This is a genomic window from Bacillus cereus group sp. MYBK220-1 (genome assembly GCF_051916445.1).
GTDB classification, from domain to species: Bacteria; Bacillota; Bacilli; order Bacillales; family Bacillaceae_G; genus Bacillus_A; species Bacillus_A cereus.
On sequence record NZ_JBQAGQ010000004.1, the window covers coordinates 403,699 to 461,369 of the forward strand.

A 57,671-nucleotide genomic window follows, 5' to 3' on the forward strand; every position below is an offset into this window, starting at 1 on the left:
TCGTGCTCGTGCAGCAGCTGAAAACATGATCCCAACATCTACTGGTGCAGCTAAAGCTGTAGCATTAGTATTACCAGAACTTAAAGGTAAATTAAACGGTGGCGCTGTACGTGTTCCAACTGCTAACGTTTCTCTAGTTGACCTAGTTGTTGAACTTGACAAAGAAGTAACAGTTGAAGAGGTAAATGCAGCATTCAAAGCAGCAGCTGAAGGTGAATTAAAAGGTATCCTTGGATACAGCGAAGAGCCATTAGTATCTATCGACTATAACGGATGTACAGCTTCTTCTACAATCGATGCATTATCTACAATGGTAATGGAAGGTAACATGGTTAAAGTACTTTCTTGGTACGATAACGAAACTGGTTACTCTAACCGCGTAGTAGACCTAGCAGCTTACATGACTTCAAAAGGTCTTTAATTCTTAATTATATAAGTTATCAATGACAAAACGAGGGAGAGGGTTTGTTCCCTCTCTCTCTTCTTTCGTTTTAAAAGCAAATGTGTTAAGCTTTTGAGTGGGTTTTGTCAATCCTAACTAGTAGTCGGAGGGAAATCCAATGAACAAAAAATCAATTCGTGACGTAGATTTAAAAGGTAAGCGTGTATTTTGCCGCGTTGATTTCAACGTACCTATGAAAGAAGGCAAAATTACAGATGAAACTCGTATCCGTGCAGCTCTTCCTACAATTCAATATTTAGTAGAGCAAGGTGCGAAAGTTATTTTAGCAAGTCACTTAGGCCGTCCAAAAGGTCAAGTAGTAGAAGAAATGCGTTTAACTCCAGTAGCAGCACGTTTAGGCGAGCTTCTTGGTAAAGACGTTAAAAAAGCGGACGAAGCATTCGGACCAGTTGCACAAGAAATGGTTGCAGCAATGAACGAAGGCGACGTATTAGTTCTTGAAAACGTACGTTTCTATGCGGGCGAAGAAAAGAACGATGCAGAACTTGCGAAAGAATTTGCAGCACTTGCTGACATCTTCGTAAACGATGCATTCGGTGCAGCTCACCGTGCTCACGCTTCTACAGCAGGTATCGCAGACTACCTACCAGCAGTATCTGGTCTATTAATGGAAAAAGAGTTAGATGTACTTGGTAAAGCACTTTCTAACCCAGAACGTCCATTTACAGCTATTATCGGTGGTGCGAAAGTAAAAGATAAAATCGGTGTAATTCGTCATCTATTAGACAAAGTAGATAACTTAATCATCGGTGGTGGACTTGCTTACACATTCGTTAAAGCTTTAGGTCATGAAATTGGTCTATCTCTATGTGAAGACGACAAGATCGAACTAGCTAAAGAATTTATGCAACTTGCAAAAGAAAAAGGCGTAAACTTCTACATGCCAGTTGATGTTGTAATCACTGAGGAATTCTCTGAAACTGCAACAACTAAAATCGTTGGTATCGACTCTATCCCTTCTAACTGGGAAGGCGTGGACATCGGTCCTAAAACACGTGAAATTTATGCAGATGTAATTAAAAATTCTAAGCTTGTTGTATGGAATGGACCAATGGGTGTATTCGAAATGACTCCATTCGCAGAAGGTACAAAAGCAGTAGGACAAGCATTAGCAGATGCAGAAGATACATACTCTGTTATCGGCGGTGGTGACTCTGCAGCAGCTGTTGAAAAATTCGGTATGGCTGATAAAATGAGCCACATTTCTACTGGCGGCGGTGCGTCATTAGAATTCATGGAAGGTAAAGAGCTTCCAGGTGTAGTTTGTCTTAACGACAAATAAGTAGCAGCCAAAGAAAAAGGACGGTGCAAAGCATGCGTAAACCAATTATCGCAGGTAACTGGAAAATGAATAAAACTCTATCAGAAGCAGTTAGCTTCGTAGAGGAAGTTAAAGGTCAAATCCCAGCAGCTTCAGCTGTTGATGCAGTAGTTTGCTCTCCAGCTCTATTCTTAGAGCGCCTTGTAGCAGCAACTGAAGGAACTGACTTACAAGTAGGTGCACAAAACATGCACTTCGAAAAAAATGGTGCATTCACTGGCGAAATTAGCCCAGTAGCACTTAGCGACTTAAAAGTTGGCTATGTAGTACTTGGCCACTCTGAGCGTCGTGAAATGTTTGCCGAAACAGATGAGTCAGTAAACAAAAAGACTATCGCAGCATTTGAACATGGTTTAACACCAATCGTATGTTGTGGTGAGACTTTAGAAGAGCGCGAAAGCGGAAAAACATTTGATCTAGTAGCAGGTCAAGTGACAAAAGCACTTGCAGGTTTAACAGAAGAGCAAGTTAAAGCAACTGTTATCGCTTATGAGCCAATCTGGGCTATCGGTACAGGTAAATCTTCTTCTTCTGCAGATGCAAACGAAGTATGTGCGCACATCCGTAAAGTTGTTGCAGAAGCTGTTTCTCCAGAAGCTGCAGAAGCTGTTCGTATCCAATACGGCGGTAGCGTAAAACCAGAAAACATTAAAGAGTATATGGCACAATCTGACATCGACGGCGCTTTAGTTGGCGGTGCTAGCTTAGAGCCTGCTTCGTTCTTAGGTCTTCTGGGGGCGGTAAAATGAGAAAGCCAACAGCTTTAATCATTCTTGACGGTTTCGGACTTCGTGAAGAAACTTACGGGAATGCTGTAGCACAAGCTAAGAAACCTAATTTTGATGGTTACTGGAACAAATTCCCTCACACAACGCTTACAGCTTGTGGCGAGGCGGTAGGTCTTCCAGAAGGTCAAATGGGTAACTCTGAGGTTGGTCACTTAAATATCGGTGCTGGCCGCGTAGTATATCAAAGCTTAACACGCGTTAACGTTGCAATTCGTGAAGGTGAGTTCGATAAGAACGAAACTTTCCAAAATGCAATTAAAAGTGTAAAAGAAAAAGGTACTGCACTTCATTTATTCGGTTTACTTTCTGACGGTGGTGTGCACAGTCACATGAACCATATGTTTGCTCTTCTTCGCCTAGCAGCAAAAGAAGGCGTGGAGAAAGTTTATATCCATGCATTCTTAGACGGCCGCGATGTTGGACCACAAACAGCAAAAGGTTATATCGATGCAACGAATGAAGTAATTAAAGAAACAGGAGTAGGACAATTCGCGACTATCTCTGGTCGTTATTACTCTATGGACCGTGACAAGCGTTGGGATCGCGTAGAAAAATGTTACAGTGCTATGGTGAATGGTGAAGGCCCTACTTATAAATCAGCAGAAGAGTGTGTAGAAGACTCTTATGCGAACGGTATCTATGATGAATTCGTATTGCCGTCTGTAATTGTTAACGAAGATAACACGCCAGTTGCAACAATCAATGATGATGATGCAGTTATCTTCTATAACTTCCGTCCAGACCGTGCAATTCAAATTGCTCGTGTATTTACAAACGAAGACTTCCGTGAGTTCGATCGTGGTGAAAAAGTACCTCACATTCCAGAATTCGTATGTATGACACACTTCAGTGAAACTGTAGATGGTTACGTGGCATTCAAGCCAATGAACCTTGATAACACTTTAGGTGAAGTTGTTGCACAAGCGGGATTAAAGCAACTTCGCATCGCGGAAACTGAAAAGTATCCGCACGTTACATTCTTCTTTAGCGGTGGTCGTGAGGCTGAATTCCCAGGAGAAGAGCGTATCTTAATTAACTCACCGAAGGTTGCAACGTATGACTTGAAACCTGAAATGAGCATTTACGAAGTAACGGACGCTTTAGTAAATGAAATCGAAAATGATAAACATGATGTTATCATTCTTAACTTTGCGAACTGTGATATGGTTGGCCATTCTGGGATGATGGAACCAACAATTAAAGCAGTAGAAGCAACTGACGAATGTTTAGGAAAAGTTGTAGAAGCGATTCTTGCAAAAGATGGTGTAGCACTTATTACTGCTGACCATGGTAATGCTGATCAGGAGTTAACTGCTGATGGCGGTCCTATGACAGCTCATACAACTAACCCGGTTCCTTTCATCGTTACAAAAAATGATGTAGAGCTTCGTGAAGGTGGTATTTTAGGAGATATCGCTCCAACAATGCTTACACTTTTAAATGTGGAACAACCGAAAGAAATGACAGGTAAAACAATTATTAAATAATTTGCTTATATAAAAAGGAGAGAATTTATTATGTCAACAATTATTGATGTTTATGCTCGCGAAGTCCTTGACTCTCGTGGTAACCCAACTGTAGAAGTAGAAGTTTACACAGAAAGCGGCGCTTTCGGACGCGCTATCGTACCAAGTGGTGCATCTACTGGTGAGCACGAAGCAGTAGAATTACGTGACGGTGACAAATCTCGTTACCTTGGTAAAGGTGTTGTTAACGCAGTAAACAACGTTAACGAAATTATCGCTCCAGAAATCGCTGGTTTCGATGTAACTGACCAAGCTGGTATCGACCGTGCTATGATCGAATTAGATGGCACTCCAAACAAAGGTAAACTAGGCGCTAACGCTATCCTTGGTGTATCTATGGCAGTAGCTCACGCAGCAGCTGACTTCGTAGGTCTTCCATTATACCGTTACCTTGGTGGATTCAATGCAAAACAATTACCAACTCCAATGATGAACATCATCAACGGTGGTTCTCACGCTGATAACAACGTTGACTTCCAAGAGTTCATGATCTTACCAGTTGGTGCTCCAACATTCAAAGAATCAATCCGTATGGGTGCTGAAGTATTCCATGCACTTAAAGCTGTATTACATGACAAAGGTCTTAACACTGCAGTAGGTGACGAAGGTGGATTCGCTCCAAACCTTGGTTCTAACCGTGAAGCTTTAGAAGTAATCATCGAAGCTATCGAAAAAGCTGGTTACAAAGCTGGCGAGAACGTATTCTTAGGAATGGACGTTGCTTCTTCTGAGTTCTACAACAAAGAAACTGGTAAATATGACCTTGCAGGCGAAGGCCGTACTGGCTTAACTTCTGCAGAAATGGTTGATTTCTATGAAGAGCTTTGCAAAGACTTCCCAATCATCTCTATCGAAGATGGTTTAGACGAAAACGACTGGGATGGTCACAAATTATTAACTGAGCGTATCGGTGATAAAGTACAATTAGTTGGTGACGATTTATTCGTAACTAACACTCAAAAACTTGCTGAAGGTATCGAAAAAGGTATCTCTAACTCAATCTTAATTAAAGTTAACCAAATCGGTACTTTAACTGAGACTTTCGAAGCTATCGAAATGGCTAAACGTGCTGGTTACACAGCAGTTGTATCTCACCGTTCTGGTGAAACTGAAGATGCTACAATCGCTGACATCGCAGTTGCAACTAACGCTGGCCAAATCAAAACTGGTTCTATGAGCCGTACTGACCGTATTGCTAAGTACAACCAATTATTACGCATCGAAGACGAACTAGGCGAAATCGCTGTTTACGATGGTATCAAATCTTTCTATAACATCAAACGATAATTGTAGAAAATAAACGACAGACCGTGAGAAATCACGGTCTGTTTTTTTATGCTAAAATTGTTCACCCGTCATAAGTGACATGAAATGTTTGAAGAAGCGGTTATAGTCAAAATCAATTGCGATTTGATGAACCGGCCAATCAATAAATGGCTTCTGGTTCACTAAAGAGCGAAATTCCCCTATGCTTGCTCCTTGTGCAGAGGATTCTGTCATGACAACGATAGGTGATTTGTGATAGGTAAACATAGAGTTATCAAGTAAAGCGAGTATTGGTATTGTGTCATGGAAGGGGCTCCCCTTTAAATGTGGTAGGGCGTCTTTATAATATCCGTAGTAATAATGATCAAATAACGGTTTGACAAGTGGAACTTTTCCTTTTGCCTCAATGTATTCTGCCATTTCTGGTGTAATGATGGAGTATTGAGTGACGTTTAATGGGTATATGTACATGTTAGCTGTGGATTGAAGGACTATATTAGCGGCAGTAGGATCGCCATAAAAGTTTGCTTCGGAAATAGGGGTAACATTACCAGGATGTAAAAAGGCACCGCCCATTACGTAGTAAGATTTAATTTGTTTCATTAACTGTTTGCACATGATAAACAAAATTGCTAGGGAGGTAAGTCTTCCTAAACTCACAATAATTAATTCATCCTTATACTGTTCAATAAGAGGAATAACTTCAAAAAAATTCTCCATTTCTCCGTTAGTCACATTCACCTTTGGAATAATTGGACCGAGCCCCTGTTTTCCATGTACATCCGTAAAAAACGCAGGTGGGGCACCAGTAAGGGGACGTTCTGAACCACCGAATATCTTGATATTTCTATTCTTTGTTTCGTTATTAAAAAAATGAGCATTTTCTACGGCCATTTTTTTTGGAACATTGCCGTAATCAGCAACGATACCGACGATTTCTATTTCATCGATAAAGAATGCTAAGAGGAGAGCCATCGTATCATCAATCCCAGGATCACAAAAAATGAGAACTTTTTTGGGCATATGTTCACCACCTATCTTGTTTATCCCGTACAAACCAGCTTGGTGAGGGCTAATAATCAATAAGGATGAGGGGAATCTCATGGATTAAAGTTTCACTTTATATATATGTAAGTTTAAGAATAAAAAGATTATTTTATTGAAATAATAGTCTTTTAAATTCAGAAAATAAAAACTTTTTATATTAGGTCAAGGTTTTTGACTTAATTTTCGTTTAGAAATGCAGTCGTATCAAGGTTGTAAGCGTATAACATAGGCTGTTTTTGCTGTCAAGTTGATAAATTGCAGCTTTTTACAATTTATACTATGATAAAGATATTAACAGAAGATCGTATAAACATGAGGGATGATGAACATGAAATTTACAAAGATTCTTGTCCAAATTGCAGCTCTTTACGTGTTTTATATGGTTGGAACTTGGGTACAAGAAATGTTAAATATTCCGATCCCAGGAAGTTTGATTGGAATGTTCCTCTTACTTGTTTTACTTAGCCTAAAAGTTCTTCCAGTGAAATGGTTCGATTTAGGAGCAGAAACACTCGTTGCTATTATGCCGTTTTTATTAATTCCGCCAACGCTTGGCCTAATGAATTACGGTGCTTTTTTTATGAGTAAAGGAATTTCTCTTTTCATTACAGTTGTAGCGAGTACATTTTTAATTATTATTGTCGCAGGACATACAGGACAATATCTTGCGAATAGGAAGGAAAGAGAGTCGCGATGAGCCAAATATTAATCGGAGTCGGTTGGGTTCTTTTTACGGTGCTATTATATCAATTATCTAAAAAAATCTATAAATTATTTCCAACACCATTCACCATTCCAATGCTTGTAGCAACTGGATTAATGGCTTTCCTATTTATCGTGCTTGATATACCGTATCAACATTATATGGAAAGTGGTGGTGGCTGGATTGCAAAGCTACTTGGACCCGGTGTTGTAGCATTTGCAATTCCTCTTTATAAACAACGTCATGTTCTGCAAAAATATGTTGTACCGATTGCTGGTGGCGTATTAGTAGGTACAACAGTTGCAATCGCTAGTGATTTTGCGATTGCTTCACTTATGGGCACGGATAAAAGCTTAATCTTATCGTCTTTACCAAAATCGGTGACAATGCCAGTTGCGATGAGTGTTTCAGAGCAAGTCGGTGGTGTACCTTCCTTAACAGCAGCTTTCGTTGTTATCGCAGGTATTACTGGAACGATTACAGGCCCCCTTTTATTAAAATGGAGCCGTGTTACAAACTCAGTTGGTAAAGGTATCGGATTTGGATGTGCTTCTCATATTATGGGGGTTATGAGAGCGATGAAAAATAACGAACATGAAGGTGTTATTGGATCGGTAACAATGACATTAACAGCAATTTTGACATGTTTACTTGGACCGTTATTTGCGATGATGTTTATGTAATAGAAGAAAAGCGAGAGCGCCTCTATAGCTCTCGCTTTTCTATAGAATTTATGCTACAGTTACAATAACTGAATCTTTGTAGGAGGTACGCCAAGTGCATACGTTATTATCAGTTTTACTTATTATTGTATCGATTTTAATGATTGTTATGGTACTTATGCAATCTAGTAATAGCTCAGGCCTTTCAGGTGCAATTTCAGGCGGTGCGGAGCAATTATTTGGTAAGCAAAAGGCACGTGGAATTGAAGCGGTATTAAACCGTATTACAATTGTTTTAGCTGTATTGTTCTTTGTATTAACAATTGGTGTTACGTACTTCAATTTATAGAATTGAAAGAAGAAGCGTTAGTGAATGGTACTAATGGTTCTTCTTTTTTTGTTTTGCTATTTGAAAAAAGTTTCTAATTAGATTATAGAAATATAAATATGGTACACTAGATATAGAAAGAATACGACTAGATTACAGAAGAGAAAGAGGAGAAGTACATGATGAAATTAGCATCTCCGAAACCATTTACATTTGAGGGTGGAGACCGCGCTGTTTTATTACTACATGGATTCACAGGGAACTCAGCTGATGTACGTATGTTAGGGCGTTTCTTGGAAAAGAAAGGCTACACTTGTCATGCACCAATTTATAAAGGGCACGGTGTACCACCAGAAGAGCTTGTTCATACAGGTCCTGAAGATTGGTGGCAAGATGTAACAGAAGCATATCAACTTTTAAAAGATAAAGGTTTTGAGAAAATTGCTGTTGTTGGATTGTCACTTGGCGGAGTATTTTCACTAAAATTAGGTTATACAGTACCGGTTTTAGGTGTAGTACCAATGTGTGCACCAATGTATATTAAGAGTGAAGAAACGATGTACCAAGGTATATTGGCATATGCCCGCGAATATAAAAAGCGTGAGCAAAAATCACCAGAGCAAATTGAACAAGAAATGTTGGAATTCCAAAAGACACCGATGAATACATTAAAAGCATTACAACAATTAATTGCTGACGTACGTAACAATGTGGACATGATTTATGCACCAACATTTGTTGTACAAGCGCGTCATGATGAAATGATTAATACAGATAGTGCGAACATTATTTATAACGGTGTAGAATCAACGTTAAAAGACATTAAATGGTATGAAGACTCTACGCATGTCATTACACTTGATAAGCAGCGTGACGAGCTACATGAGGATGTATATAACTTCTTGGAGCAACTAGATTGGTAAGATCTAGTTGCCTCTTTTTTTCATAAGGAATTTTTTGTGAAAACTGTAAAAATCATAAGGGGAGTATTGAAGTTTCGCTTTATACATCCCCTATCTTTCGGATACACTAAATAATATAAGGTTTTAAAGGAGGTATTTTTGCTTGGAAGAAATCATACAAGAACATATTGATAAGTTGTTATTATTTATGAGAGAAGAAGCGTATAAACCGCTAACGATACAAGAGTTAGAAGAGGCATTTGGAATTGAAGGTTCTGAGGGCTTTAAAGATTTCGTAAAGGCACTTGTAACGATGGAAGAGAAGGGACTTGTTATTCGTACTCGTAGCAACCGTTACGGTCTTCCTGAAAAGATGAATTTAATACGCGGTAAGTTAATTGGACATGCACGTGGTTTTGCATTCGTTGTACCAGACGAGAAGAAAACTGGAGATGATGATCTTTTCATCCCGCCTACAGAGTTAAACGGTGCACTTCATGGCGATACAGTATTAGCACGCCTTAGTTCCCAATCGAGTGGTTCACGTCAAGAAGGGTCTATTGTACGCATTTTAGAACGTGGAACGAAAGAACTAGTTGGTACATATACAGAATCGAAAAACTTTGGATTTGTTATACCTGACAATAAACGCTGGACAAGTGACATTTTCGTATTGAAAAGCGCATCAATGGGTGCTGTAGAAGGCCATAAAGTAGTTGTAAAAATTACGAGCTATCCAGAGAATCGTTTAAGTGCGGAAGGTGAAGTTATTCAAATTCTAGGTCATAAAAATGATCCAGGAGTAGATATTTTATCTGTCATCCATAAACATCACTTGCCTTTAGCGTTCCCTGAAGAAGTGATGGAACATGCCAACAGTGTACCAGAAACGATTTCAGAAGAAGATTTAAAAGATCGCCGTGATCTACGTGACCAAATGATCGTAACGATTGACGGTGCAGACGCAAAAGATTTAGATGATGCTGTTACAGTAACGAAACTTGAGAACGGTAACTACAAGCTAGGCGTTCACATTGCGGATGTAAGTCATTACGTTCAAGAAGGTTCTCCAATTGATGTAGAAGCAGCGGAAAGAGCGACGAGTGTGTATCTTGTTGACCGTGTAATTCCGATGATTCCACACCGTCTATCTAACGGTATTTGTTCATTAAATCCGAAAGTAGACCGTCTGACATTATCTTGTGAAATGGAAATCAACAACTTAGGTGATGTTGTTAAACACGAGATTTTCCAAAGTGTGATTAAAACGACAGAGCGTATGACTTATGCTGACGTAAGAAGCATTTTAGAAGATGAGGACGAAGAGTTAATTAAGCGTTATGAGCCGCTCGTACCGATGTTTAAAGAGATGGGGCAATTGGCACAAATTTTACGTGAAAAACGTATGCGCCGTGGTGCAATTGACTTTGACTTTAAAGAAGCGAAAGTATTAGTGGATGAAGAAGGAAAACCGACAGACGTTGTCATGCGCGATCGTTCTGTATCAGAGAAGTTAATTGAAGAATTTATGCTTGTTGCGAATGAAACAGTAGCAGAGCACTTCCACTGGATGAACGTACCATTCATGTACCGTGTCCATGAAGATCCGAAAGAAGATAAGTTAGAGCGTTTCTTCGAGTTTGTAACGAACTTCGGATATGCGGTAAAAGGACGTGCGAATGAAGTACATCCTCGTGCGCTGCAACAAATTCTTGAAATGGTTCAAGGGCAGCCAGAAGAAGTAGTTATTTCAACAGTAATGCTTCGTTCTATGAAGCAAGCGCGTTACGATGCGGATAGCTTAGGACATTTCGGTTTATCAACTGAGTTCTACACGCATTTCACATCACCAATTCGTCGTTACCCGGATACAATCGTTCATAGATTAATTCGTGAATACATTATTAACGGTAAAGTCGACAACGAAACGCAAGCAAAATGGCGTGAAAAATTACCTGAGATTGCAGAGCATTCTTCTAATATGGAACGTCGTGCTGTTGAAGCAGAGCGTGAAACAGATGAGATGAAAAAAGCAGAGTATATGGTTGATAAGATCGGTGAAGAGTATGACGGTATGATTAGCTCTGTAACAAACTTCGGTTTATTCGTAGAGCTTCCAAATACAATTGAAGGTCTTGTACACGTTAGTTATTTAACGGATGATTACTACCGTTATGACGAGCAACATTTCGCTATGATCGGAGAACGTACAGGAAACGTATTCCGCATCGGTGACGAAATTACAATTCGCGTTATTAACGTAAACAAAGACGAGCGTGCAATCGACTTTGAAATCGTTGGCATGAAAGGCACACCTCGCCGTAAGTTCAAAGATCGTCCAGTCGTTATCGAGCAGCCAAGAACAGGCAGAAAGAAACGCGGTGGACGTAGCGAGCGCAGTAATGAGCGCGGCGGTGAACGTGGCACAGGTAGAAAATTTGACCGTGGTGGTAAAGGAAAAGGAAGAGGATCTGCATCTGCATCCGCTTCTGCTAGCCAGCCAGGGAAAAAAGAGGGTAACGGCAAGAAGAAAAAAGCATTCTTCGAAAACGTACCAGGATTCAAGAAGAAAAAGAAAAAGCGTAAGTAAGAAAAGGATGGCTTCGCTTTGATGAAAAGCGAGGCTTTTTCTTTTGATGGAATCTAGCTACAGTGGCTAGAATGTTCGGCGGCTTCGCTTCTTCCCGAGAGGCAAAGAGCGCCTCAAGGTCAGAAGCTCCATCCACCTCACATTCTGAGCGAGCCACTTTCGCTTTTTGTATAATCCAGCTACAGTGGCTAGAATCTGTTGGCCATTTCACTCCCTCGGACGAAGCAAAAAGCGCTTCTCTGTCGGGAGTTCCAATGTCCAAAGATTCTAAGCGAGCCACTTTCGCTTTTTGTTTACATTTGTTACAATAGTAAAAATAGAGGAGGGACGTTATATGCCAAAGGGTACAGGTAAGGTTATTGCACAAAATAAAAAAGCATTTCATGATTATTTCATCGAAGAAACATACGAAGCAGGGCTTGTCCTTCAAGGAACGGAAATTAAGTCGATTCGCGCTGGACGCGTAAACTTGAAAGATGCGTTTGCACGTGTACATAATGGTGAAGTATGGGTTCATAATATGCACATTAATACGTACGAACAAGGGAATCGTTTCAACCATGATCCACTGCGTACGAGAAAATTACTTCTGCATAAAAAAGAAATTGATAAACTAGCGGGCGCTGCGAAAGAAACAGGTTACGCATTAGTTCCACTTAGAATTTATTTAAAAAATGGATTTGCAAAGATGGCACTTGGTTTAGCAAAAGGTAAGAAGCAATACGATAAACGTCACGATTTAAAAGAGAAAGAAGCAAAACGTGAAATTGCACGCGTGTTCCGTGATCGCCAAAAGATGTAATACAGATATTTACATTTGTAAAACGGCGCGCGTATGATATAATAACTTATGTAAGGTTGTTGCACATTGAAAAACAGCTCTTAGTAGCTATCACGATATTTTCTTCGTATGCTCCATTTTTATCATGGGGACGTTACGGATTCGACAGGGATAGTTCGAGCTTAGGTTGCGAGTCGAGGGGATCGGCCTCGTTAAAACGTCAAAGCCTATAATTGGCAAACAAAACAATCTTTCTTTAGCTGCTTAATTGCACTAAAGGTTCCTCCCTCCATCGTCCATGTGGTAGGGTAAGGGACTCAAACTAAGTGGACTACGCCGGAGTTCGCCGTCTGAGGACAAAGGAAGAGAACAACCAGACTAGCAACTTGGAAGCCTGTCGATAGGCCGAAGAGTTCGCGAAATGCTAATATATCGACTACACTCGTAGAAGCTTAAGTGCCGATATTTTTGGACGTGGGTTCGACTCCCACCGTCTCCACCAATACATATTTGGTGGTTTTTTATTTTGTATGTGATATGAACCATAAGTTTGCCGAAACGGCAAGCTTATGGTTCTTTTTGTTTGCGGCAAACTTATGGTTCCAAAAATAAAAGGAGTATTTCTTGCTGAACAAGAAATACTCCTTTTATGTGTTTTTAATAATTATTTATTATTTTACACCTAATTTTTCTTTTGTTTTTGCGGGTAAATCTGATTTTTGTACTTCTTCATAAGATTTAACTTCCGTGTCTGGTATATCTGTTTTCTTTTCGTCCTCTTGTTTAATGTAAAGGCGTAAAAATGCATTTTCTTTCATTTTTTCATTATTTGGTTTTTGACTAGTGAAAGTAACTTTCTTTTCGTCGCCATCTTCATTATAAGTAGGTAAAGTATAGACACGTCTATTATCTTTAATCTCACCTTCACCTTGGATTTGAACGTAGTATTCTTCTGTACCAATTTTACTTGGAGAAGATACATCACATCCCACCGCAAAGCTAGCGAATAAGGCGAAAGTAGCGCATGAAGCAAGTAATTTTTTCATATGAAAACTCCTCTATAAGTTATTTGTGTGTTTAAATTGGACTAACTAGTTATTAGTTTACAAGGAATAAATGTTTGCAAACATCGATGTATCTAACTGGAAACTTACATTTTTGTAAGGAACCCTTATTTTGAAATTTATCTATATAAAAAGTGATTTTTAGTCATTTTGAATGATTTTAAATTTAAAGTAGTAATGAAGAAATATTACATGAAAAGTTGTTGAGCGATTTTAATAACAGCAGCAACACCAGTTAGTAAAATGGAACCGCCTAAGCAAGAAATAGTAACGATTTGGTTAAATAATAAGTTTTGGTTTTCTTTCATGAGAATTCGCTCCTTTAAGTGATTTGATAATTTATAATTGCAATGAAAGTAAAAGTGTATATTATATGAAAAGTTGTTGAGCGATTTTAATAACAGCAGCAACACCAGTTAGTAAAATGGAACCGCCTAAGCAAGAAACAGTAACGATTTGGTTGAATAATAAATCCTTGTTTTCTTTCATGAGAATTCGCTCCTTTAAAAATGTTTTTATTGTTGATTGATTATCTACTTTTAGTTTATATAAAATGTAAGATTGGAAACATCGAAGTAACTAACGATTGGCTTACAGTATTGTAAGGAATCTTACAGAAGTATGAAAAAAGGCTATTCTATTGAAAGAATAGCCGGGGTCTTAAGTAGATGATTTTAGGAAGTTCTCTCATCTAACTTCATTTTTTTAATGAATTGTTTCGTTTCTGGATTTGTAAGGAGAAGTAAGCGGAATGATGTTCCACCGTAATAAACGCATTTCTTTATTTTAGTAACTATTGTCTGTTTTTGCGTAGGAGAAAGACAATCGATATCATTTTCTTCTAACAAATAAATAACCTCTAACATATTCTTTTCTGCTTTTTGGGCGATACGATTAGATTTGAATTTTATATACATGAAATTAATGGTTGCTCCAATTGTATAAGGTAATAAAGCTAATTGAGCTTTTTTTTCTAAATTTGTTTTAAAATCATTCATATTAAAATTCGTTTCCCCGCCAATTAGTACAGAAACATCTTGAATAAAAATAACGAGCAGTAATAGTGTAGTTGCAATCATTGAATTGGATATGAAAAAAGCATTTTCTGTACGACTGAGTTGATAAGGAGGTCGTATCCATACAATTCCCATTTGGACAACAATTCCGATGAAAATTGTTAAGATGATAGAGAAGTTATCTAAAAGGTCAAAATGAGTTAAACTACTTATTGTTGATAATAAGCTAGTACTTATTATCGCTCCAGTGATTACTGAAGAGAGAATTAATAATATAGTCATTAATATATTTGTCCATTGTAGTGCAAGATAAAGGCTAGTTACTGTTACTGCACTTAGAAGTAAAATCATTTGCATTACATTAGAGAATAGGTCTGAAAAAGACGATGAGATGGATGTATTAATTTGTAATACGCTATTGAAGCTCGATGCAGCGATAAGCAAGCTGTACAATATTTTTGTATAGCATTTGTAAATGTATCTACGATAAGGTAATTCTTTATGGGAGTCAAAGAGAGAAAAGAAGGTTAATTCTTTTACCTTTTGATGTTCTTGTTTCATTTCAAAGTAAATGTTTTTAGCGAAATATAGATAAAGTAACATGACCATAAGCCAGCTAATATTAACGAGCCATAGCCCATAAGATCCCTTGAGGTTAAAGAGAACAGAAATAATTTTTGTTCCTATATACATATAAATAGCAATAAGAATAAATGCATTTGTTTTTTTTCTTAAGTTATAGGCAGAAAATTTTCTGATTTGTTTGCTGAAGAAAAAATATAGAGAATTTCTTAGTAGTTGTTTCACATGCTGCAATAAAATAGCTCCTTTCGTTTATTCAATCAGTTGTTGAAATTTAAAATAGAATCAAGTGCATATATTAGTATAGTGGATAAATGATTAATATGGGATATAAAAAAGCTGATGACAGCATGTCACCAGCTTTTTATTATCTTTCTTTCGGAAGTACAATCCCTTTATACAATTGAACTGTAATTAAATAATAAACAGTATAGATCACTGCGAAAATTGCCAGTGGAATCCAAATACGGAAGTATGGGTCAACCACGATGACGGAGAACAGATTCATACCGACAATTACATGAGAGATGCCAATGGTAGCTGGGAATAAGAATACTAACAATAACTCCTTATAGATTGACCACGCTAATAGCTCGCGACGTACTCCTATTTTACGCAACATTTGATAGCGCTTTGTATCTTTTGTTGCACCAGATAGAATTTTGAACATTAAGCAACTTGCCATCATAGCTAAGAAAGCAATTCCTAAGAAGAAGCCCATAAAGACTGTACCACTTGTGAAAGTGTACATAAATTCGTAAAAGCTAAATTTACTATTCAACTGATCCTTAGTTATATCCTTATATTTTGCTAATTGTAATTGATCAAGTTCTTTCCATTCTTTCTTATACGTTGCGTAATCATTAGTTTTTCCAATTACAACATATTGTTCTGCTGTTTTTATTTGATTGTACATCTTTTGGTCTACAATTTTTATATGTTGTTGTTTGTATAAGTATTCAGGCTGTATTTCTTTGAATACATTCTTCCATTCTTCAGAAAGAGTAAGACCGTCAATTGTATCATTTTGACCTTTCTTTACAATTGCCCCGACTGGAAGTTCACTTGCAGTTCTTTCTACTTTACCGATTTTCTTTTGCTCAAATCCAATTTGAACGAGAGGTCGATCCTTTTCTAAGTCTTCTTTCAAGTAGTAAACAAATTGCTGGTCAACTTTGTAGCGATAATCCGCTTGTTCTTCAAATTTGATCTTTTTTAATACTTTTTTCTCATCTGCTGTTGGGTTGTGAATTGCTACATCATATAGGTAAGAAATATCAGTAGCTAGGCTAATATTGTTTTTAAAAGCCATTCCGCCAGCAATTGCTCCAACTGCAAGTGCAATTAACATTGCTACAGTTGCTAATACTTTCGTTAAATCATTTACTCGGAAGGTTAATTGAGCAAAAGTAAAAGAGTTTAATCCTTTTTCATTTAATGGCTTAATTTTTTTGAGTAATTTCATAGTTAGCGGTAATAAAGAAATGAAAATAAGATATGTTCCTAATGTCGTTGCTACTGTAGCGATAGGAAATCCAGCAAATGATAAAGTTTCTATGTTTATTAACGCTGCATATCCAATTGCTAATGAACCAGCACCAATTAATGATACAAAGAAAGTTTTGATTCCTTTTACTGAAGGTTTGTCTGTTTTCATCTCAGAATGAACCAGTTGTAATATTGTAATGCGAGATAGTTTCGCTGTATTCATAATGGCAGCTAAGAAAAACAGAATGAAGAAAAATATTACTGTTACACGAATAGATGGAATATAAAGAGCATGGTATCCATCGGAAGCAAACTCTAACTCTTTCATGAGAAGTTGTCCAATTCCTTTAGAAAGTCCAATACCGATTCCAATCCCAATAATAAGTGAAGTGATACCGATAGCTAAAGTTTCTATAAACATGAGCATTGTAATTTTATATTTTTTCGCACCTAACATCATATACATACCGAACTCTTTTTGCCTTAATGACAGTAAAAATGAATTCGCATATAAGATGTAGAAGAAGGTGATAGTCGCTAATAAAAATGAACCTATTTGAAAGATGATTCCAATGGTGCTAACCATTGCATTTGCTTTAATAAATGAATCATTCATCGCTAGTGTTTGGAACATATAAAAGATAGAAATGGACATAACAAGTCCAATTAATAAGACAATGTAATCTCTTATTTTACTTTTTAGTCCTGACATCGAAAGTTTGAGTAACATGTTGTAAAATTCCTTTCTTATGCTTTTTGTGTACCTAAATCAGCAAGTACATTTAAAATTTCTTTATAAAACATTTCGCGGTTTGTTGTACGATGTAGTTCTCTATACAGCTCTCCATCTTGAATGAACAAAATGCGCTGGCAGTAACTTGCGCTAAATGGATCATGAGTAACCATCATAATTGAAACATTTTGTTCTTCATTGAGACTTTTCATTGCATCTAAAAGGCTAGTTGCATTTTTAGAATCAAGTGCTCCAGTTGGTTCATCTCCTAAAATAATCGCGGGCTCATGAACGAGTGCACGTGCAGCGGCAGAACGTTGTTTTTGGCCACCGGATACTTCTGAAGGATACTTTTGAAGAATTGCTGAAATTCCTAACATCTCTGCTACTTTTGTTACTTTTGGTCCAATTTTTCGAGAAGGAACACCTTGCAGGGAAAGTGGTAATGCAATATTTTCATAGATTGATAAATTTTCTAAAAGGTTAAAGTCTTGAAAAATAAATCCTAATTTTTTGGAACGGAAATCAGAGAGTGCGCCTTGCTTCATTTTTGTAATATCCGTACCTGCAATTTCAACTTTGCCGTCTGTTGCATGATCTAATGTAGAAATTACATTTAATAATGTTGTTTTTCCTGAACCAGATGGCCCCATAATTCCTACAAATTCACCTTCTCGAATTGAAAATGATACACCTTTTAAGGCATATGACTGATTTTCACCTTTTTTACCATATACTTTCTGAACATTTTTTACGTCTACAACAGGTCTTTGCATTTTTATATCCTCCTATATGTTATTTCTTATTATTATTTTTTTCGGATAGGCATTAAGTTCCAATAAGTTAAGCAACGCCAGATCCATTCTACAGGTCCAAAATTAAAATATTTTAACCAAACATTACTAATCGTGATTTGAAAAATCCATGTTAGGAAACACATACTCACCATAGCGATTGCTGGTGAAAATACGCTTAGAGTTATTGGTAAAATGAACATTCCAATAAAGGTCTGTCCTAAATAATTACTCATTCCCATTCTCCCGTAAGCTTGTAATGGTTTTAATACAGTGCTTCCTACCGTACTTTTCAACAGAGCTACAAGGATTAAAATATAAGTTATTGTGAGAAATGGTTGTAAAATGTTTAGTAATATAAAAGATAGCTTTGCACTTGGTGTTAGAATCTGTACAGTAACCCCAGTAATAGAAACAATACTAAACATAATAATGAGCAATTTATGAAGTTTTGGGCGTTGTTTTAATTTAGTAAGAACATCCAACTTCATTAGTGAATACCCTTCTATAAAATAGATTAAAAATGAAGTTATCATAGTTAATATTTGAAGAGCATCAAGAAATGGAGGTATGTTCGACTTTAACTGAAATATATAATTGTAAGATATTATACTTACGATTATGCCCATTACATGTAAGCTTAAAGAAATTACTAACAATAATCGGCCAGGAACTTTATGAAGACTTAATAATAGTAACCCGACAATGGCGTAAGAAATTAAGACATCTCCTCCCCAAACACTAGCATGTAATAAACCAATTACTGCTAGTATGATCATACGGCGTATATAGATAAAATATGGTTGACCTTTTGCTTTTGCTCGAGCTAAGAATAGGGCTGATCCAGCTCCAAATAGTAGTGAGAAAATGGCATAAAACTTTCCGGTTACAAAAATGTTAATCCATTTATCATCTGGTAAAGTAGTATTGGATACATCAGCTTCGTTAAAAAACATTGATATATTCACTAAGAAAATGCCAATTAAGGCAAAACCTCGTATGACATCTAAATCAACAATTCGATTCTTTTGAGGTAAACTTTGTTTTATTGCATTCATAATTCATACATCCTTTCTATTATGATTTTTAGTGCATGTATTAAATCTGCGACGATAACAGATTAACCCTCCAGTATTGCTTGATTAACTATTGTTAGTTTACAAGTGATTAAAAGTTGCAAACATCGATGTATCTAACTGGAATCTTACATTTTTGTAAGGAACCTGCATGGAGATATTTTTTATGTACATAAAAAGACTCTAAAGAATTACTGGTAAGTAGTAATTCTTTAGAGTCTTTTTGATGAGTAATAAGTTCACTTGAAAATTAAATTAATTGAATGAAAAAACAAATAAAACTGAAAATGGCATAAAAAGAAAAATTTGTTATAATAGCGAATGTTGTATATTTTGGAGGTGAAGAACTTGGGTGCTTATTTATTCCCGATTAAGACGGCGATAATTACATTTCCAATCGCTGGTTTTATTTTATTAATTCCTTTTTTAATTTGGCAGTATCGCAAGCATGGGTATATTAATTATTTACGTATGTTTGTTTTGTACTCTTTATTATTATTTTCAATGGCGGCCTATTATTTAATTATTTTACCGTTTCCGGCAACGTTTGATACGTGTAGTATGCAACGTCCAGGAATACAGCATTATCAAATAACACCTTTTACTTCAATCATGGACATCTTGAGAGAAACAAAGGTGAATTTTGCGAATCCAATGTCATACATTGGAATTTTGAAAGAGCGTGCATTTTTACAGGTGGCATTTAACTTTCTTTTATTGTTACCATTAGGCGTTTATTTACGATATTATTTCCGTCGTAATCTGTTACAAACTGTTATTATTACATTTTTTGTTTCCTTATTCTTCGAAGTTACACAATTAACTGGGTTCTATGGACTATATAATTGTCCATATCGTTTATTTGATGTTGATGATTTATTCTTAAATACGCTTGGTGGATTTGCTGGATATATGATTGCACCAATATTTACTTATTTCCTACCAGATGTACATGCGATGGATGAAAAAGTTGATTTTGAAAATAAACCAGTTCGTATGACACGACGTTTCCTCGCTCTTTGGATGGATTGGCTTGTTATTGGGATTGTGACTTCTTTAATATTCAATGTTAAAGTTTCCATGGTATTTATATTTAACCCTGCTGAAAAAATGGACGAGCTTTTACTTGTCTTCGTTTGGATATTCGTTTATTTTATTGTTGTTCCTTATTTCACAAATGGGAAAACAATTGGGAAATGGATTCTTCATTTTAGAGTAAAAGGGCAAGGAGAGAGAATTACTTTCATTGAATTATGTAAACGCTATGGCCTGTTATATTACGGGATTGGTGGTATCAATTATATTTTAATTGCTTCTAGAGTATTAAATGAGCAATTAGAGATAATTTTCCTTTTACTATTCTTTATTTTTAATGGTTTAATCTTATTGCATTTTGCATTGCATATTTTCAAACGAGATAAGCGTTTATTCTATGAGAAAATGAGTAAAACGTATAATGTGATAACTTTTAAAAAGAATAAATAAAAAAAGCATCTGTTGAGATGCTTTTTTTATTTATTCACAATATTATTGTAGGATTTTACTGTCATTATATAGTAAGCAAAATAAATCAATGTATATGCAACTATGGTAGTTAAAACTGGAATGAAAATATCTATGCCAAGTGTATTAGAAAGTGCATTTAAAGCGACAATACTATGCAAGCTACCGATAGTAAGTGGCAGAATAAATATGAAGGCTATTTGTTTTGCAATCGATTTAAAGATGGTTTGCTTACTTACACCCAGTTTACGTAAAATAATATATTTATCTTGATCTATAGTTGCTTCTGTTAATTGTTTAAAGTAAATGATGCTTCCAGTTGCAGCTAAAAAGACAAGCCCTAAAAATACACCAGCGAAGATGACTAATCCTGTTGCTTCCACAACACCTGTATAAGCGCTGTATTTGGATATTAAATTGATGTCTTTAGGAAGGAGTATTTGCAGTGCTTTTGTTAACTCCTTAGTATTTTTGTCATCGGATACTTTATATGCTTGTAGCATATAGGGTTCTTGTTTTTTTGTAATATCAGAAAAAACTTTGTCGGTCACTACGATAGTGAATTCATGTAATGAGTCATTTAATATATTATCTTGAATTTTCCCTACAAATTGCAATGAATAATCATTACCTGAAAGATGCAATTTTACTTTACCATTTTTATATTCAGTTTGAAACGTATTACTCTTATTTGCATCAAGAGCAACCACTTCTACATTTTGAAGGGATACTTTTATCTCCTTATTCGTTTTATCGGCTAGTGTATTGAATGTACTCTCCGATAATAAATTTAATTCTTTAGGATTTCTTTCAAAATCGATTGGCAAGATGCCATTCACCTGTAAGTTTGCTTTTATTTTTATTAAAGGGATAGCAATTTTCTCTTTTATTATATGATTAGAGTTTCTTATTGTATTTTCAATTTGCTGATCTATATGTGAATCTGTTTTTACATACATAAAACTAAACGGTTCGGTTTTATCAATCATTACTTTATTTTTATAATACATACTATAAGAAGCACCGATTCCACACAGTGTGACTGTGCTTAATAGCGCAATGGCAGTTAGTGTTTTGGCGTTTGATTGAATGCGTGCTAATAGTTGAGATACACTAACCACATTAATCCCACGGTAATAGCGTGTTTTATTCTTCTGTAAGCCAAGTAATAAAAAAACGGTAAAAGAACGAAATATGAAATATGTACCGATTATAGAACCACCTAAAATAATACACATATTCCGTATCTTATGGTCCAGCCATATAGAAGAGAAGATGGGTTGAAGTGCGAACCAGTAAGAAGAGATAACTAAAATAATCCCTAATAAAGCGGTCCATATGGATCCCTTTGGAATGAGTTCGCCTTGTCTTTCAGCCTGAAGTAATTCCGTCAATTTGAACTTATAAATTATGCTATAACCATGAAAAGATGTTATTAAAATAATAACGGTAAATACGAGTATGGTATGCATGATTGCTTCTAGAGAAATAGAAAAGGAAATAGCAGTTGATAATTGCATTACTTTTAAAAGTAACATGGAAAACACCTTTGAGAGTAAAGCTCCTATGCTCATTCCTATAATGAGTGCAATAATTCCTATGATAAGATTTTCATAAAATAACATGGTACCAATTTGACGTTTTGGAACACCTAGTAAGGAATATAATGCAATTTCTTTTTTTCTTTTCTTTGTGAAAAATGAGTTTGAATACCAAATGAATATTGCTACAAAAATGATTAGAATAACAGAAGAGGCTTTAAAAACATCTGAAATCCCTTTAGCTGTACTCGTTTGTTCTACGATATAGTCGTTATATTGTAAGGATACAAAAATAAAATAAATGACAATACTAAGTATCATAGATGCAAAGTAGAGTACATAATTTTTAAGATTTCTTTGTAAGTTTTTTTGGATGATACTAAATGGAGTCATGCCCACTACCTCCAAGAGCAGAAAGAATACGTAACAGTTTTTGGGAAAATTCTTCTTGTGGCATCTCGCCCTTTACAAGTTCTGTGAAAAGTTTTCCATCTTTAATAAAGAGGATGCGTTTGCAATAACTTGCTACAAAGGGATCATGCGTAACCATCAAAATGGTGGCAAGTTGTTTTTTATTTAACACTTGTAGGATTTGTAGTAAATCAACTGCTGATTTAGAATCTAGTGCACCTGTAGGTTCATCAGCTAAAATTAATTTTGGTTTTCCTATAATAGCTCTCGTTGCTACAGTACGCTGCTGTTGTCCACCAGAAATTTGATACGGATATTTATTTAGCAATTCTTGAATGCCAAACATTGTTGCAACTTCATCTACACGTGCATCAATTTCTTGTGCATTCATATTTCTTAAAGCAAGTGGTAGAAGTATATTATCCTTTATCGTTAACGTATCAAGTAAATTGTAGTCCTGAAAAATAAAGCCTAATGTGTCACTACGGAATGCATTAAGTTGTTCATCTTTCATTTTTATAATATTTTTTCCATCAACAATAATTTCTCCTGTGGTTGGTATATCAATTGTCGATAATATATTTAATAAAGTAGATTTCCCAGATCCAGATGGACCCATTATACCAACGAATTCACCTTCAAAAATTGTGAGATCAATATCATGGAGGGCAGTAAATATGCTACCTCTATTACTAAAGACCTTCCTTACGTGTTTTGCCTGTAATACGGGGTTCAATATGGATCCTCCTCTATTGTATGATAAGCTTATTGTATGGTAATTTTATAACCTAAACCATAGGACAACCTTACAAATTATAATTCAAACCTTACAAACTTGTAAGGTTAAAATAGTACTAGGAGGCAAACTTTTTATGAAAGTTTTATTAGTTGAAGATGAACCAACCATTCGTGAAACAGTGGCCGATGAGTTAGGGAAATGGGGATTTGAAGTATGGACGAGTACAAACTTTGAACATATTTTAAACGATTTTTTGGCTCAATCTCCGCAACTTGTTTTACTTGATATTAACCTTCCTTATTTTGATGGATTTTATTGGTGTAGAAAAATTCGTGAAGTATCGAAAGTACCAATTATTTTCTTGTCATCTCGTGATAATCCTATGGATATGGTAATGGCCATGAATATGGGTGGAGATGATTTTGTACAGAAACCATTTTATACGGATGTTTTAGTGGCTAAAATTCAGGCTCTTATGAGACGTACATATTCTTATACACAAACTGAAACAAATGTTGTTGAATATGAAGGTGTCGTATTAAATTTACAGAGCGGGGAAGTAACCTATCATAATCAAATATTGGAATTAACAAAAAATGAGTTTAAAATTTTACAGATATTAATGCAGAATATAGGATCGATTGTAAGTCGAGATAATATTATGCGTAAACTCTGGGAAAATGAAAGTTTTGTTGATGATAATACATTAACAGTAAACGTCGCTCGTGTAAGGAAGAAGCTTGCCGAACTTGGAAAAGAGGAGTTTATCCATACGAAGAAAGGGCAAGGTTACATTATTACATGAGTATTTTTCGTTACATAAAAGAACGCCGTTATTTTATGCTTCTGTACTTTTTGATTATGTTATTTATTTCTACCATGATTTATTTAAGTGAGGGATTAAGTAATACAAAAGCAAATCTTATATATATCAATGTTGTAAGTGCAATTTTTATTCTTATCTATCTTATAATCGGGTATTTTTATCATAAAAGATTTTATAAAGAACTTCATATTGCTCTTCATTTAGAGCAGGATACAGTGATTGCTATCCCAAATCCACATACATATGAACAGGAACTATATACGGATATATTAAAAAAACTATACTTAGAGCAACAAGAGCAAATGTACGTATTGCACGAGGAAAAGAAAGAATATCATGATTTTATTATGTCGTGGATTCATGAAGTTAAAATACCGATTGCTGCTAGTCAACTATTGATGCGCAGTGGCAAACCAGCGGATATTTTAATTGATAAATTAGAGGATGAGTTAGGAAAAATAGATCACTTTGTTGAACAAGCTTTATACTATTCACGGCTTGATTCTTTTTCAAAAGATTATTTCATTCAAGAAGTTTCTCTAGAGGCGATTACGGGTGCTAGTATGAAAAAATATGCTAAGTCATTTATTTCAAAGCGCATTCAATTTGAACGTATAAACTTACAACTTCTAGTAGAGAGTGATACAAAATGGCTATCTTTTATTGTCGATCAGATTGTGGCAAATGCATTAAAGTATACTGATTCGCATGGAGACATTAAGTTTATTGGGGAAGAAGACAAAGCGGAAAAGCGTCTCATTATTCAAGATAATGGAATTGGTATTAAGCTTGAAGACGTTGGACGAGTATTTGAACGTGGATTTACAGGGGTGAATGGACGAATTCATACGAAATCAACTGGATTAGGATTATATTTAGCGAAACGATTGTCTCATAAATTAGGGCATGATATTTCTGTTGAATCAAAAGAGAATGAGTATACAAAAGTGACAATACACTTTCCTAAAGGGAATCAATATCATACGATTGCGAAAGCATAAGAAAAGCACTTATTCTATGGATAAGTGCTTTTCTTATGCTTTCTTTTATCTTATTATTCGCAGGGGTGCTTTTAAAATCCTGGTCGGTGAAGTGCTATTAAAAACAATTTATTCGAATCTTCATATGTTTTGTGTTTTTATCCATACCTATTGTAAGATTATATAGAGTTCTCCTAATAAACTGTTTTAATGGATTATTTAGGGGTTTTAAATTTATAAATCTTAAATTATTTTTTCGGGATAATTTTTTTATCTAAATAATTTATATTGAAGTAGAGGTGAACCATCGGTGAAGCAGGTGTTGGTGATTAAAAATGAACGGTCTTCAGCAAAGAAAATTGTAAGCGGTCTAACGCAAGAAGGCTATTTCATTTTAAAACTTCACAATGAAAACGAAGGTTTAAATATAATATATGAACAAGATTGGGATATTATCATATTGGATTGGGATTCATTAAGTATATCCGGACCAGAAATTTGTAGACAAATACGATTAGTTAAAACGACACCGATCATTATTGTGACCGACAATGTTTCTAGCAAGGATTGCGTAGCAGGGTTACAAGCAGGAGCAGATGATTATATAAGAAAACCATTTGCGAAAGAAGAATTAGTAGCAAGGGTTCAAGCAATTTTAAGGAGAAGTGATTGTAACCAGCAAAAGGAGATAAACTTTTTTCAGTTTAAAGATCTCTTTGTTGATGCATCTAGCAATATTGTGAAAAAAGGTGGCGAAAACCTGTCGCTTACTAAGCGAGAGTACGATTTACTTGTATTTTTAATCAAGAATAAAAACACAATATTGAGCCGTGAAATGCTTTTGAATCAAGTATGGGGATATAACGTAGTAGTAAATCCAAATGTAGTAGACTTATATATTGGGTATGTAAGAAAAAAGTTAAAGTGCGAGAAGAAAGACAGATATATTCAAACGATACATGGCAGAGGCTATTCAATGATTGAATGATAAAAATAAGATAATCAAATAGTTTCTTAGAAGTATTAAAAGACGTGAAAAAATGGATTATGAAAATATTAGCTATTAATGAGCGTATTTTGTAGAGGAAATCATAGCTAATCAACACGCCTGACGTCACATATTACTTTTTATGCCTGATTTTATGAATTCACACCATTCACAAGATTTTCACAGAATTAATGACTATACTAATTAACAGGATGTTCAAATGAAAATGATTATCAATAGCGATTCGATTGAATAAAAGTTACCTTCTAATTCAATCTATGGATGTCATCATTTTCGAAATAAATCACACTATAAGGGGTATACATATGAAAAAATCTATGCTTTTAAAATTAGTGAGTATTCTAGCAGTTTTCACTTTAATGTTAGTAGCTTGCTCAGATTCAAGTAAAGAAACTTCGAAGGCTAATAATAAAGATAATGGTAGTGATAAGCCAAAAACGGTTGAAATCACTGATGCTCATGGAACTGTTAAAGTCCCTGTAAACCCAAAGAATGTAGTTGCTTTGGATAACAGAACTTTTGAAACTTTATCTGATTGGGGAATTAAATTAGCGGCTGCTCCAAAGGATATCATGCCTGCTGATTCAGCATATAAAAAGGATGAAAAAGTTCAAAATATTGGGAATCACCGTGAACCAAATCTAGAAATTATTGCAGCGGCAAACCCTGACCTTGTAATCGTTGGTCAAAGATTTGCTGACCATTACGAAGAAATCAAAAAATTAGTACCAAATGCAGCAGTTATTGATCTTAATTTTGATGTTTCTGAGAAAGCTACTAAGCCTGGCGAAAACTTAGTAAAAGGACTTAAAGATTCTACAATTACTTTAGGAAAAATCTTTAATAAAGATAAAGAAGCTAAACAATTAGTAGCTGATTTTGATAAATCTATTGAAAAAGCAAAATCTGCTTATAACGGAAAAGATAAAGTTATGAGTGTTATCGTTACTGGTGGTAATATTGGTTTTGCTGCGCCGCACTCTGGTCGCGTTTGGGGACCAATGTATGAAATTTTCGGTTGGACTCCAGCGTTAGAAGTTTCAAATTCTACTGCAGGTCATAAAGGTGATGACGTTTCTGTTGAAGCTATTGCACAAACAAATCCTGATTGGATTTTCGTATTAGATCGTGATGCTGCAACATCTGATGCAGCTAAGTCAACACCTGCTAAGGATGTTATTTCTAAATCACCTGCTCTTCAAAACACAACTGCTGTTTCTAAAAAACAAGTTATTTATGCACCAGAAGATACTTACACAAATGAATCAATTCAAACTTATATAGAGTTATTTGGAAATATGGCAAAAACTTTAGCTAAGTAGTGTAAAGGGGTACGAAACAGTGTCAAAAAATATGATTTCTAGGGTTGAGAATATTTCTCAACCCCAGTTTTATAATCAAAATAAAATATGGACAAAACCTTTTATAATAGCAGTTATAGTTGTTATAATTTTAGGGATTATATCACTGTTTACTGGAGTTTATGATATACGTGGACAAGAGGACGGGACAGAGATGTTTTTCATAACTCGTGTTCCGAGAACAGCTGCATTAATGCTTACTGGAGCTGCGATGGCGATGGCAGGGCTCGTAATGCAACTCATTACACAGAATCGCTTTGTTGAACCTACTACAACGGGGACTATTGAATGGTCAGGCTTAGGCCTGCTTTTTGTGTATTTATTATTTCCTGCCCCGACTTTAGTTCAAAGAATGACTGGTGCAATCATTTTTTCTTTTATAGGAACTATGATTTTCTTTCTATTTTTAAGAAGAGTTAAGCTTCGTTCGTCTTTAATTGTTCCGATTATTGGATTGATGCTTGGAGCAGTAATTTCTGCAGTGTCTACTTTTTTAGGACTCCTTTTTCAAAAGACGCAAAGTATTGAAACTTGGTTTGTAGGTTCATTTGCTAACATGCAGGTGGGAAGATATGAATATTTATGGCTGATTGTTATCATTACTTTTCTTATTTTTATGTATGCTAATAGATTGACTTTAGCTGGACTAGGAGAAGATGTCGCAACAAGTCTTGGAGTTAATTACAATAGAATTGTTCTTTTTGGGACTGCTCTTATCTCTGTTGCAGTTGGAATTGTTGCAGCTGTTATTGGACACTTACCTTTCTTAGGATTAATTGTGCCAAATATCGTTTCAATGTTTAGAGGTGATGATCTTAGGAGTAATTTACCTTGGGTTTGTGTGATCGGAATGGGATCAATAACTGCCTGTGATATCATTTCTCGAACAATTATAAAGCCTTTTGAATTACCTGTTTCATTAATCCTTGCAACAGTGGGAGCAGTCGTGTTTATTACTATTTTATTGAGACAAAGAAAACCAAGGAGGCTACGATGATCACATTAGAATATAGAAATAAAGAAAATGTCGAAATCGATTCTAGCCTTCATAATGAAAGTAGATCAGCTAGCGCTTTTCGTTCTAAGAAGGAAGCAAGGCGTTATTGGATTTTACTGATAACATTGATTGGTTTAGGTCTCCTTTCTTCATATGGCCTTTTAGTGTATAACAATCCAGTTCCGATAGATTCACCTTCTTTTATCCCAGTCGTTAAGAGAAGGATAGTAGCTATTGTTGCAATGATTATTGCTGCGGTTTGCCATAGCTTGTCGACAGTTGCTTTCCAATCTATTACGAATAATAAAATTATTACTCCTTCACTTTTAGGTTTCGAATCACTTTATTCAGCAATTCAAACGAGTACAGTATTCTTCTTTGGTGCTAGTGCGTTAATAAATTTTAATGGAATTGGCTCATTTTTATTCCAAGTTGTTGTTATGGTCTTCATGAGTTTAATACTTTATGGATGGTTACTTTCCGGTAAATACGGGAATTTACAACTTATGCTTTTAGTTGGAATTATTATTGGTACCGGGCTAAATTCTGTGTCAACTTTCATGAGAAAACTACTTGCGCCTTCAGAATTTGATATTTTACAAGCAAGATTATTTGGTTCTGTTAATCATGCAGATCCTGCATATTTTCCTATTGTAATTCCTATGATCATAATTGTAGCGGTATTAATTTTTGCTCATTCTAAGAATTTGAATGTTTTGTCACTAGGAAAAGATGTTGCTACTTCTTTTGGAGTTAAATACCAACCTAGTGTAATTTATACGCTTGTATTAGTAGCTATTTTAATGTCCATTTCAACAGCTCTAATTGGGCCACTTACTTTCTACGGCTTTTTAGTGGCAACTTTGAGTTATCAGGCAGCGTCAACTTATGATCATAGATATATTTTTCCGATGGCTTTTGCTATAGGATTTTTAATAATGACGAGCGCATACTTTTTAATGTATCATGTATTCCATGCTCAAGGTGTAGTTTCAGTTATTATTGAATTATTTGGTGGAATCATATTCTTAACTATAGTTTTAAGGAAGAGGGCTTTATGATAAAAATTGATAATGTTAAAAAGTTCTATACTGATAAGGTAAAAATAGGACCTTTGGATATTGAAATACCAAAAGCAGGCTTTACTTCTTTAATTGGACCAAATGGTGCTGGAAAGTCAACGACACTTTTGATGATTGGCAGACTTTTAGATATGGATGAAGGCCAAATTCAGGTAGCAAATATGGATGTTTCTGAATCCAAATCAAAAGACTTAGCAAAAGTTTTGACTATATTGCGACAAGAAAATCATTTTGTAACTAGGCTTACAGTTAGACAATTAGTTGGATTTGGGCGCTTTCCTTATTCAAAGGGAAGGTTGACTAAAGAAGATGAGGTTATCATTTCTAAATATATCGATTTCTTAGATTTAACTAGTTTAGAGAATAGATATTTAGATGAGCTTTCTGGTGGTCAAAGACAAAGGGCATATGTAGCGATGGTACTGTGCCAAGAGACGGAATATGTACTTTTGGACGAACCTTTGAACAACCTTGATGTTGCTCGTTCTGTTCAAATGATGGAGCATTTAAGACGTGCAGCTAATGAATTTGGAAGAACAATTTTGACGGTTATGCATGACATAAATTTTGCAGCTAAATACTCGGATAAAATTTGTGCTATGAAAGATGGACAAATTGCTGCTTTTGGAACAGTAGAAGAGGTTATGGACTCAACACTTTTGACAGATATTTTTGAAACAAAAATAGAAATTATTAATGGTCCTTATGGGCCAATAGCAGTTTATTAGTTGTAAAATGTCTTGCGTAGATTATGCAAGACACTCTAGTTGAAGTTGCTGTCTGTATTTTATAGGCAGCAGCTTTTTTTATGTGATTACTCATAAAATACAAAAGAATGCTTCACCTTTTCAAGTATGTACCAAGTGGAAAAAATATCTCTGTATAATTTTTCAAAAGAATTCAGCTTGTTTTTTTATATGTAATATTGCATATCAGAGTGTATTGATAAAAGTGTAAGGGGTCACTATAATGAGGGCATAAAGATAAATCATATTTTCGTAGCAATAAAAAGGAGGAAATAATATGGAAATCGCAATGGCAGTTTTAAAATTTGTAGGTGGCGTAATCCCGTTAATTCAAGAACTTTTAAAAGCATTTATGTAAATTTATTAGTTAGCAATCATTTATCAATCATTGTCATATTTTACTAAAAAAAGAACGGGGTGATTTTTCTGAATATTAAGAAAAACACTAAAAGAAGAAAGTTCCTTGCATGTTTATTAGTTAGTCTATGCACTATTAATTATTCATCTATTTCCTTCGCAGAAACACAAGCAAGTAATGCAACTGATGTAACCAAAAATGCTAGTGGCATTGATACTGGTATAGCAAATCTTAAATATAATAATCAAGAGGTTTTAGCTGTAAATGGTGATAAAGTAGAAAGTTTTGTTCCGAAAGAAAGTATCAATTCAAATGGTAAATTTGTAGTAGTGGAACGCGAGAAAAAATCACTTACAACGTCACCAGTCGATATTTCAATTATTGATTCTGTAGTGAATCGTACGTATCCAGGAGCTGTACAACTTGCTAATAAAGCTTTTGCAGACAATCAACCAAGTTTATTAGTGGCTAAGAGAAAGCCTTTGAATATTAGTATAGACTTACCGGGCATGAGAAAAGAAAATACAATCACTGTCCAAAATCCGACATATGGTAATGTAGCTGGAGCAGTAGACGATTTAGTATCTACTTGGAATGAAAAGTATTCTACAACACATACGTTACCTGCAAGAATGCAGTATACGGAATCTATGGTTTATAGTAAATCACAAATCGCAAGCGCTCTTAATGTTAACGCTAAATATCTTGATAACAGTCTAAACATTGATTTTAATGCGGTTGCAAATGGAGAGAAAAAAGTGATGGTAGCGGCGTATAAGCAAATATTTTATACGGTAAGTGCTGAACTACCTAACAATCCATCCGACCTTTTTGATAATAGCGTTACTTTTGACGAGTTAACTCGAAAAGGCGTAAGTAATTCGGCTCCACCTGTTATGGTTTCAAATGTAGCTTATGGTAGAACGATTTATGTAAAATTAGAAACAACATCTAAGAGCAAAGATGTACAAGCTGCTTTTAAAGCCTTACTTAAGAATAACAGCGTTGAAACAAGTGGACAGTATAAAGATATTTTTGAAGAAAGTACCTTTACTGCTGTAGTATTAGGCGGAGATGCGAAAGAGCATAACAAGGTTGTTACTAAAGATTTCAATGAAATCCGAAATATCATTAAAGATAATGCTGAATTAAGTCTTAAAAATCCAGCATACCCAATTTCATATACAAGTACTTTCTTAAAAGATAATGCAACTGCTGCTGTTCATAACAATACAGATTATATTGAGACGACAACTACAGAATATTCAAGTGCTAAAATGACACTTGATCATTACGGTGCTTACGTTGCTCAATTTGATGTATCTTGGGATGAATTCACATTTGACCAAAAGGGTAACGAAGTACTAACACATAAAACGTGGGATGGTAGCGGAAAAGACAAAACGGCTCATTACTCTACAGTTATCCCTCTTCCACCGAACTCAAAAAATATAAAAATTGTAGCAAGAGAATGTACAGGTCTTGCATGGGAATGGTGGAGAACAATTATTAATGAACAAAATGTTCCATTAACAAATGAAATAAAAGTTTCAATTGGAGGAACAACATTATATCCAACAGCTAGTATTAGTCATTAAGTATAAAAAAAGCGCCCTATAAGTAGGGCGCTTTTTTACTTAGTCACAAATTTTATTCCTCTATTTGCCGGGCAGCCCGATTGATGAGGGCTGATTAATAATGTAATTCCTAATATAGTTAATCGGCGTTGATTTACTTCTTCACGTAAAATGGATTGAAATGAAATTCCTATTACTTGGACAAGTGTTGCTAAAAGTGTGGCAATTGGAGGAATAAAACTTTATGTTCCTTTGTTTTGGGCCAACTTAAGAAACTTTTGTAAAATGATAGGATTACAAAAATGTAATGTGGGTGTAAGGAAACTGGATTGTACCATCTTTATGGTTAAAGCATACTTAAGGTAAGGAAGATTTATATTTTAACGGGTATAAATCTTACAAGTAGAATAGAAAGGTTAGGTATTACCATATGAAATGGATCATGAGAATTTTTGTGTTATTAGCTATAGTAGGAGGTGCTTTCTACTATATGAAGTCAGGGAATGGATACTATTTGACTAAACAATATTATGTAAAAGTAACGACTGATTCTAAAGTAGAAAACGAAAAATTGAGTAATGGAGAAGTTCTTACGTATCATGTTTACGATGAGAAGGTGTACGATAAAAAAGGGGAAGAAAGAGAACTGAAAATTTCCTTGCAAAATGAATTGGAAAAAAATCAATATTATTTGATTGATTGGGAAGATCGCCGTGGGATTGTTTCTAAAATAACTAAAGTGAATCAAGCAAAAATAGATAAAGGTATTTTAGATAAGTTGAACGCAAATTCATAATATTTCAGGATAAGTTAATCAAAAGCTGTGTTAGCGTAAGATTTATAAGAAAAAGGTATTGTAGCAAAAATGAAAGAGATTATTATAAAACAAAAAAGACCGAACCGTCTGGTTCTGTCTTTTTTTAGGAATGAAGAATGAATTTTACAAATGATGTGGCACAAAGCTGGATTGCTACAATTGGGATGACATGTATGAATAGTGGACTGTAACACTTATGTAGATGGTTTGCAGAGATATAAAATCAATATAGAAGAGGAGTATTATTCTAGATGACTTATGTAACTACAATTTTATCAATAGCGGGTATCGTTATCATGTCTTTAGCGAGGATTAATTTTAAAATAAGGGCGTTTGCTAATAAACCAGCTTGGGGTGGCTTCACTCTTCCCTTAATTCTAATTGGATTTATTTTATTTTGTATCGGCATGTTTTTAGGTTTTGTAAATCATCAACTATAAGGTGGAAATATTGTGAAGACGAAAAGCTACATGTTTTTCGTCTTTTCGTTCTCTTGCTTAATAAGAAAGATCCTGCAACTCAGTACAGGATCTTTAATCAAACGTATTTAAAAACTAAATTGTGGCTTCATATCACCTTTATAAGGTTCATGTTCAACGAATATAGTTATATCCTTACCAGCTTGGTCTTTACCAGTTCTTTTATACGTAAATTTATTCTTATTTAGTTCAGTAAGTTCAAGAGCAGCACCGTATTTGTTATTTCCAATTGAAACATGGGCTCTTATTTTATTTTCGTGTACAACATCGAAGTAGCCATAATCACCGCGGCTTTGACCTGTTTCGCTATTGAAAAACTCATATTTATTAGATTTGTCATCAAATTTTGCTAAACTTATAAAATTCGAATTAAACTGTGTTACATCGTTACCAGCTTCATCTAATACCTTTGTTCCATGCCAAAGGGTACTGCCTAAAATTTTATCTCCATCAACGTTTTTAACAATATCTCCTGTAGTCGTGTTCAGCTGCTTGTCCGGATCAGTGAAAGAAAGTTCTTTTTCTTTATATGGGACATGTTCAACGAAAACTTCTACATCTTTACCGTTAGCGTCTTTCCCCATTCGTTTATAAGTAAATACATTTTTATTTAGTTTTGTCATGTCAACGACAGCTTGATACTTCATTGATTCTGAAATTAATATTCTCTTCTTCCCATCATTTGTGACAAAGAAAGTGCCTTTATCACCACGACTTGCACCTGTTTTAGCATCAAAAAATTCATATCTGCCTGACTTCGCATCATATTTTGCAAGACCAATGAAGTTTGCATTCTCTTTTGTTAAGTCATTCTTATCTTTGTCATACACTCGTGTACCTTGCCAATTTGTCTCGCTAAGAATATTAGCCATTTTTTGCCCTTTAGTTAATTTATTTTCCTTTTTTGTTTCTTTAGCAACTTGTTCTTGTTTTTGTTTCCCATGATTTTCTTCAGCTTTAGTACCAGCACACCCTGTTAATGCTAATGTGAATCCGAGCAGTACGGATGATAGTGCTTTTGCTTTTTTGTTCATGTTTTATCGTCTCCTTATTTTATGATTTCAAGTAGTACGGTTAGCGATTATAGTAGCAGTGCGTCATATATGAACTTAGTTGCTACGTTTCTTATGTTAATCCCCGACTATAAACTGCCTCTAAATAAAACATTAAAAAAAGATAAACTAATTCCTAAAAAATGTTCATATTTATAAAAAATCGCTAGCTTGCTGTAGTGCCTACGAGTAATCCAAAAAATACATTGTAAAGAAGAAGGAAAGCCGCTAATAATAATGTAATTGCTAATAGAGCTAATCGATTGTAGTGCAAAACTTTTGAGAAAAACTGTAGGAGTGGTGTTTTTGTAAGACTCTTTCGTTAGCAATCGGTTGTACATCATCATAAATTTGAACACCTACTGTATCGGGTAAAAAGAAAGTAGCTCCTTCATTGTTCGCAATATGTTGTACGTGAATAACTGTTTTATGTTTTTCACGAAATGCTTTCAAAACTTCTTTCGCTTTTTGTGCGGCTTTTTCAGGTTGATGTAATTCCATATTGCCACCTTCAAAGTAATCATTTTGTATGTCTACTAATAGCAACGCTTCGTTCATCGTTATGCCCCCATACTTAGTCATTCAGCACGTTATTTGTACTGTACCGTTATTATATAAATTGTAGCTATGCGGAAGTAATAACGTTGTGAAACGATTTTGGGGTATATAGTTTCAGTGTGAAAAAAGTGAAAGTTGCTATAAGTACAAATGGATTTTGTGGACTTCACGGCAAAGTTATAGATAGAGTGGCATTGCAGGGTTAAAAACCATAACTTTGCTGGAGGAGCGGGTTATGGTTTTTTTTATGAGGAAATACGATTTTAAGTTTTTGCTGAAGGTGTTTTTCTAGGATATGCTGTGAGTGATTGGAGTGAGGTAGTGTCAGATATTGTCGACCAATCGATATATTGGAAAAATCGTTGATATATTGTGAGTTATGATAGATATATTGAAAAAATCGTTGATATATTTGTAAAGGGGTGTTTGAGGTGATTGTGAAAGAAAGAAAAATGCCGATTTATATAAGACAGTTAGAAGCACTGCTTAGAAGGTTACCTGTACATCATCCAAAACGAAATTTAATTGGAGAAAACTTGGCAAAACACATGGCGGGGTATAAAGGGGAGCAAGCAATTGATTATCCACTTAGTTTTATTTCTGAGAAAGAGTATAGTGTTTTACATGATGTTCGCTTATCTAATCATGATCAATACTTTCAAATTGATACTATTATCATTTCCACAAAGTTTCTTCTTTTTCTTGAGATAAAAATATAGCAGGTACATTAATGTTTGATGCAAAGTTTAATCAACTTATCCGAATAACAGAAGGAAATTCAGAGGGATTTCCAGATCCGGTTTTACAAATAAAAAGGCAAGAAATACAATTAAAGAAATGGTTAAGCTTACATGGATTTTCCTCTAGTCTTCCAATCGAGTCCCTCGTTGTTATTAGCTCGCCTCGTACCATTATAAAATCTTCAGATGACAATCTTCTTCATACAATTATTCATAGTGCAAATTTACCTCATAAAATAAAGTGGTTTGAAAGTAAATATAAGAGAAAAGTTATAGATAATGTAGATAGGCTCATTCATCAAATAATAACGGAGCATTCTCCACTTCAACAAAATATACTTGAGCAATATAAAATAGAAAAAGAGGAGTTGTTAAATGGAGTACAATGTGAGAAATGCTTAGTTATTCCAATGGTTAAAGTGAAGAAGGGCTGGCGTTGTACAAGTTGTAAAGATTTTTCAAAAGTGGCACATGAGGATGCTATACGAGATTATGCATTGCTCATTAGTACGACATGTACGAACGGTAATTTGAAAGAGTTTCTCCATGTTTCGTCGGGTATGGTTGTAAACAGAATTCTCCACACACTAAATCTCCCCTACACTGGCAACAACAAAGGACAAATATATGATTTAACTTCTTTCCAATCGTAATTTTGCTATAATAAATAAGTACTTATACGAAGGGGAGTCTAAAGAGAAAATGAAGTCATTTAATATCGATCATGTTATAGCTAGTGTTTTGCAATGGATATTAAATATAGCTTTAATTATATTATCCATTGTGTTATCGATTTTCTTAGTGAATGAGACAATTACGTTTGTGCAGTATATTTTTTCGGCAAAAGAGTATACGTCTTATAAATTGGTTGAAAGTATCATCGTTTATTTCTTATACTTCGAGTTCATTGCATTAATTATTAAGTATTTTAAATCGAACTATCATTTCCCGTTACGTTATTTTATTTATATCGGAATTACGGCCTTAATTCGATTGATTATTGTGTCTCATGAGGAACCGATGGAGACGTTATTATACGCAGGAGCAATTCTTGTTTTAGTTATTGCTTTATACATATCGAATATGAGAGATTTGAGAAAAGAGTAGTAGTGCAGACATAAGTTTGCACTACTTTTTTACATCTTGACCTTCAAGTTGCTTGAAAGTTTACAATGAAATTAGGGCGTTTGAAATCGAAAAAAATTGAGAAATTAAGTGAAGAGGTTTCTTTTACTTGGAGGTTATAGGAATGAATCAGGAATTGAAGTTACGTCCATTGGAACGAGAAGATTTAAAGTTCGTACACGAACTGAATAATAATGCGCATATTATGTCGTATTGGTTTGAAGAGCCATATGAGGCATTTGTGGAGCTGCAAGACTTATACGATAAACATATACATGATCAAAGCGAACGCCGATTTATCGTTGAGAAAGACAATGAAATGGTTGGATTAGTTGAGTTAGTAGAAATCGATTATATTCATCGTAGAACAGAATTCCAAATTATTATTGATCCGAATTATCAAGGATATGGTTATGCAGTAGAGGCGACGCGTTTAGCAATGGATTATGCTTTCGCTGTATTAAATATGCATAAGATATATTTAGTTGTGGATAAGGAAAATGAAAAAGCAGTACATGTTTATAAAAAGGTTGGGTTTATGGTAGAAGGTGAGCTTATCGATGAGTTTTTCGTTGATGGTAACTATCATAATGCGATAAGAATGTGTATGTTTCAGAAGCAATATTTTGAAAACAAGTAGTTGAAAGATTCGGAAGTAATGTTGACGCTTCGTAAAACCGTATGCTAAAATCCCTTTTAAGTATTAAGGAAGGTGCAGAATATGCTTTATATAAAATTTGTAAAACTCATTAGAAAACTTTGCTCCGCACAAATGTATACGGTGAAGCGTTGTACGGAGCTTAATCAAGGGGTATAAATCCCCTATATTCATCGGCTGAATAACTTTTCTAAAAAAGTATAGTTTATCTATGCTTATTTCGTTATGGTTTTTCAGCTGGTGTATAAAATAGATTAAGGGGCCATAGACAATGCTTTGTCTATGGCCCTTTGTGTATATTATTCCGATGAGTCTTTACTGTAAATTGGAGTAGTATAGAAAAAACCACGAAGCAGAGGGCTAGTGTCGAATGACGCTATCTCTCTGCTTTTTTTAATTTCAGGAAAAGAGGAATAAAAATGAGTTTACTTAAAGTTGAAAGTTTATCACATAGTTTTATAGATAAAGTATTATACGAAAATGCTTCTTTTGATTTGCATAAAGGGGAGCATATGGGAATTGTTGGACAGAATGGTGCAGGGAAAAGCACATTAATGAAAATATTGGTGGGGGAAATTATTTCTGATAAGGGAGACATAAAGTGGCAACCAAATATTCAAATTGGACATCTTGATCAATACGCAGAAATTGATGAGGGTTATACCATTTCTCAATATTTAAAGAGAGCCTTTTATGATTTGTATGAAATGGAAAAGAGAATGAACAAGTTATATGAAGAAAGTGCGATGACCGGAGATGAAAATCAACTATTGAAAGCGGCAGAAATTCAAGGACTGCTCGAGGCTCATGATTTTTATTCAGTAGATAGTATTACGAATAAGGTGGCATCCGGCTTAGGTATTGATGTGATTGGGATGGATCGTGTTATTGGTGAATTAAGCGGAGGGCAGCGTGCAAAGGTAATTTTAGCGAAGCTCTTATTAGAAGAGCCTAATATTTTATTACTAGATGAACCGACGAATTTTCTTGATAAGGAGCATGTGGAGTGGCTTGCTAATTATTTAATGAATTTTGAAGGAGCGTTTATTGTCATATCACATGATTTTGATTTTCTGGAAAAGGTAACTTCTTGCATATGTGATGTAGAGTTCGGGACAGTTAAGAAGTATTACGGCAAATACTCAGATTTTGTAAGACAGAAGGAGCATTTGCGAAAAGATTATATTCGCCAATATTATGCACAGCAAAAGAAAATTGAAAAAACGGAAGAGTATATTCGTAGAAATATTGCTGGGGTGAATTCAAAAATAGCGCAAGGTCGTAGAAAACAATTGGAGCGTATGGAAAGAATTGCGCCACCAAGTTTTACTCATAAACCGTCTATTCATTTTCAGGAACTTCCCATTTCAGTTCAGACAGTTCTTGAAGTAAATAACCTTGAAGTTGGTTACGACTTCGCTCTCTTACAAAAGTTGAATTTTTCAGTAATGGGTAGGCAAAAACTTGTTATTACAGGTTTCAATGGAGTAGGAAAATCTACTTTATTAAAAACAATCGTTGGAAATATTGATAGTATTTCTGGAGAGTTTCACTTTTCAGAGCAAATAAAGATTGGATATTATGAGCAAGATTTAAATTGGAGCAATGATTCTTTAACGCCGCTTCAAATTATTTCAGAACAGTTTCCTAAACTGAATATGAAGGAAATACGCCATCATTTAGCTGCGTGTGGAGTGAAGGATACGCACGTTTCGCAAGAAATTCGTACGTTAAGTGGTGGTGAACAATCGAAGGTGAAACTGTGCGGATTATTATTATCACCTTGTAACTTATTAATTTTAGATGAGCCGACAAATCATTTAGATGCAGAAGCGAAGGAAGCTTTGCAAAAGGCGTTAATTAAGTTTAAGGGCAGCATTATACTCGTATCTCACGAAGCGAGTTTTTATCTTGATTGGGCAGATAGTATCTTTCATATAGAGACGGGATTAGTTAAGGGGGTGTGAAACATATGAGTGAAAACAATTGGAAAACGAAAATTATATTATTTTTGACCGCTCAAACTATTTCGTTGTTCGGTTCCTCTCTCGTGCAATACGCGATTATATGGTATATCACCCTTACAACATCATCAGGAGTGATGTTGACTATTTCAACTGTTTGCGGTTTTCTACCACAAATTGCGATATCTTTGTTTGCAGGTGTTTGGATTGATCGTTATGACCGTAAAAAGATGATTATGTTATCGGATGGAATTATAGCGATTGCGACGTTAGTTTTAGCAATTTTATTTTTAACAGGATATAAAAGTATTTGGTTACTTTTTATTGTGTTACTCATTCGTTCAGCTGGAACAGGAGTACAAACGCCAGCTGTGAATGCATTAATTCCGCAAATCGTTCCGAAAGAGTATCTTATGAAAGTAAATGGAATAAATAGCAGTATTACATCTTTAATTATGTTTCTTTCTCCAGCAGCAAGTGCGGCGATTCTTTCTATTGCCAGCATTGAAACAACATTTTTTATTGATGTTATTACGGCTATGATTGGAATTAGTATTATGCTTATCATTCAAGTAGAGGGACATGTGAATGCAGAGAATAAGCAAAAATCTAATCTACAAGGAATTAAAGAAGGATTCTCTTATTTAAAAGAAAATGTATTTATTAAAAGGCTAATCGTTTTATTGATTATCATCATGATTTTAATAAGTCCAGCTGCTTTTTTAACACCTTTAATGGTAACTCGTTCTTTCGGGGCCGAAATGTGGAGACTTACTGCTAGTGAGATGACCTTTAGTGCTGGTGCGGCAGCTGGTGGCGTATTGATTGCCGCGTGGGGTGGTTTTCGTAATCGTATGCATACAACAGCGCTAGCTTGTGCATTATATGGACTGCTTATGATTGGACTCGGAATAGCACCGATATTTATTATGTATTTAGTATTTAATTTTTTAATTGGTATAACGATGCCGTGCTTCAATACACCAGTTACTGTGTTATTGCAGGAGAAAGTAGAACCATCAATGCACGGACGGATGTTCAGTCTTGTACAAATTGCGAATTCATGCGCGCTTCCTCTAGGAATGATAATATTTGGGCCATTGTCGGATATGTTTAGTGTAGAGATTTTGTTAATTTATGCTGGGATATTCGTGCTATTTTGCGCAATGTATATTGTATTAAGCAAGAGGTTTGAAGTGTAAATATTTATAATACAGAGGGTTTGCGAAGTGATTTAATATGCTTCGTAAACCTTTTTGTTATTAGTTTAGTCAATAATTATTTATCGTTAAACAATAAGTAATTATTGACTGTTAATGTTTTTTTAGATAATATGATGTTAACGATTTAAGGAGAATTACATAAGTAGAGGAGAATGTGAAATGAAAAATAAATACGTAGTAGCTATTTCTTTCATGATTTTAGCGATTATTTCTTTAACTATACATGCTTCAAACAGTAAAGTAGGAGCGGATGGATTCCTTGAAGAACCTTTCTTTTTCCTAGTACCGATAAGTTATGTATTGTTCCTTAGTGGTATTGGTATATTGCTATTTGGATTTATTACTTCAAAGCTGAAAAAGGGCAATAAATAGGGGTTACCAATAGGGACAAAATACTCACTATGAAATAGAAACATACCATATGGAAGAAAAAGAATAAGTGAGATGAATCATGATGAACCATCATTTTTATAATGGAAGACAAGTAGGAGCAGCTATTACGCTGGCTGGGGCACAGGGAACAATTCACGCTATGAATCAAGCTATTCAAATGCAACAACAAGCATATTTTGCACAAATGATGCAAAGTCAGTATATGCCGTATTCACAGCTTCCGATGCAAATTGTACATTACGATGTACATCCAGCTGGTTTATTTTCTATTCCATATGGCGGGACATATTTCTTATGAAAGAAAGCGACTCAATAGAGTCGCTTTTTTTCATATTCCGCCTAGCTTCATTCCAAGGAATGCGAAGAGGATACCAATTATGTACGTAGCGCTTAAGTATAAAAGGAAAGTGCTAATATTTTTTCGATTGAGAAGTTGAACGGCTTCTAGTTTAAACGTAGAAAATGTAGTGAATGCACCCATAAATCCAGTACCTAATAATAGTTGCCAGCCTGTAGTAACTCCGTTGCCGATTATATATCCAAGTAAAAACGCCCCTGTTATATTAATAAGGAATGTAGCAAGTGGAAATTGTGTTTTATTTCTTTTCTTAAACCAATTGCTAATTGCAAATCGTGTAATCGCACCGAAAAATCCTCCTGTTGCGACTAATAAGGCTTCTATCATGAGTAATCACCTTCCGTAAGAGATTTCTTAATTAAGAAATCACCAAGTGTATAGCCAAGGCCAGACATAATGAGGCCACCAAGTATGCTACATGATACATATAAGAAGGCTATGCTCCACTCAGAATGATTGATCAATTGCACAGTTTCTACACTAAATGTTGAAAAAGTCGTAAAGGAACCGATGAATCCAGTTCCGATGCCTGTGATGACCTCTGAAGGTAAGATGTTTAGCCGGGCGATATAAGTAGTTAGCCACGCTAAGAAGAAGCAACCGATTAAGTTAATGAGTAATGTTGCTAATGGAAATGAATGATGCCAAAATGTGGTGATATTAAGACCTAAATAATAACGAGAAAGAGCTCCTAATATACCGGCAATGCCGACGATAATATAAATCAATTTTCTCACCTCTTTAAATAGATTGCTCAAAAAAATAGACTCCTACCAGTATGTATACTGGTAGGAGTCATTAGCTAAGCAGCGTTTATGGCGAACTCCATCGCCTAGGATTATTACATATAGTGTACTAAATATACCGTTTAAATTCCAGTGAGGAGGTGGGTGTAACGTTTCTTTTTTTGATGTCTGAAGGTTTTTCAAGTAATTAAAATGGGATCGATTACTTATCAACTAAATATAGTGATATACGGTTTTAATTATGATAAAATGTTTCTTATGTGTGTCGTTTTGTTTTATTTGACTGAAAATAAAGAAAAATAAATTCGCGTGAAAAGGAGTCATTTATTTGAAGAAATTTTTAAAAATCGTATTTACATGTGTTTTAGTAGTAGCGGGCATTGTAGGAGGATTTCTAGCGTATATGACACTTACTAAAGAACAGCCTGCTGATGTTATAAGCTTGAAGGTGGAGAATAATAAGGAGCGCGTATTAGCGACTGGAAATGAGTTTAAAGTTACAACATTTAATATTGGATATGCTGGGTTAGATAAGGATCAAGATTTCTTTATGGATGGTGGAAAGGGATCTGGTTCAAGTAGTAAAGAGCAAACGGAAACTAATTTAAAGAATATGCTTTCGTTTTTACAAAATGAGAATAGTGATTTTGCACTATTACAAGAAGTTGATATAAAGTCACTTCGTTCATTTGATGTAAATGAACATGAATTTTTGAAAAAAGGATTACCTGATTATGTTTCGTCATTTGGCAAGAACTACGATACGAAATGGGTTCCAGTGCCAATAACAAATCCAATGGGATATGCGGAGGCTGGATTAAGTACGTTTTCTAAATACACTGTTCAAGAAGCGAAGAGGTTCCAGCTTCCTGGAATGGAGCCTTGGCCAAAGCGTTTGTTTGATTTAGATCGAGCAATTGTGGAATATAAAATTCCTGTTAATAATGGGAAACATGTTAGACTCGTAAATTTACATTTGTCTGCTTATGATGAAGGCGGGAAAATTAGAAAACAGCAAGTAGAGTACTTAAAAGAATATATGAACAAGCATTATGAAAATGGTGATTACGTAATAATGGGCGGAGATTGGAATCAATTAGTTTCAAACGCTCAATTAAGTGATCCGAAGTTCGTGAAAGAGCGCCCTGAGTGGTTAGTAGAGTTACCGAAGGACTTTACAGACGGTGGCTTTAAGTGGGCTGTAGATCCGTCTGTTATGACTGTGAGAGATGATGTAAAGAAATATGTAGAAGGTGAAAATTTCGTCACTATTATTGATGGCTTTATCGTTTCACCGAATGTAGAGATTGTAAATGTACAAGGGAAAGATTTAAAGTTTGAAAATAGCGATCATAACCCAGTAAGTGCGGTATTTAAACTGAAGTAATTGATATGTATAAGTAGAAGGTGGGGCTTCATATGGAGTGGTTAAAGAGGACTTGTTTTTCTAACCTTGAGAAAGAATCACAGAAAAATCATTTATTACTGTTTATAACGATTTGTAGTTTCTTTCTTGGGATAATCGCAATTGGGTATTATGGATATATTTTTACAGAGAGAGCAATAGCGTTTTGGATTTGTGGTATTTCTGTCGTTGCATTTGGAACGCTGTTTACTTTTATAAAAAGTATGGAATCAGCGTATAAATATATCATGACATTTATGTTGCTTACAATGTCTTACATTATGGTACAAGCTTTTAATGAAAGCCCGGCTGTATTTCAAATGGTCTATTTTACATTAGCTGTTTCACTTATTTACTTAAGTGAGCGTCTCATTTTAATTCTTGGCGGGGTAGCTGTTGTGATCACATTTATCCTTTGTAGCTATTGGCCGGAGCAATTTTTTGCTTATACAGCCTCGTCTGAAGCTGCTAATTTCGCAAGTTTGTTAGCGATTGTAACAATTGCTATGTGGGGCGTCACGAAAATCGGTTCTAATCTGCTCCTTCGTTTAAGTGATGAGAAGCAAGAAGTAATGAGAAAAGCTCAGGAGTTAGAAGAGACGCAAAGACTTATTGAAGAAACAGTTGTGAAACTAGATAGTAATTTCAATCATTTAAGACAAAATATGAACACGTCGATGGAATCGATGAGTGAAATTAATTTTGCCTTTGAAGAGGTGGCAGTTGGTACGCAATCACAATCAGAGATGATGTATCGTTCGGTAGAAGTATTGAATGATATGGAGGGAAATATTGAACAAATCATCTCTCAAGTAAGAACTGCATCGACTCGTGTGGATGAAAGCTTAGAAATTTCAAAAGGTAGTGTACATACTCTAAGAAATTTTGAAACTAACATGAGAAGTTTAAATGATGTTGTTTCACAGTCTGGAATTATATTTAGAGATTTAATGATGCAATCGAAACAAATTAATGAAATTGTAGATGTAATAACGAATATTTCAAGTCAGACGAGTTTGCTAGCTTTAAATGCAAATATTGAAGCTGCGAGGGCAGGCGAGCATGGAAAAGGTTTTGCTATTGTAGCGAGTGAAGTGTTAAAGCTTGCTGAAGAATCAAATCGTTCTGCGGGAAGAATTCAAGGGATTTTGAAGGAGTTTAGTAATCAAGCAAGTAAGGTAGAAGCGCAAGTAGAGAAGTCAGAAAGAGTACAAGAAGAATGTAACGAGATGTTAGCAAGCGTTTTAACAAATGTAACTGATTTAGGGAAGTTTATTGATACGATTAATGAAGTAATGCGAGAGGTTGTTGTTCATCAAGAAAGTTTCCAAGTTAAAACGACGAATATCGTAAAGGATGTTACGCATGCTTCTAACGTAATTCAGCAAACTTCTACAGCTACAGAAGAAGTGCTAGCGAGTGTGGAAGAAGAAAAACATCGAAATGATACGTCAGTGAAGACGTTACAAACTGTTAGCGAGCAAGTGAAGTTGTTAGAAGATATTTTAGAAAAGTAATATTGCTTGGAAAGAGCACGAATGATGTGCTCTTTTTTCATTGAAACGAATACTTGATAGGAATTTAATTGCTTTTCTGCGCGTTTTCTGCCAAGCTTAAGGAGATAAAATTCAGCTAATAGCGGAATTAAAATACTTCAAAGAAAGAATTAAATAGGTGACGCATATGATCGAAGTTAAGACTTCTGAACTTAGTGATGGAGAATTTAATAGAGGTGTATTTGCAACTCGTGATATTAAAAAGGGTGAGTTGATACACGCAGCACCAGTTATCTCTTATCCGAATGAACAGCATGAACATATTGAGAAAACATTACTTGCTGACTACGCATTTGAGTATGGAATCAATCATACGGCAATCCTTTTAGGATACGGTATGTTATTTAATCATTCATATACACCGAATGCAACGTATGATATTGTCTTCGAGAACCATACGTTTAACTTCTATGCTTATAAGGATATAAAAGCAGGAGAAGAAATTTTAATCAATTATAATGGTGAAGTTGATAACGATGAGCTGTTATGGTTTGATAAAGAAAAAGAAGAGAACGAAAAGTAATATAAAGAATATAAAAAAGAGCACATTCTGTCGGATGTGCTCTTTTTTATTGATGTAAATAAAGTAAAAAGTACAAAAAAATACCACTTTCTTTTTGTATGGTATAGTAAGATACTGAGGGATAGTGTTTTGAAAAAGTCACATATTTTACAAATTGTTGTCTTTCTGATGACATGTCAAGTTTAGTAGTCCATTTGGGTTGCTTTATTATGCAATATATATTTTAATATGAGTGGCACCTCTTATAAATTAAGAGGTTTATAGGTGTCTCGAATTGATTTTGGGTACACTGTATCCACCACTTTAGGTTCTTTCATGTACGTGGGGATATTATGGGCCCGTATAACGGGATAAAATGAATATAGAAATAGAGGAATCGTAAAATGAATATGCAAGAGGTTTATAAATATTTAAGTACGGTATTGCCTGAAGGACATGTTAAACAAGATGAAATGTTAAAGAATCATACGCATATTAAAGTTGGCGGAAAAGCAGATGTTTTTGTTGCGCCTACAAATTATGATGAAATTCAAGAAGTTATTAAATATGCGAACGAATATAATATTCCAGTTACGTTTTTAGGAAATGGATCGAATGTCATTATTAAAGATGGTGGAATTCGCGGGATTACAGTAAGTTTAATTCATATTACAGGTGTTACTGTAACAGGAACGACGATTGTAGCACAGTGTGGTGCAGCAATTATTGACGTATCACGTATTGCCTTAGACCATAACTTAACGGGTCTTGAGTTTGCTTGTGGTATTCCAGGTTCAGTTGGCGGAGCATTATATATGAATGCTGGTGCATACGGCGGTGAAATTTCGTTTGTATTAACAGAAGCTGTCGTAATGACAGGTGATGGAGAGCTACGTACTTTGACGAAAGAAGCATTTGAATTTGGATATCGTAAGAGTGTATTTGCGAACAACCATTACATTATTCTTGAAGCGAGATTTGAACTTGAAGAAGGTGTACATGAAGAAATTAAAGCAAAAATGGATGATTTAACGTTTAAACGTGAGTCAAAACAGCCTCTAGAATATCCTTCATGTGGTAGCGTATTTAAGCGCCCACCAAATAACTTTGCTGGTAAGTTAATTCAAGACTCAGGACTACAAGGTAAGCGAATTGGTGGAGTAGAAGTTTCTTTAAAACACGCTGGGTTTATGGTGAATGTTGATAACGGAACAGCACAAGATTACATCGATTTAATTCACTTCGTACAAAAGACAGTTGAAGAGAAATTTGGCGTGAAGTTGGAGCGAGAAGTAAGGATTATTGGAGAAGATAAGGAATAAAGAAATACGTATGAAGATATGAATTATTTTAAAATAATATTTGGGTATTGTTGACAATTTGTTTTCAATTCAATATAATGGCTAATAATTTAACAAATAACATACGTTGAAAGAGCCCAGTAGCAGTTTGTCACTGTTAATGAGAGAGCTAGGGGTTGCTGGAACCTAGCACAAACAAACTTGCGAATTACACTCTGGAGTATCTTAGGTAATGCTAAGCGGACTAGCAATCGATATTATTGCTAAGAGTGGTATGAGTAGCTATGCTATTTATGCAAACTGGGTGGTAACACGGTGAATAATCGTCCCTATGTCTATCGTAGACATAGGGGCTTTTTTGTTTTTAAAAAATAAAGGGGATGACAAAAGATGAATATTATTGATGAATTAGAATGGCGCGGCGCCATTAATCAGCAGACTGACGAAGAAGGTTTACGTAAGCTAGTAGAAGAGAAAAAGATTTCGCTATACTGCGGAGTTGATCCGACTGGTGATAGTATGCATATTGGACATTTGATTCCGTTTATGATGATGAAGAGATTCCAATTAGCTGGTCATCATCCTGTTATTTTAATTGGCGGGGCAACAGGAACAATTGGTGATCCGAGTGGACGACAATCAGAGCGTCAACTTCAAACGTTAGAAGTGGTTCAGCATAATGTAGATGCGTTAACAGCACAAATGAAAAAGCTATTTGATTTTGGTGGAAATAGCGAAGTGAAGATGGTAAATAACTATGATTGGACACATGAAATAAATATTATTGAGTTTTTACGTGATTACGGGAAAAACTTTAGCATCAATAGCATGTTAGCGAAGGATATTGTAGCAAGCCGTTTAGATACAGGTATTTCTTTCACGGAATTCACGTACCAAATTTTGCAAGCGATGGACTTCCATCATTTATACACGAAAGAGGATGTTCAACTTCAAATTGGTGGCAGTGACCAATGGGGAAATATTACGAGTGGTTTAGATTTAATTCGTAAGTTAGAAGGTCATGAGGCGAAAGTATTCGGATTAACGATTCCGTTATTATTAAAATCGGACGGTACGAAGTTTGGTAAATCAGCAGGTGGTGCGGTTTGGCTTGATCCTGAAAAAACGACACCGTTTGAATTTTACCAGTTCTGGGTAAATACAGATGACCGTGACGTAATTAAATACTTGAAATACTTTACGTTCTTAACGAAAGAGCGTATTGATGAATTAGCAACGAAGGTAGAAGCGGAACCTCATAAACGTGAAGCGCAAAAAGTGTTAGCAGAAGAAATGACGAAATTTGTTCATGGAGAAGAGGCGTTCCTGCAAGCTGAGAAAATTACAGCAGCGTTATTTAGCGGAGATATTAAATCGTTAACAGCTGATGAAATTGAACAAGGCTTTAAAGAAATGCCAACATTCCAGTCTTCAAAAGAGAAGAAAAACATCGTAGAGTGGCTAGTCGATTTAGGAATTGAACCATCTAGACGACAAGCACGTGAAGACATTAATAATGGTGCGATTTCTATGAATGGTGAGAAAGTAACAGATGTGGGTACGGATGTTACTGTAGAAAATTCATTTGATGGAAGATTTATTATTATTCGTAAAGGGAAGAAGAACTACAGCCTTGTGAAGTTAGGCGAATAGTTTGTGTGAAAGGATGGGAGTAGGAAGAATACTTCCATCTTTTCGTATACACAATTTGGACATAAAATAATCAGTAAATTTAGATAATTAAAAGGGTTATATTATTCTTCTGACGAATAAATAAGTTAGAGAAAATTACGGATAAAAATAGCCCGAACCATGCAGGGCATGATTCGGGCTTATATTCAGATTAGTAAGCTAAGCTGAATAGACCTTTAATGTGTGATAAGTAACGAACGTTACTTGCTTCTTTCATTAATGATGCTGGTAAGCCTTTAAGTGGAGTATTGCTTGCTCCGATTGTAGCAACCGCATCTTTACGTCCTAGACTAGCAAGTGTTCCAGAGTTTACAGGTGCGAACTCTTCTAATGCTTTGCCTTCTAGTGCTGCGTATAAGTTGTATCCAATTAACTCACCCATTTGCCAAGCAATTTGTGCAGTTGGTGGGTATGGACGTCCGTCTGGAGCGAAGACAACAGCGCTGTCTCCAGCAACGAATACGTCTTTGTGAGAAGTAGATTGTAGGTATGCATCAACTGTTGCACGTCCACGGTTAACTTCAAGACCTGATTCACCGATTAATGGGTTACCTTGTACGCCGCCCGTCCAAACGAATGTGTTAGCAACAAGTTTTTGACCGTCTTTTAAGTCGATTTCGTTGCCAGCAACGTTTGTTACAGGAAGACCAGTTAAGAATGTAACGCCGCGCGCTTCTAGGCTAGTAGTTGCACGTTCGATTAAGTGGTCTGGTAATACTGGAAGGATTTTTGGACCTGCTTCAACAAGAAGAAGTTTCACTTCTTTTGGATTTACGCCGTGGCTTTTTGCAAGTTTAGGCATAATGTCAGCAAGCTCACCAACTAGCTCAACGCCAGTTAATCCGCCACCACCGATTACGATTGTAGCATCAGCTTCGTTTTTCGTTTTCGCGTATTCACGAATACGGTCTTCAACATGTTTGTAGATTTTGTTTGCATCAGCAGCAGATTTTAATACCATGCTGTTTTCTTCTAGTCCTGGAATACCGAAGTAAGCAGTTTTACTTCCTAAAGCAACTACAAGTGCATCGTAAGATAAAGTAGTGCCACCAGCTAGTTTGATTTCTTTGCTATCAACTGAGAATGACTCAACTGTTGCGATTTTAAGATCGATGTCTTTACCTTTGAAAAGCTTTGTAAGTGGCATTGCAACTGCTTGCTCAGACACGTTACCAGCTGCAAGGCGGTGTAGTTCAGTGATGATTTGGTGTGTTGGGTATTGGTTAATCACTGTAACTTGTGCTTCTGATTTGCTGTAATATTTACGTACGTTTAAAGCGGCAAGAAGACCGCCATAACCAGCGCCTAAGATGACAATTTGTTTTGACATAGTATGATATCCCCCGTCTTTACTAATTGTTGTTATAAGTTAAATTATTTATTGTTACGTTCTGCACTAATTTGAAGATATGCGTTCACAAAGCGGAACATTTTTTGTGCTTGTGGATCTTTTAGTAATTTTAACAGACCGAATAGGCCGATAACTTCGTTGCTTTCTTCAGCACGATCTTTCGCTTCGATTGCAGTTGCAGCCATGCTTTTCACTGTATCTTTTACAGGTTCTACAAGCTCTGTAATTGCACCAACAGTGTCGCTTTTTAATACTTCATCAGTAGCAACAGTTTGAGCGAAGTCATAAGACTTAGTTAAAATGTTAACAAGCTCAGTTAATTTTGGAAGCTGTTCTACTAGTGTTGTTAATGATTCTTGTACCTCAGGTTTTAACAACTGATCAAGTACATCAAGTTGTCCTTGGCTAGCAGAAATTTGTACAGTTTCTTGTTCTGGCTTTGTTTGAGTCATAGTTTCTGGCATCTCCAATTCTCCTTTACGATAGCAATACTCTTATTTTTTATAAGTAAGATAGTAAACGTTTACGAAACTTTATACAAAGTTTCACAAAACACAATAAAATGCCTTTAAATTTATGACAGCAAGTAAGCTGCAAACATAAATCTAAAACCATAACGTCTTACTTATTATTTATGAACTGTCCGATACATGGCTTGTCCGCATAATGGAAAAGCTCCGTTACCGGAAAGTGTATATAATATATATCCTATATTATATACTATATACACCTATGTTAACATAAAAATGATTCCTAATTATTTGATATTGAGTGTATAACGTAGTGCTGACAAGGTATGAAAGCGTATAAAATATTTTGTTCCAGTTAGAAATGTATATACATATAAAGAAAAAAAGGAAAAAATGAACAAATTCATGTTCGTTTTTTCCTTTTTCCTATTATTCACCTTCTACAATTAGCATCGATGTGTTACCGCTTTTTTCAAGATGGCATTCGCCCCAAGTACAAAGAGAATCAAGAATGGACTCTAAAGACCAACCGTATTCTGTAAGTGAATATTCTACTTTTGGTGGTACTTGATTGTATACCTTTCTTTGAATAACCCCATCGTCTTCTAATTCACGTAATTGCTGAGTTAACATTTTTTGTGTAATCCCAGGCATTAAACGTTTTAGTTCACTCGTTCTTTTTGTGCCTTTCGTTAGATGACAAAGGATAACAACCTTCCATTTTCCACCGATAACCTCTAAAGTCGCTTCAACGGGAATATTGTATTTCTTCATATAAAAATCTCCTTTGATGAATGTAGATTTAAGTTCTCCAACAAAAGAAGCTAAATAATTAAATGTTACTAAAAAGTGCCTATAGCACTTTAAAGTACGTACTTTTTATCATGTTGAATATGTTCCATAATAGCATACGTAAGAGGGAAATGAGTAGTACGGTACTAAAAAGTGCCTATGTTACTTTTAGGTACCTATCGTACTTTTAAGTGCGTTCTTCAAAAAAAGAGTAAAGCCATTCATAATAGCGTATATCAACAGTAAAGTTATTTTTGTAGAAGATAAAAAGGCCTTTTTATCATACTATTATGATTGGATTTCTCGCATTAAGGAGGAGTTCAATTGAATTCATATACAGTATCTTCTTCGGTTATGCAGACGAATCGGAGAAGTATGTTTGCTTTATTAGCACTAGCAATTAGTGCGTTTGGAATTGGTACAACTGAATTTATTAGTGTCGGCTTATTACCATCTATCTCAGAGGATTTACATGTTTCTGTTACAACAGCGGGGTTAACTGTTTCTTTATATGCATTAGGAGTAGCGTTTGGTGCTCCAGTATTAACGTCATTAACAGCTAGTATGTCGCGAAAGACGTTATTAATGTGGATTATGATTATTTTCATTATTGGTAATGGAATTGCGGCGGTAGCAACAAGTTTTACTGTGTTACTTATTGCGAGGGTTGTATCTGCATTTGCGCATGGTGTTTTTATGTCAATTGGATCTACAATTGCGGCTGCGCTTGTACCTGAGAATAAACGTGCAAGTGCAATAGCATTTATGTTTACTGGTTTAACTGTTGCGACTATTACAGGTGTACCAATTGGAACATTTATCGGTCAACAATTTGGCTGGAGGGCCTCGTTTATTGTTATTGTGGCCATTGGAATCGTTGCTTTAATCGCCAATAGTATGCTAATTCCTTCTAATTTAAAAAAAGGTACGTCTGTATCATTTCGCGATCAATTTAAGCTGATTACGAATGGAAGACTGTTACTTGTATTTATTATTACTGCATTAGGATACGGGGGAACGTTCGTAACATTTACGTATTTATCTCCGTTATTACAAGAAGTAACAGGATTTAAAGCAAGTACCGTTACAATTATTTTGTTAGTATACGGAATTGCAATTGCGATTGGGAATATGGTCGGGGGAAAATTATCAAATCATAATCCGATTCGAGCGTTATTTTACATGTTCTTTATTCAAGCGATTGTATTATTTGTTTTAACATTTACAGCGCCATTTAAAGTCGCTGGATTCATCACAATTATTTTCATGGGACTATTCGCATTTATGAATGTTCCAGGGCTACAAGTGTATGTTGTTATATTAGCTGAGAGGTTTGTATCTAGCGCTGTTGATGTAGCATCGGCGATTAACATTGCAGCATTTAACGCAGGAATTGCTCTTGGTGCTTACTTGGGCGGTATTGTAACGAACTCGTTAGGATTAATTCATACGGCTTGGGTAGGTGGAATTATGGTAGTAGGTGCTGTTGTTTTAACTGCGTGGAGTATGACATTAGAAAAAAGAGATCAAGTAAAATAAAAGGAGAGAAAATAAAATGAAAAACTTACAAAGTAAAACAGTATTAAATAATGGTGTAGAAATGCCTTGGTTCGGTTTAGGTGTATTTAAAGTAGAGGATGGACCAGAACTTGTAGAAGCAGTGAAATCGGCGATTAAAGCAGGATACCGCAGCATTGATACAGCTGCAATTTACGGAAATGAAAAAGCTGTAGGTGAAGGAATTCGCGCGGGTATAAAAGAAGCAGGCATTTCTCGTGAAGATTTATTCATTACTTCAAAAGTGTGGAATTCGGATCAAGGATATGAAACGACACTTGCTGCATATGAAGAAAGCTTAAAAAAATTAGAGCTGGATTATTTAGATTTATACCTTGTTCATTGGCCTGTAGAAGGGAAATATAAAGATACGTGGAGAGCGTTAGAAACACTTTATAAAGAAAAACGCGTACGTGCAATTGGGGTAAGTAATTTCCAAATTCATCACTTACAAGATGTAATGAAAGATGCAGAAATTAAACCAATGATTAACCAAGTAGAATACCACCCTCGTTTAACACAAAAAGAATTACAAGCTTTCTGTAAAGAACAAGGTATTCAAATGGAAGCATGGTCACCATTAATGCAAGGTCAATTATTAGATAATGAAAAATTACAAGAAATTGCTGAGAAACACGGTAAAACAACAGCGCAAGTTATTTTACGTTGGGATCTTCAAAATGGAGTAATCACTATTCCAAAATCAACGAAAGAACACCGCATTATTGCAAATGCCGATATATTTAATTTCGAATTAACGAAAGAAGATATGGAAAAAATCGATGCGTTAAATCAAAATCACCGTGTTGGTCCAGATCCTGATAACTTCGATTTCTAAGATTAAAGTAAGAAAGAAGAGTGCGTAAAAGCACTCTTTTTTTGTGCATAAAAATAGTTTCTAAATAAATACTACTTAGTATTAAGTTTGTGATAAGGGGCTGTAAACATGAATATAAAGCAATCGTTCAAGATTTTAGCTATGTTTTTAAGTGTTTTATTTGTGTTATTCCCGCTTCAAAAAGCATTTGCAGAAGTTATGGACCATACAAAGTATGAAATGAATTGGAGTTATAGTAAGTCAAAGAAGAAACCAATTCGAACAGAGCTTATTAAAACCGCAGATGGCAAAATTGCTTTTTGCTTAAATGTAGATTTGAAATCTCCAAGCGGTCAAGATTTACCGGAAATGGGGAAAGTGGATATTAACGTATACCGTGTACTATTGAATGGATATCCACAAAAGAGTCCACAAGAATTAGGTGTTTCTGATTGGAGAGAAGCACATTACGCAACGCAGCTTGCAGTGTGGAATGCGTTAAAACAAATCGATATTAATGATTTAGATTTCCGCAATAAAAATGTAGAGAAAGTAACGAAAGACATCGTTGCAAAAGCAAGCGCTAGTGAAGAGTTACAAGAAATTACGATGAGTGTAACTCCTACAGAAGAACAAGAAGCAGTATTAAAAAATGATTTCTTTGAAACAGGTTTATATACAGTAGAAACAAATGCAAAAAGCGGAACGTATAAAGTGCAAGCAACAGGTGCACCAGCGGGCGTGAAATTTGCAAATGAAAAAGGCGAAACAAAAACAGAATTTAATGTAGGAGAAAAGTTCCGCATTTTAATTCCGAAACAAACACCAGCTGGTGGATTTAGCTTTAAAGTATCAGGAAATTTAACGAAATTACAAGGGATTGCGCATAAAGGTACACCGACTATTCAAAATGCAGTAGTATTACTTGAGCGTAGTGAAGAAAAAACAAGTCCAGAGTTAGCGGTAAGTTGGAAAAAGGCTGAGGCTCCAAATAAACCAAATAAGCCATATACTCCAAATGAACCGCATAAACCGAATCAAAAGAGATAATGAAAAAGCATTGGCGTATGCCAATGCTTTTTCATATGAATTCTTTAAAGGTATATCAAGATAATAATTAATCGAGTGAAACACTATTTTAACGTTTTAAAAAGTATTTAAAAATAATAAAATGTGACAAAATCTAAACGTTACAATAAATAGATTTTATTCACGAAATTGTAACATTATTCTAATTAGAGAGGCTATCAAACAAAGTGTAAAGCGTGTAAAATTCATTTGGAAAAACTACCTATAGATGGTCATATATGAAGAAAATGTAAGTTTTTATTGTTATTTTTATTTTTAGATGTATAGATGACAATACTGAAAAATATCTTTTACTATTCTCTTTTTTATGTAGCAAGAGAACTCATCACAAATAGAGAGAAGTGAGGAGGGCATATTACATAAAAATTTTACAATGTAAGAAAGCGAATGCATGGAGAGAAATGCGGTAGTAATAGATACAGGTGCGCGAGGTGTTAGTCCATTCATCAAATGTTTTTATAGAAATAATAGGATTACTTATTAGATGAATATATAGGGTAGTTTATCTAAATAAAGGAACAGGGGACACAGATTATGTCGAAGAAAAAGACGAGTAGGGTATTAGTAGCTGGAATATGTATATCTACATTATTATCGCCAGTAGCTTTCGAAGCATCGAAAGGATATGCAGCACCTTTGGAAGAAAATAAAGGTGGGAAATTAGAAGAGGTAAAAGAGAATAAGTTTGAGCAGAGAGTATTTCAGTTGCCGGGGAAAGGTAGCGTAGAAGAAGAAAATAATCGTTTAAGAGTTACTTGGAAACTTTCCGCTAATGAACCGACTGGAATTTATGCAGAGCCAAATGAAGAGATTACAATTGACATAAAAGGAACGCAGTCTATCCAAGCTTTTATTGGAACGAGATCTTATGATGAAAAGGACCCAGAGGAGTTTGATTTAAAACCAGGGAAAAATGTTATTTCATCTTCAAGAGGCGGTATTTTATATTTTTATAATATGAATAACGAAGGAGAAGTAACAGCTTCCGTTACAAATGGTGGTAGTCACTTTCCTTTATTTATTTTAGGTAAGCATACAAAAAAAGATTGGGATGAAATGTTAAAAAAATATAAGGATCCTTATGCAGTTGAATTAAAAGGTGAGAGAAGCTTAATTACTACTACTTACGATTCTGTGCAGAAATATATGAAGAATACGGATCCAACAGATTTAATGAAATTGCATGATAAGATTATCCGTTTAGAAAACGCAGTGGCAGGATTATCTGAGGACAGTGTTGGGGTTGCAAAATCTCCAACTCATTATGTTCAGTTTGTTGAAAAACGGAAGCCTGCTAAAGGGGACTTTATGTTTGCAAAACATTATCATACAGGATATATTCCAACTGCAATGAATAGAGTTTTAGATATAGAGGTACTTGAGAAGGATGGATGGGGACCGTGGCATGAAGTTGGTCATTTACATCAGCAAGAACCGTGGAAGTGGTCTAAAGTAAGGGAAGTAACAGTAAATATTTACTCATTAGCTGTTCAAAAGGCGTTAGGGAATCAATTAGAAATGGATGAGCACTATAAAAACTCATTTGAGTATTTAGAGAAGCCTAAAGCAGAAAGATTCATTGATGACATTAATCCTCTTACAATGTTTTGGCAATTAAATGTAGTGTATGGAGAACATTTTTATCCTAGGTTACATCAAGCTTATCGTTTGTTACCTCAGAGTGAAATGCCTCATTCTGATGAAGAGAAAAAGCAACTATTTATTTATATGACATCGCAAGTGGCAGGGCAAAATTTAATTCCTTTCTTTGAGGAATGGGGATTAACACCAAATGATGATATTAGAGAGAAAATAGAAAAATCAAAGTTACCTAAATTAGAAAAGGAAATCTGGAAATCTACAGATAGTAATGATATTCGTGAGAAGCAAGTTGAACCGTATAAGGTTCCATATGGTGAACCTGCTAATGAAGTACAAAATCTTTTAGTTGGTACAGATTCTGACGAGAATGAAGCAAGTAAACTTGTTCGAAATTTAGGTGAGAATGTAAAAGTAACAGGAAAGATTGTATGGCCTAAACTAGAGAATGGTAAACAGGAAGTGTTAGTAGAAATTGGGGATGAGAAAGGAAATAAAAATTCAATTCCTGTCCAAGTTAACGGATTTTATGATGACAGTATAGTTTTTCAAGGACTTTCAGATGATGTAATGTCGACAGTGACACTTCACCACAATAAGAAGAAATTAAATGTAAACTTTACTAATAATGAAATACATTACCGTTTTGAAAAAGAAGAATATATGGGCTTAACGCTATATGATCGAAATGGGATTGAAAAGAAACGCGTATCTGCAGAAGGACAAGAAACGGGAAAAAGATTTGCGATGGAACTAAATGAATTGGATTTTGAATATGGTGATGTAGTAAAAGTATTCCATGCAGAACCGGATCGTCTGAAGTGGTACCAAAATAATACACTTGTAGATCAAGGGAAGGCTAAAAATAAAAAAGAGAAATTATTCCAAATCACTGAGCAAGGGTTCGAATTAAAAGATAGTTTACAAGAAGTGACGGCGAAACCGCAAAAAGTAGTAGTCGGAATGGATGTAGACAAACTAGATCCGAAAGAATTTGTACAAGTAAAAAATGGAGAAGTGGTTGGTTTTGCAGAAAAACCAAATACATCAAAAATTGGAGAACAAAAAGTAAAAATAGAGACGAAGGATGCTTTTGGAAATAAGAAGATAACAGAAGTGCCGCTTGAAGTAATTTATGGAGATAGTTTAGTATTTCATGCTAATGAT

51 protein-coding genes, 1 other RNA gene, 2 pseudogenes, 1 riboswitch and 1 other annotated feature (2 of these 56 only partly in view) are annotated in these 57,671 nt (G+C 35.1%); of the genes and pseudogenes, 39 read left to right on the plus strand and 15 right to left on the minus strand.

All coding sequences use genetic code 11. The features are described from left to right. From gap to eno, 5 genes are all read left to right on the plus strand, one after another. A protein-coding gene (gene gap / locus ACTFRU_RS19475; RefSeq protein WP_000161236.1) for a type I glyceraldehyde-3-phosphate dehydrogenase crosses the window boundary here: on the plus strand, nt 1–421 show its final stretch. The gene continues 584 nt to the left of window position 1, outside the view; only the last 421 of its 1,005 coding nucleotides appear in the window; the start codon falls outside the window, past its left edge; the stop codon is at nt 419–421. Between the two features lie 139 nt (nt 422–560). Next, complete coding sequence (locus tag ACTFRU_RS19480; RefSeq protein ID WP_001036350.1) at nt 561–1,745, plus strand: phosphoglycerate kinase; 1,185 nt, start codon at nt 561–563, stop codon at nt 1,743–1,745. Nucleotides 1,746–1,777: 32 nt separating this feature from the next. After that, the gene (gene tpiA / locus ACTFRU_RS19485) at nt 1,778–2,533 is read left to right on the plus strand and encodes a triose-phosphate isomerase (RefSeq protein WP_001231038.1); all 756 of its coding nucleotides are present in this window, start codon (nt 1,778–1,780) and stop codon (nt 2,531–2,533) included. Next, nucleotides 2,530–4,059: a 2,3-bisphosphoglycerate-independent phosphoglycerate mutase gene (gpmI, locus tag ACTFRU_RS19490; RefSeq protein ID WP_001231158.1), complete on the plus strand. Its 1,530-nt coding sequence runs from the start codon at nt 2,530–2,532 to the stop codon at nt 4,057–4,059. Before tpiA ends, gpmI begins: the two co-directional genes overlap by 4 nt. Before the next feature lie 30 nt (nt 4,060–4,089). Continuing rightward, nucleotides 4,090–5,385, plus strand: a complete 1,296-nt coding sequence (gene eno, locus ACTFRU_RS19495; protein WP_000103951.1) for a phosphopyruvate hydratase — start codon at nt 4,090–4,092, stop codon at nt 5,383–5,385. A gap of 51 nt (nt 5,386–5,436) precedes the next feature. Here the strand turns inward: eno and ACTFRU_RS19500 are convergent, their stop codons facing one another. Continuing rightward, entirely contained in the window at nt 5,437–6,387 is a 951-nt protein-coding gene (locus ACTFRU_RS19500; RefSeq protein WP_139848898.1) for a nucleoside hydrolase, read from the minus strand. Between the two features lie 352 nt (nt 6,388–6,739). On the opposite strand from ACTFRU_RS19500, the gene ACTFRU_RS19505 reads away from it, so the two are divergent. The 7 genes from ACTFRU_RS19505 to ssrA all read left to right on the plus strand — a co-directional run bounded on the left by ACTFRU_RS19505 (nt 6,740) and on the right by ssrA (nt 12,879). Then, nucleotides 6,740–7,108, plus strand: a complete 369-nt coding sequence (locus ACTFRU_RS19505) for a CidA/LrgA family holin-like protein (RefSeq protein WP_000673222.1) — start codon at nt 6,740–6,742, stop codon at nt 7,106–7,108. Beyond that, the gene (locus ACTFRU_RS19510) at nt 7,105–7,797 is read left to right on the plus strand and encodes an LrgB family protein (RefSeq protein ID WP_000078309.1); all 693 of its coding nucleotides are present in this window, start codon (nt 7,105–7,107) and stop codon (nt 7,795–7,797) included. Before ACTFRU_RS19505 ends, ACTFRU_RS19510 begins: the two co-directional genes overlap by 4 nt. 94 nt (nt 7,798–7,891) lie before the next feature. Continuing rightward, on the plus strand, nt 7,892–8,125 hold the full coding sequence (secG, locus tag ACTFRU_RS19515; RefSeq protein ID WP_000557264.1) for a preprotein translocase subunit SecG: 234 nt from the start codon (nt 7,892–7,894) through the stop codon (nt 8,123–8,125). A gap of 161 nt (nt 8,126–8,286) precedes the next feature. Next, nucleotides 8,287–9,027 carry a carboxylesterase gene (gene estA / locus ACTFRU_RS19520; RefSeq protein WP_000761976.1) on the plus strand — a complete coding sequence of 247 codons (741 nt, stop codon included), beginning with the start codon at nt 8,287–8,289 and terminating at the stop codon, nt 9,025–9,027. A gap of 142 nt (nt 9,028–9,169) precedes the next feature. After that, nucleotides 9,170–11,596, plus strand: a complete 2,427-nt coding sequence (gene rnr, locus ACTFRU_RS19525; protein WP_016125681.1) for a ribonuclease R — start codon at nt 9,170–9,172, stop codon at nt 11,594–11,596. A 334-nt stretch (nt 11,597–11,930) separates the two neighbouring features. Then, the gene (smpB, locus tag ACTFRU_RS19530) at nt 11,931–12,398 is read left to right on the plus strand and encodes an SsrA-binding protein (RefSeq protein WP_001123920.1); all 468 of its coding nucleotides are present in this window, start codon (nt 11,931–11,933) and stop codon (nt 12,396–12,398) included. A gap of 126 nt (nt 12,399–12,524) precedes the next feature. Then, nucleotides 12,525–12,879: a transfer-messenger RNA gene (ssrA, locus tag ACTFRU_RS19535) on the plus strand. A gap of 169 nt (nt 12,880–13,048) precedes the next feature. Here ssrA and ACTFRU_RS19540 read toward each other — a convergent pair. The 5 genes from ACTFRU_RS19540 to ACTFRU_RS19560 all read right to left on the minus strand — a co-directional run bounded on the left by ACTFRU_RS19540 (nt 13,049) and on the right by ACTFRU_RS19560 (nt 19,112). Continuing rightward, complete coding sequence (locus tag ACTFRU_RS19540; RefSeq protein WP_341067425.1) at nt 13,049–13,423, minus strand: YxeA family protein; 375 nt, start codon at nt 13,421–13,423, stop codon at nt 13,049–13,051. 692 nt (nt 13,424–14,115) lie between these two features. Further along, entirely contained in the window at nt 14,116–15,273 is a 1,158-nt protein-coding gene (locus tag ACTFRU_RS19545) for an AcrB/AcrD/AcrF family protein (protein ID WP_440037763.1), read from the minus strand. 133 nt (nt 15,274–15,406) lie between these two features. Next, on the minus strand, nt 15,407–17,257 hold the full coding sequence (locus ACTFRU_RS19550; protein WP_440037764.1) for an FtsX-like permease family protein: 1,851 nt from the start codon (nt 17,255–17,257) through the stop codon (nt 15,407–15,409). 17 nt (nt 17,258–17,274) lie between these two features. Then, a complete protein-coding gene (locus ACTFRU_RS19555) occupies nt 17,275–18,036 on the minus strand; it encodes an ABC transporter ATP-binding protein (RefSeq protein WP_147806422.1) in 762 nt (253 codons plus the stop codon). Between the two features lie 32 nt (nt 18,037–18,068). Then, nucleotides 18,069–19,112, minus strand: a complete 1,044-nt coding sequence (locus tag ACTFRU_RS19560) for a DUF418 domain-containing protein (protein ID WP_440037765.1) — start codon at nt 19,110–19,112, stop codon at nt 18,069–18,071. 366 nt (nt 19,113–19,478) lie between these two features. On the opposite strand from ACTFRU_RS19560, the gene ACTFRU_RS19565 reads away from it, so the two are divergent. Then, entirely contained in the window at nt 19,479–20,615 is a 1,137-nt protein-coding gene (locus tag ACTFRU_RS19565) for a VanZ family protein (protein WP_440037766.1), read from the plus strand. 26 nt (nt 20,616–20,641) lie between these two features. Here the strand turns inward: ACTFRU_RS19565 and ACTFRU_RS19570 are convergent, their stop codons facing one another. Continuing rightward, nucleotides 20,642–22,567 carry an ABC transporter permease gene (locus tag ACTFRU_RS19570; RefSeq protein ID WP_440037767.1) on the minus strand — a complete coding sequence of 642 codons (1,926 nt, stop codon included), beginning with the start codon at nt 22,565–22,567 and terminating at the stop codon, nt 20,642–20,644. Beyond that, nucleotides 22,554–23,321: an ABC transporter ATP-binding protein gene (locus tag ACTFRU_RS19575; protein WP_440037768.1), complete on the minus strand. Its 768-nt coding sequence runs from the start codon at nt 23,319–23,321 to the stop codon at nt 22,554–22,556. The genes ACTFRU_RS19570 and ACTFRU_RS19575 overlap by 14 nt, the downstream gene beginning before the upstream one ends. 136 nt (nt 23,322–23,457) lie before the next feature. Here ACTFRU_RS19575 and ACTFRU_RS19580 point away from each other — a divergent pair, with 136 nt between their 5' ends. The 10 genes from ACTFRU_RS19580 to ACTFRU_RS19625 all read left to right on the plus strand — a co-directional run bounded on the left by ACTFRU_RS19580 (nt 23,458) and on the right by ACTFRU_RS19625 (nt 33,517). Then, nucleotides 23,458–24,129, plus strand: coding sequence for a response regulator transcription factor (locus tag ACTFRU_RS19580; RefSeq protein ID WP_086707183.1), 672 nt, complete (start codon nt 23,458–23,460; stop codon nt 24,127–24,129). Then, the gene (locus tag ACTFRU_RS19585) at nt 24,126–25,151 is read left to right on the plus strand and encodes a sensor histidine kinase (protein ID WP_440037769.1); all 1,026 of its coding nucleotides are present in this window, start codon (nt 24,126–24,128) and stop codon (nt 25,149–25,151) included. The genes ACTFRU_RS19580 and ACTFRU_RS19585 overlap by 4 nt, the downstream gene beginning before the upstream one ends. Nucleotides 25,152–25,440: 289 nt before the next feature. After that, nucleotides 25,441–26,118 carry a response regulator transcription factor gene (locus ACTFRU_RS19590; protein WP_440037770.1) on the plus strand — a complete coding sequence of 226 codons (678 nt, stop codon included), beginning with the start codon at nt 25,441–25,443 and terminating at the stop codon, nt 26,116–26,118. Nucleotides 26,119–26,444: 326 nt separating this feature from the next. Beyond that, on the plus strand, nt 26,445–27,461 hold the full coding sequence (locus ACTFRU_RS19595) for a siderophore ABC transporter substrate-binding protein (protein ID WP_000749445.1): 1,017 nt from the start codon (nt 26,445–26,447) through the stop codon (nt 27,459–27,461). Between the two features lie 19 nt (nt 27,462–27,480). After that, nucleotides 27,481–28,497 (plus strand): ABC transporter permease, encoded by a 1,017-nt coding sequence (locus ACTFRU_RS19600; protein ID WP_440037771.1) that lies wholly within the window; start codon nt 27,481–27,483, stop codon nt 28,495–28,497. Next, nucleotides 28,494–29,558, plus strand: coding sequence for an iron chelate uptake ABC transporter family permease subunit (locus ACTFRU_RS19605; RefSeq protein ID WP_000631250.1), 1,065 nt, complete (start codon nt 28,494–28,496; stop codon nt 29,556–29,558). The genes ACTFRU_RS19600 and ACTFRU_RS19605 overlap by 4 nt, the downstream gene beginning before the upstream one ends. Continuing rightward, complete coding sequence (locus ACTFRU_RS19610) at nt 29,555–30,307, plus strand: iron ABC transporter ATP-binding protein (RefSeq protein ID WP_000590071.1); 753 nt, start codon at nt 29,555–29,557, stop codon at nt 30,305–30,307. Before ACTFRU_RS19605 ends, ACTFRU_RS19610 begins: the two co-directional genes overlap by 4 nt. Nucleotides 30,308–30,742: 435 nt before the next feature. After that, entirely contained in the window at nt 30,743–32,281 is a 1,539-nt protein-coding gene (alo, locus tag ACTFRU_RS19615) for an anthrolysin O/cereolysin O family cholesterol-dependent cytolysin Alo (RefSeq protein WP_000576728.1), read from the plus strand. A 409-nt stretch (nt 32,282–32,690) separates the two neighbouring features. Continuing rightward, the gene (locus ACTFRU_RS19620; protein ID WP_440037772.1) at nt 32,691–33,056 is read left to right on the plus strand and encodes a YxeA family protein; all 366 of its coding nucleotides are present in this window, start codon (nt 32,691–32,693) and stop codon (nt 33,054–33,056) included. 272 nt (nt 33,057–33,328) lie between these two features. Next, a complete protein-coding gene (locus ACTFRU_RS19625; RefSeq protein WP_000222858.1) occupies nt 33,329–33,517 on the plus strand; it encodes a hypothetical protein in 189 nt (62 codons plus the stop codon). 107 nt (nt 33,518–33,624) lie between these two features. Here the strand turns inward: ACTFRU_RS19625 and ACTFRU_RS19630 are convergent, their stop codons facing one another. After that, nucleotides 33,625–34,590, minus strand: coding sequence for a DUF4822 domain-containing protein (locus ACTFRU_RS19630; protein WP_001034145.1), 966 nt, complete (start codon nt 34,588–34,590; stop codon nt 33,625–33,627). A gap of 303 nt (nt 34,591–34,893) precedes the next feature. Continuing rightward, nucleotides 34,894–35,166: pseudogene (locus ACTFRU_RS19635) on the minus strand (isochorismatase family protein); the annotation flags it as partial. Nucleotides 35,167–35,603: 437 nt separating this feature from the next. Between ACTFRU_RS19635 and ACTFRU_RS19640 the strand changes: the two are divergent. From ACTFRU_RS19640 to ACTFRU_RS19670, 7 genes and pseudogenes are all read left to right on the plus strand, one after another. Next, nucleotides 35,604–36,559 (plus strand): annotated as a pseudogene (locus ACTFRU_RS19640) (nuclease-related domain-containing protein). Between the two features lie 49 nt (nt 36,560–36,608). Continuing rightward, nucleotides 36,609–37,013, plus strand: a complete 405-nt coding sequence (gene psiE, locus ACTFRU_RS19645; protein ID WP_000834708.1) for a phosphate-starvation-inducible protein PsiE — start codon at nt 36,609–36,611, stop codon at nt 37,011–37,013. 142 nt (nt 37,014–37,155) lie between these two features. After that, on the plus strand, nt 37,156–37,671 hold the full coding sequence (speG, locus tag ACTFRU_RS19650; protein WP_001071095.1) for a spermidine N1-acetyltransferase: 516 nt from the start codon (nt 37,156–37,158) through the stop codon (nt 37,669–37,671). Between the two features lie 437 nt (nt 37,672–38,108). Continuing rightward, nucleotides 38,109–39,656, plus strand: coding sequence for an ABC-F family ATP-binding cassette domain-containing protein (locus ACTFRU_RS19655; RefSeq protein WP_440037773.1), 1,548 nt, complete (start codon nt 38,109–38,111; stop codon nt 39,654–39,656). A gap of 5 nt (nt 39,657–39,661) precedes the next feature. Beyond that, nucleotides 39,662–40,855, plus strand: a complete 1,194-nt coding sequence (locus tag ACTFRU_RS19660; protein ID WP_001293752.1) for an MFS transporter — start codon at nt 39,662–39,664, stop codon at nt 40,853–40,855. Nucleotides 40,856–41,035: 180 nt separating this feature from the next. After that, nucleotides 41,036–41,248 (plus strand): DUF3955 domain-containing protein, encoded by a 213-nt coding sequence (locus tag ACTFRU_RS19665; protein ID WP_142320259.1) that lies wholly within the window; start codon nt 41,036–41,038, stop codon nt 41,246–41,248. 79 nt (nt 41,249–41,327) lie between these two features. After that, a complete protein-coding gene (locus tag ACTFRU_RS19670) occupies nt 41,328–41,567 on the plus strand; it encodes a DUF3947 family protein (protein ID WP_000980930.1) in 240 nt (79 codons plus the stop codon). 30 nt (nt 41,568–41,597) lie between these two features. Here ACTFRU_RS19670 and crcB (ACTFRU_RS19675) read toward each other — a convergent pair whose 3' ends face one another. Together crcB (ACTFRU_RS19675) and crcB (ACTFRU_RS19680) are read right to left on the minus strand one after the other, a co-directional pair. Further along, nucleotides 41,598–41,954 (minus strand): fluoride efflux transporter CrcB, encoded by a 357-nt coding sequence (crcB, locus tag ACTFRU_RS19675; protein ID WP_000568587.1) that lies wholly within the window; start codon nt 41,952–41,954, stop codon nt 41,598–41,600. Then, complete coding sequence (gene crcB / locus ACTFRU_RS19680; RefSeq protein WP_000639315.1) at nt 41,951–42,355, minus strand: fluoride efflux transporter CrcB; 405 nt, start codon at nt 42,353–42,355, stop codon at nt 41,951–41,953. The genes crcB (ACTFRU_RS19675) and crcB (ACTFRU_RS19680) overlap by 4 nt, the downstream gene beginning before the upstream one ends. A gap of 54 nt (nt 42,356–42,409) precedes the next feature. Then, nucleotides 42,410–42,469, minus strand: a riboswitch (Fluoride riboswitch). Between the two features lie 232 nt (nt 42,470–42,701). Here crcB (ACTFRU_RS19680) and ACTFRU_RS19685 point away from each other — a divergent pair. From ACTFRU_RS19685 to tyrS, 5 genes are all read left to right on the plus strand, one after another. Further along, nucleotides 42,702–43,760 (plus strand): endonuclease/exonuclease/phosphatase family protein, encoded by a 1,059-nt coding sequence (locus ACTFRU_RS19685; protein WP_000714051.1) that lies wholly within the window; start codon nt 42,702–42,704, stop codon nt 43,758–43,760. Nucleotides 43,761–43,792: 32 nt separating this feature from the next. After that, nucleotides 43,793–45,295 carry a DUF4077 domain-containing protein gene (locus ACTFRU_RS19690; protein ID WP_440037774.1) on the plus strand — a complete coding sequence of 501 codons (1,503 nt, stop codon included), beginning with the start codon at nt 43,793–43,795 and terminating at the stop codon, nt 45,293–45,295. A 166-nt stretch (nt 45,296–45,461) separates the two neighbouring features. Then, a complete protein-coding gene (locus ACTFRU_RS19695) occupies nt 45,462–45,857 on the plus strand; it encodes an SET domain-containing protein (protein ID WP_000573649.1) in 396 nt (131 codons plus the stop codon). 383 nt (nt 45,858–46,240) lie between these two features. After that, complete coding sequence (murB, locus tag ACTFRU_RS19700) at nt 46,241–47,158, plus strand: UDP-N-acetylmuramate dehydrogenase (RefSeq protein WP_001057102.1); 918 nt, start codon at nt 46,241–46,243, stop codon at nt 47,156–47,158. A 97-nt stretch (nt 47,159–47,255) separates the two neighbouring features. Further along, nucleotides 47,256–47,471: a binding site (T-box leader), on the plus strand. A gap of 56 nt (nt 47,472–47,527) precedes the next feature. Further along, a complete protein-coding gene (tyrS, locus tag ACTFRU_RS19705) occupies nt 47,528–48,790 on the plus strand; it encodes a tyrosine--tRNA ligase (protein WP_440037775.1) in 1,263 nt (420 codons plus the stop codon). Between the two features lie 190 nt (nt 48,791–48,980). Here the strand turns inward: tyrS and ACTFRU_RS19710 are convergent, their stop codons facing one another. The 3 genes from ACTFRU_RS19710 to ACTFRU_RS19720 all read right to left on the minus strand — a co-directional run bounded on the left by ACTFRU_RS19710 (nt 48,981) and on the right by ACTFRU_RS19720 (nt 51,424). After that, the gene (locus ACTFRU_RS19710) at nt 48,981–50,159 is read right to left on the minus strand and encodes an NAD(P)/FAD-dependent oxidoreductase (protein WP_000043203.1); all 1,179 of its coding nucleotides are present in this window, start codon (nt 50,157–50,159) and stop codon (nt 48,981–48,983) included. A gap of 44 nt (nt 50,160–50,203) precedes the next feature. Further along, nucleotides 50,204–50,644 (minus strand): DUF1641 domain-containing protein, encoded by a 441-nt coding sequence (locus ACTFRU_RS19715; protein WP_001115311.1) that lies wholly within the window; start codon nt 50,642–50,644, stop codon nt 50,204–50,206. A gap of 435 nt (nt 50,645–51,079) precedes the next feature. Next, nucleotides 51,080–51,424: a winged helix-turn-helix transcriptional regulator gene (locus ACTFRU_RS19720; protein WP_000760475.1), complete on the minus strand. Its 345-nt coding sequence runs from the start codon at nt 51,422–51,424 to the stop codon at nt 51,080–51,082. 372 nt (nt 51,425–51,796) lie between these two features. On the opposite strand from ACTFRU_RS19720, the gene ACTFRU_RS19725 reads away from it, so the two are divergent. The 4 genes from ACTFRU_RS19725 to ACTFRU_RS19740 all read left to right on the plus strand — a co-directional run. Next, nucleotides 51,797–52,981 (plus strand): MFS transporter, encoded by a 1,185-nt coding sequence (locus ACTFRU_RS19725; RefSeq protein ID WP_171009811.1) that lies wholly within the window; start codon nt 51,797–51,799, stop codon nt 52,979–52,981. Nucleotides 52,982–52,997: 16 nt separating this feature from the next. Beyond that, on the plus strand, nt 52,998–53,837 hold the full coding sequence (locus ACTFRU_RS19730; protein ID WP_000793548.1) for an aldo/keto reductase: 840 nt from the start codon (nt 52,998–53,000) through the stop codon (nt 53,835–53,837). A 108-nt stretch (nt 53,838–53,945) separates the two neighbouring features. Next, nucleotides 53,946–54,866, plus strand: a complete 921-nt coding sequence (locus ACTFRU_RS19735; protein ID WP_001022514.1) for a thioester domain-containing protein — start codon at nt 53,946–53,948, stop codon at nt 54,864–54,866. A gap of 573 nt (nt 54,867–55,439) precedes the next feature. Next, on the plus strand, nt 55,440–57,671 hold the 5' portion of the coding sequence (locus ACTFRU_RS19740) for a putative mucin/carbohydrate-binding domain-containing protein (protein ID WP_440037776.1). Its footprint extends 1,581 nt past the window's final position; 2,232 of the gene's 3,813 nt are visible here — the first part of the coding sequence; it begins with the start codon at nt 55,440–55,442; the stop codon falls past the right edge of the window.

Coding starts and splice junctions, on each gene's coding strand:
- ACTFRU_RS19480 (WP_001036350.1), top strand. CDS start 561: ATGAACAAAAAATCAATTCGTGACGTAGATTTAAAAGGTAAGCGTGTA.
- tpiA (WP_001231038.1), top strand. CDS start 1,778: ATGCGTAAACCAATTATCGCAGGTAACTGGAAAATGAATAAAACTCTA.
- gpmI (WP_001231158.1), top strand. CDS start 2,530: ATGAGAAAGCCAACAGCTTTAATCATTCTTGACGGTTTCGGACTTCGT.
- eno (WP_000103951.1), top strand. CDS start 4,090: ATGTCAACAATTATTGATGTTTATGCTCGCGAAGTCCTTGACTCTCGT.
- ACTFRU_RS19500 (WP_139848898.1), bottom strand. CDS start 6,387: ATGCCCAAAAAAGTTCTCATTTTTTGTGATCCTGGGATTGATGATACG.
- ACTFRU_RS19505 (WP_000673222.1), top strand. CDS start 6,740: ATGAAATTTACAAAGATTCTTGTCCAAATTGCAGCTCTTTACGTGTTT.
- ACTFRU_RS19510 (WP_000078309.1), top strand. CDS start 7,105: ATGAGCCAAATATTAATCGGAGTCGGTTGGGTTCTTTTTACGGTGCTA.
- estA (WP_000761976.1), top strand. CDS start 8,287: ATGAAATTAGCATCTCCGAAACCATTTACATTTGAGGGTGGAGACCGC.
- smpB (WP_001123920.1), top strand. CDS start 11,931: ATGCCAAAGGGTACAGGTAAGGTTATTGCACAAAATAAAAAAGCATTT.
- ACTFRU_RS19540 (WP_341067425.1), bottom strand. CDS start 13,423: ATGAAAAAATTACTTGCTTCATGCGCTACTTTCGCCTTATTCGCTAGC.
- ACTFRU_RS19550 (WP_440037764.1), bottom strand. CDS start 17,257: ATGTTACTCAAACTTTCGATGTCAGGACTAAAAAGTAAAATAAGAGAT.
- ACTFRU_RS19555 (WP_147806422.1), bottom strand. CDS start 18,036: ATGCAAAGACCTGTTGTAGACGTAAAAAATGTTCAGAAAGTATATGGT.
- ACTFRU_RS19560 (WP_440037765.1), bottom strand. CDS start 19,112: ATGAATGCAATAAAACAAAGTTTACCTCAAAAGAATCGAATTGTTGAT.
- ACTFRU_RS19570 (WP_440037767.1), bottom strand. CDS start 22,567: ATGACTCCATTTAGTATCATCCAAAAAAACTTACAAAGAAATCTTAAA.
- ACTFRU_RS19580 (WP_086707183.1), top strand. CDS start 23,458: ATGAAAGTTTTATTAGTTGAAGATGAACCAACCATTCGTGAAACAGTG.
- ACTFRU_RS19585 (WP_440037769.1), top strand. CDS start 24,126: ATGAGTATTTTTCGTTACATAAAAGAACGCCGTTATTTTATGCTTCTG.
- ACTFRU_RS19595 (WP_000749445.1), top strand. CDS start 26,445: ATGAAAAAATCTATGCTTTTAAAATTAGTGAGTATTCTAGCAGTTTTC.
- ACTFRU_RS19605 (WP_000631250.1), top strand. CDS start 28,494: ATGATCACATTAGAATATAGAAATAAAGAAAATGTCGAAATCGATTCT.
- ACTFRU_RS19610 (WP_000590071.1), top strand. CDS start 29,555: ATGATAAAAATTGATAATGTTAAAAAGTTCTATACTGATAAGGTAAAA.
- ACTFRU_RS19620 (WP_440037772.1), top strand. CDS start 32,691: ATGAAATGGATCATGAGAATTTTTGTGTTATTAGCTATAGTAGGAGGT.
- ACTFRU_RS19625 (WP_000222858.1), top strand. CDS start 33,329: ATGACTTATGTAACTACAATTTTATCAATAGCGGGTATCGTTATCATG.
- ACTFRU_RS19630 (WP_001034145.1), bottom strand. CDS start 34,590: ATGAACAAAAAAGCAAAAGCACTATCATCCGTACTGCTCGGATTCACA.
- psiE (WP_000834708.1), top strand. CDS start 36,609: ATGAAGTCATTTAATATCGATCATGTTATAGCTAGTGTTTTGCAATGG.
- speG (WP_001071095.1), top strand. CDS start 37,156: ATGAATCAGGAATTGAAGTTACGTCCATTGGAACGAGAAGATTTAAAG.
- ACTFRU_RS19655 (WP_440037773.1), top strand. CDS start 38,109: ATGAGTTTACTTAAAGTTGAAAGTTTATCACATAGTTTTATAGATAAA.
- ACTFRU_RS19660 (WP_001293752.1), top strand. CDS start 39,662: ATGAGTGAAAACAATTGGAAAACGAAAATTATATTATTTTTGACCGCT.
- ACTFRU_RS19665 (WP_142320259.1), top strand. CDS start 41,036: ATGAAAAATAAATACGTAGTAGCTATTTCTTTCATGATTTTAGCGATT.
- ACTFRU_RS19670 (WP_000980930.1), top strand. CDS start 41,328: ATGATGAACCATCATTTTTATAATGGAAGACAAGTAGGAGCAGCTATT.
- crcB (WP_000568587.1), bottom strand. CDS start 41,954: ATGATAGAAGCCTTATTAGTCGCAACAGGAGGATTTTTCGGTGCGATT.
- ACTFRU_RS19690 (WP_440037774.1), top strand. CDS start 43,793: ATGGAGTGGTTAAAGAGGACTTGTTTTTCTAACCTTGAGAAAGAATCA.
- ACTFRU_RS19695 (WP_000573649.1), top strand. CDS start 45,462: ATGATCGAAGTTAAGACTTCTGAACTTAGTGATGGAGAATTTAATAGA.
- murB (WP_001057102.1), top strand. CDS start 46,241: ATGAATATGCAAGAGGTTTATAAATATTTAAGTACGGTATTGCCTGAA.
- tyrS (WP_440037775.1), top strand. CDS start 47,528: ATGAATATTATTGATGAATTAGAATGGCGCGGCGCCATTAATCAGCAG.
- ACTFRU_RS19710 (WP_000043203.1), bottom strand. CDS start 50,159: ATGTCAAAACAAATTGTCATCTTAGGCGCTGGTTATGGCGGTCTTCTT.
- ACTFRU_RS19715 (WP_001115311.1), bottom strand. CDS start 50,644: ATGCCAGAAACTATGACTCAAACAAAGCCAGAACAAGAAACTGTACAA.
- ACTFRU_RS19720 (WP_000760475.1), bottom strand. CDS start 51,424: ATGAAGAAATACAATATTCCCGTTGAAGCGACTTTAGAGGTTATCGGT.
- ACTFRU_RS19725 (WP_171009811.1), top strand. CDS start 51,797: ATGCAGACGAATCGGAGAAGTATGTTTGCTTTATTAGCACTAGCAATT.
- ACTFRU_RS19730 (WP_000793548.1), top strand. CDS start 52,998: ATGAAAAACTTACAAAGTAAAACAGTATTAAATAATGGTGTAGAAATG.
- ACTFRU_RS19735 (WP_001022514.1), top strand. CDS start 53,946: ATGAATATAAAGCAATCGTTCAAGATTTTAGCTATGTTTTTAAGTGTT.